51 protein-coding genes (1 of these 51 only partly in view) are annotated in these 56,402 nt (G+C 66.8%); 37 read left to right on the top strand and 14 right to left on the bottom strand.

Annotation, left to right across the window (positions count from 1 at the left end; translation table 11 throughout):
• Together AC5P9P_RS08550 and AC5P9P_RS08545 are read right to left on the bottom strand one after the other, a co-directional pair.
• Nucleotides 1–449, bottom strand: partial view of a lipase family protein gene (locus AC5P9P_RS08550; RefSeq protein ID WP_288469819.1) — the start only. Its footprint begins 751 nt before the window's first position; 449 of the gene's 1,200 nt are visible here — the first part of the coding sequence; it begins with the start codon at nt 447–449; the stop codon falls past the left edge of the window.
• A gap of 190 nt (nt 450–639) precedes the next feature.
• Nucleotides 640–1,527: an outer membrane protein assembly factor BamD gene (locus AC5P9P_RS08545; RefSeq protein WP_024956778.1), complete on the bottom strand. Its 888-nt coding sequence runs from the start codon at nt 1,525–1,527 to the stop codon at nt 640–642.
• 113 nt (nt 1,528–1,640) lie between these two features.
• Between AC5P9P_RS08545 and rluD the strand changes: the two genes are divergently transcribed.
• Genes rluD through AC5P9P_RS08525 form a run of 4 tightly spaced genes read left to right on the top strand, consistent with a single transcriptional unit; the run spans nt 1,641 to nt 4,339 of the window.
• Nucleotides 1,641–2,630, top strand: a complete 990-nt coding sequence (gene rluD, locus AC5P9P_RS08540; protein ID WP_019660164.1) for a 23S rRNA pseudouridine(1911/1915/1917) synthase RluD — start codon at nt 1,641–1,643, stop codon at nt 2,628–2,630.
• On the top strand, nt 2,630–3,400 hold the full coding sequence (pgeF, locus tag AC5P9P_RS08535; RefSeq protein ID WP_049403024.1) for a peptidoglycan editing factor PgeF: 771 nt from the start codon (nt 2,630–2,632) through the stop codon (nt 3,398–3,400). The genes rluD and pgeF overlap by 1 nt, the downstream gene beginning before the upstream one ends.
• 2 nt (nt 3,401–3,402) lie before the next feature.
• Entirely contained in the window at nt 3,403–3,927 is a 525-nt protein-coding gene (locus tag AC5P9P_RS08530; protein WP_033833012.1) for a DUF4166 domain-containing protein, read from the top strand.
• A complete protein-coding gene (locus tag AC5P9P_RS08525; protein WP_111108679.1) occupies nt 3,902–4,339 on the top strand; it encodes a thiol-disulfide oxidoreductase DCC family protein in 438 nt (145 codons plus the stop codon). The genes AC5P9P_RS08530 and AC5P9P_RS08525 overlap by 26 nt, the downstream gene beginning before the upstream one ends.
• A 70-nt stretch (nt 4,340–4,409) precedes the next feature.
• Here AC5P9P_RS08525 and otsA read toward each other — a convergent pair whose 3' ends face one another.
• From otsA to AC5P9P_RS08505, 4 genes are all read right to left on the bottom strand, one after another.
• Nucleotides 4,410–5,774 (bottom strand): alpha,alpha-trehalose-phosphate synthase (UDP-forming), encoded by a 1,365-nt coding sequence (gene otsA, locus AC5P9P_RS08520; RefSeq protein WP_005410785.1) that lies wholly within the window; start codon nt 5,772–5,774, stop codon nt 4,410–4,412.
• Nucleotides 5,771–7,552 carry a glycoside hydrolase family 15 protein gene (locus AC5P9P_RS08515; protein ID WP_012481088.1) on the bottom strand — a complete coding sequence of 594 codons (1,782 nt, stop codon included), beginning with the start codon at nt 7,550–7,552 and terminating at the stop codon, nt 5,771–5,773. The genes otsA and AC5P9P_RS08515 overlap by 4 nt, the downstream gene beginning before the upstream one ends.
• Nucleotides 7,553–7,593: 41 nt before the next feature.
• Nucleotides 7,594–8,352 (bottom strand): trehalose-phosphatase, encoded by a 759-nt coding sequence (gene otsB, locus AC5P9P_RS08510; protein ID WP_005410783.1) that lies wholly within the window; start codon nt 8,350–8,352, stop codon nt 7,594–7,596.
• 236 nt (nt 8,353–8,588) lie between these two features.
• Nucleotides 8,589–11,024 (bottom strand): TonB-dependent receptor plug domain-containing protein, encoded by a 2,436-nt coding sequence (locus AC5P9P_RS08505; RefSeq protein ID WP_495232690.1) that lies wholly within the window; start codon nt 11,022–11,024, stop codon nt 8,589–8,591.
• Nucleotides 11,025–11,239: 215 nt separating this feature from the next.
• On the opposite strand from AC5P9P_RS08505, the gene AC5P9P_RS08500 reads away from it, so the two are divergent.
• The 4 genes from AC5P9P_RS08500 to AC5P9P_RS08485 all read left to right on the top strand — a co-directional run bounded on the left by AC5P9P_RS08500 (nt 11,240) and on the right by AC5P9P_RS08485 (nt 16,675).
• Complete coding sequence (locus AC5P9P_RS08500; RefSeq protein ID WP_010481551.1) at nt 11,240–11,722, top strand: DUF3574 domain-containing protein; 483 nt, start codon at nt 11,240–11,242, stop codon at nt 11,720–11,722.
• A 36-nt stretch (nt 11,723–11,758) separates the two neighbouring features.
• Complete coding sequence (locus tag AC5P9P_RS08495; protein ID WP_495232689.1) at nt 11,759–12,616, top strand: XAC2610-related protein; 858 nt, start codon at nt 11,759–11,761, stop codon at nt 12,614–12,616.
• A gap of 131 nt (nt 12,617–12,747) precedes the next feature.
• Nucleotides 12,748–14,466, top strand: a complete 1,719-nt coding sequence (locus AC5P9P_RS08490) for a thiamine pyrophosphate-dependent enzyme (RefSeq protein ID WP_111108681.1) — start codon at nt 12,748–12,750, stop codon at nt 14,464–14,466.
• A 604-nt stretch (nt 14,467–15,070) separates the two neighbouring features.
• Nucleotides 15,071–16,675, top strand: coding sequence for a SulP family inorganic anion transporter (locus AC5P9P_RS08485; RefSeq protein WP_033833007.1), 1,605 nt, complete (start codon nt 15,071–15,073; stop codon nt 16,673–16,675).
• A gap of 79 nt (nt 16,676–16,754) precedes the next feature.
• Here AC5P9P_RS08485 and AC5P9P_RS08480 read toward each other — a convergent pair whose 3' ends face one another.
• On the bottom strand, nt 16,755–17,465 hold the full coding sequence (locus AC5P9P_RS08480) for a glutathione S-transferase (protein ID WP_495232688.1): 711 nt from the start codon (nt 17,463–17,465) through the stop codon (nt 16,755–16,757).
• A 170-nt stretch (nt 17,466–17,635) separates the two neighbouring features.
• On the opposite strand from AC5P9P_RS08480, the gene AC5P9P_RS08475 reads away from it, so the two are divergent.
• Together AC5P9P_RS08475 and clpB are read left to right on the top strand one after the other, a co-directional pair.
• A complete protein-coding gene (locus AC5P9P_RS08475; RefSeq protein ID WP_184013984.1) occupies nt 17,636–18,457 on the top strand; it encodes a DUF3014 domain-containing protein in 822 nt (273 codons plus the stop codon).
• 181 nt (nt 18,458–18,638) lie between these two features.
• Nucleotides 18,639–21,224: an ATP-dependent chaperone ClpB gene (gene clpB / locus AC5P9P_RS08470; protein WP_012481080.1), complete on the top strand. Its 2,586-nt coding sequence runs from the start codon at nt 18,639–18,641 to the stop codon at nt 21,222–21,224.
• Nucleotides 21,225–21,296: 72 nt separating this feature from the next.
• On the opposite strand, the gene AC5P9P_RS08465 is transcribed toward clpB, so the two are convergent.
• The 3 genes from AC5P9P_RS08465 to AC5P9P_RS08455 form a co-directional block, all read right to left on the bottom strand.
• The gene (locus tag AC5P9P_RS08465; RefSeq protein WP_005414289.1) at nt 21,297–22,097 is read right to left on the bottom strand and encodes a MipA/OmpV family protein; all 801 of its coding nucleotides are present in this window, start codon (nt 22,095–22,097) and stop codon (nt 21,297–21,299) included.
• 140 nt (nt 22,098–22,237) lie between these two features.
• On the bottom strand, nt 22,238–23,527 hold the full coding sequence (locus tag AC5P9P_RS08460; RefSeq protein ID WP_049403882.1) for an ATP-binding protein: 1,290 nt from the start codon (nt 23,525–23,527) through the stop codon (nt 22,238–22,240).
• Nucleotides 23,524–24,261, bottom strand: coding sequence for a winged helix-turn-helix domain-containing protein (locus tag AC5P9P_RS08455; protein ID WP_111108685.1), 738 nt, complete (start codon nt 24,259–24,261; stop codon nt 23,524–23,526). Before AC5P9P_RS08455 ends, AC5P9P_RS08460 begins: the two co-directional genes overlap by 4 nt.
• 182 nt (nt 24,262–24,443) lie before the next feature.
• Between AC5P9P_RS08455 and AC5P9P_RS08450 the strand changes: the two genes are divergently transcribed.
• The gene (locus AC5P9P_RS08450) at nt 24,444–25,730 is read left to right on the top strand and encodes an O-acetylhomoserine aminocarboxypropyltransferase/cysteine synthase family protein (RefSeq protein ID WP_005410771.1); all 1,287 of its coding nucleotides are present in this window, start codon (nt 24,444–24,446) and stop codon (nt 25,728–25,730) included.
• A gap of 449 nt (nt 25,731–26,179) precedes the next feature.
• Here the strand turns inward: AC5P9P_RS08450 and ybaL are convergent, their stop codons facing one another.
• Nucleotides 26,180–27,877, bottom strand: a complete 1,698-nt coding sequence (gene ybaL / locus AC5P9P_RS08445) for a YbaL family putative K(+) efflux transporter (protein ID WP_032958934.1) — start codon at nt 27,875–27,877, stop codon at nt 26,180–26,182.
• Between the two features lie 483 nt (nt 27,878–28,360).
• Between ybaL and AC5P9P_RS08440 the strand changes: the two genes are divergently transcribed.
• The 4 genes from AC5P9P_RS08440 to AC5P9P_RS08425 all read left to right on the top strand — a co-directional run bounded on the left by AC5P9P_RS08440 (nt 28,361) and on the right by AC5P9P_RS08425 (nt 30,449).
• Nucleotides 28,361–28,633 carry a hypothetical protein gene (locus tag AC5P9P_RS08440; protein ID WP_239502988.1) on the top strand — a complete coding sequence of 91 codons (273 nt, stop codon included), beginning with the start codon at nt 28,361–28,363 and terminating at the stop codon, nt 28,631–28,633.
• Entirely contained in the window at nt 28,630–28,899 is a 270-nt protein-coding gene (locus AC5P9P_RS08435) for a hypothetical protein (RefSeq protein WP_239502989.1), read from the top strand. The genes AC5P9P_RS08440 and AC5P9P_RS08435 overlap by 4 nt, the downstream gene beginning before the upstream one ends.
• 44 nt (nt 28,900–28,943) lie before the next feature.
• A complete protein-coding gene (locus AC5P9P_RS08430) occupies nt 28,944–29,441 on the top strand; it encodes a hypothetical protein (protein WP_111108686.1) in 498 nt (165 codons plus the stop codon).
• 63 nt (nt 29,442–29,504) lie between these two features.
• Complete coding sequence (locus tag AC5P9P_RS08425; RefSeq protein ID WP_495232687.1) at nt 29,505–30,449, top strand: hypothetical protein; 945 nt, start codon at nt 29,505–29,507, stop codon at nt 30,447–30,449.
• Nucleotides 30,450–30,553: 104 nt separating this feature from the next.
• Here AC5P9P_RS08425 and AC5P9P_RS08420 read toward each other — a convergent pair whose 3' ends face one another.
• Complete coding sequence (locus AC5P9P_RS08420; RefSeq protein ID WP_111108688.1) at nt 30,554–32,941, bottom strand: TonB-dependent receptor plug domain-containing protein; 2,388 nt, start codon at nt 32,939–32,941, stop codon at nt 30,554–30,556.
• Between the two features lie 335 nt (nt 32,942–33,276).
• Between AC5P9P_RS08420 and AC5P9P_RS08415 the strand changes: the two genes are divergently transcribed.
• The gene (locus tag AC5P9P_RS08415; protein WP_005414284.1) at nt 33,277–35,142 is read left to right on the top strand and encodes an ABC-F family ATP-binding cassette domain-containing protein; all 1,866 of its coding nucleotides are present in this window, start codon (nt 33,277–33,279) and stop codon (nt 35,140–35,142) included.
• Between the two features lie 78 nt (nt 35,143–35,220).
• Here the strand turns inward: AC5P9P_RS08415 and ampR are convergent, their stop codons facing one another.
• Complete coding sequence (gene ampR / locus AC5P9P_RS08410) at nt 35,221–36,087, bottom strand: LysR family transcriptional regulator AmpR (protein WP_049459365.1); 867 nt, start codon at nt 36,085–36,087, stop codon at nt 35,221–35,223.
• Nucleotides 36,088–36,262: 175 nt separating this feature from the next.
• Here ampR and blaL2 point away from each other — a divergent pair, with 175 nt between their 5' ends.
• From blaL2 to AC5P9P_RS08395, 3 genes are all read left to right on the top strand, one after another.
• Nucleotides 36,263–37,174, top strand: a complete 912-nt coding sequence (blaL2, locus tag AC5P9P_RS08405) for a L2 family extended-spectrum class A beta-lactamase (RefSeq protein WP_111108689.1) — start codon at nt 36,263–36,265, stop codon at nt 37,172–37,174.
• 85 nt (nt 37,175–37,259) lie between these two features.
• Entirely contained in the window at nt 37,260–38,474 is a 1,215-nt protein-coding gene (locus AC5P9P_RS08400; protein WP_005410765.1) for a cation:proton antiporter, read from the top strand.
• Nucleotides 38,475–38,527: 53 nt separating this feature from the next.
• Entirely contained in the window at nt 38,528–39,169 is a 642-nt protein-coding gene (locus AC5P9P_RS08395) for a hypothetical protein (protein WP_033832988.1), read from the top strand.
• A 49-nt stretch (nt 39,170–39,218) separates the two neighbouring features.
• Here AC5P9P_RS08395 and AC5P9P_RS08390 read toward each other — a convergent pair whose 3' ends face one another.
• Nucleotides 39,219–39,956 (bottom strand): DUF3011 domain-containing protein, encoded by a 738-nt coding sequence (locus tag AC5P9P_RS08390; protein ID WP_033832987.1) that lies wholly within the window; start codon nt 39,954–39,956, stop codon nt 39,219–39,221.
• A 158-nt stretch (nt 39,957–40,114) separates the two neighbouring features.
• On the opposite strand from AC5P9P_RS08390, the gene aspS reads away from it, so the two are divergent.
• From aspS to queC, 18 genes are all read left to right on the top strand, one after another.
• A complete protein-coding gene (aspS, locus tag AC5P9P_RS08385) occupies nt 40,115–41,866 on the top strand; it encodes an aspartate--tRNA ligase (protein ID WP_005410762.1) in 1,752 nt (583 codons plus the stop codon).
• A gap of 16 nt (nt 41,867–41,882) precedes the next feature.
• Nucleotides 41,883–42,200, top strand: coding sequence for a hypothetical protein (locus tag AC5P9P_RS08380; RefSeq protein ID WP_005410761.1), 318 nt, complete (start codon nt 41,883–41,885; stop codon nt 42,198–42,200).
• A gap of 31 nt (nt 42,201–42,231) precedes the next feature.
• Entirely contained in the window at nt 42,232–42,753 is a 522-nt protein-coding gene (locus tag AC5P9P_RS08375) for a GNAT family N-acetyltransferase (RefSeq protein WP_005410760.1), read from the top strand.
• A 75-nt stretch (nt 42,754–42,828) separates the two neighbouring features.
• Nucleotides 42,829–43,461: an esterase/lipase family protein gene (locus AC5P9P_RS08370; protein WP_005410759.1), complete on the top strand. Its 633-nt coding sequence runs from the start codon at nt 42,829–42,831 to the stop codon at nt 43,459–43,461.
• A 184-nt stretch (nt 43,462–43,645) separates the two neighbouring features.
• Nucleotides 43,646–44,377, top strand: coding sequence for a YebC/PmpR family DNA-binding transcriptional regulator (locus AC5P9P_RS08365; protein WP_495232686.1), 732 nt, complete (start codon nt 43,646–43,648; stop codon nt 44,375–44,377).
• Nucleotides 44,378–44,482: 105 nt separating this feature from the next.
• On the top strand, nt 44,483–45,004 hold the full coding sequence (gene ruvC / locus AC5P9P_RS08360) for a crossover junction endodeoxyribonuclease RuvC (protein ID WP_005410757.1): 522 nt from the start codon (nt 44,483–44,485) through the stop codon (nt 45,002–45,004).
• A 13-nt stretch (nt 45,005–45,017) separates the two neighbouring features.
• Entirely contained in the window at nt 45,018–45,611 is a 594-nt protein-coding gene (gene ruvA / locus AC5P9P_RS08355) for a Holliday junction branch migration protein RuvA (RefSeq protein ID WP_005410756.1), read from the top strand.
• Between the two features lie 49 nt (nt 45,612–45,660).
• Nucleotides 45,661–47,580: a potassium transporter Kup gene (locus AC5P9P_RS08350; protein WP_005410755.1), complete on the top strand. Its 1,920-nt coding sequence runs from the start codon at nt 45,661–45,663 to the stop codon at nt 47,578–47,580.
• Between the two features lie 389 nt (nt 47,581–47,969).
• Entirely contained in the window at nt 47,970–49,010 is a 1,041-nt protein-coding gene (gene ruvB, locus AC5P9P_RS08345; protein ID WP_005410754.1) for a Holliday junction branch migration DNA helicase RuvB, read from the top strand.
• Nucleotides 49,000–49,431 carry a tol-pal system-associated acyl-CoA thioesterase gene (gene ybgC, locus AC5P9P_RS08340; RefSeq protein WP_033832981.1) on the top strand — a complete coding sequence of 144 codons (432 nt, stop codon included), beginning with the start codon at nt 49,000–49,002 and terminating at the stop codon, nt 49,429–49,431. Before ruvB ends, ybgC begins: the two co-directional genes overlap by 11 nt.
• Nucleotides 49,432–49,441: 10 nt before the next feature.
• Complete coding sequence (tolQ, locus tag AC5P9P_RS08335) at nt 49,442–50,221, top strand: protein TolQ (protein ID WP_005410752.1); 780 nt, start codon at nt 49,442–49,444, stop codon at nt 50,219–50,221.
• Nucleotides 50,222–50,245: 24 nt separating this feature from the next.
• Nucleotides 50,246–50,674 carry a protein TolR gene (gene tolR, locus AC5P9P_RS08330; RefSeq protein WP_005410751.1) on the top strand — a complete coding sequence of 143 codons (429 nt, stop codon included), beginning with the start codon at nt 50,246–50,248 and terminating at the stop codon, nt 50,672–50,674.
• Nucleotides 50,664–51,719 carry a cell envelope integrity protein TolA gene (gene tolA / locus AC5P9P_RS08325; protein ID WP_495232685.1) on the top strand — a complete coding sequence of 352 codons (1,056 nt, stop codon included), beginning with the start codon at nt 50,664–50,666 and terminating at the stop codon, nt 51,717–51,719. Before tolR ends, tolA begins: the two co-directional genes overlap by 11 nt.
• Nucleotides 51,720–52,001: 282 nt before the next feature.
• Nucleotides 52,002–53,321 (top strand): Tol-Pal system beta propeller repeat protein TolB, encoded by a 1,320-nt coding sequence (gene tolB / locus AC5P9P_RS08320; protein ID WP_005410749.1) that lies wholly within the window; start codon nt 52,002–52,004, stop codon nt 53,319–53,321.
• A gap of 64 nt (nt 53,322–53,385) precedes the next feature.
• Nucleotides 53,386–53,904, top strand: coding sequence for a peptidoglycan-associated lipoprotein Pal (gene pal / locus AC5P9P_RS08315; protein WP_005410748.1), 519 nt, complete (start codon nt 53,386–53,388; stop codon nt 53,902–53,904).
• A gap of 3 nt (nt 53,905–53,907) precedes the next feature.
• Nucleotides 53,908–54,726 (top strand): tol-pal system protein YbgF, encoded by an 819-nt coding sequence (gene ybgF, locus AC5P9P_RS08310; RefSeq protein ID WP_033832980.1) that lies wholly within the window; start codon nt 53,908–53,910, stop codon nt 54,724–54,726.
• Between the two features lie 139 nt (nt 54,727–54,865).
• Entirely contained in the window at nt 54,866–55,567 is a 702-nt protein-coding gene (gene queE / locus AC5P9P_RS08305; protein ID WP_024958176.1) for a 7-carboxy-7-deazaguanine synthase QueE, read from the top strand.
• A gap of 78 nt (nt 55,568–55,645) precedes the next feature.
• On the top strand, nt 55,646–56,311 hold the full coding sequence (gene queC / locus AC5P9P_RS08300; RefSeq protein ID WP_005410745.1) for a 7-cyano-7-deazaguanine synthase QueC: 666 nt from the start codon (nt 55,646–55,648) through the stop codon (nt 56,309–56,311).
• Nucleotides 56,312–56,402: the final 91 nt, after the last annotated feature.

Genomic DNA, 56,402 nt, shown 5'->3' with positions numbered 1-56,402 from the left:
ACATGCAGATAGGCATGGTCACCTGGACTGCCGAGGCCCTGGTAGTCCGCAGCAACCACCGCATAGCCCTGTGCCAGGAACTGATCGAGGAAGCGGCCGTCGCGTTCGGGTTGGTAGGGGCCGGAGACCGAGGGCGCACAGTAATCCGCGATGCCCTGGGTGCCATGTGCCCAGGACACCACCGGCCAGCCGCCTGCAGGCGCCGCGCCGGCGGGCAGGTACGGCAGGCCGGCGCCTTCGGCCAGCTGGCCGCGATGATCCGGGGTGCGGTAGCGCAGCTTGTAGGCCTGCGCGGCCTTGGACGGCACCCATGACGCGCGATAGGGGGCAGCAGACAGCAGATCGCCCGGTGCGGGTGAGGCAGCCGCCACGGGGCCCGAGGACAGCGCCAGCAGGCCAGTGGCGAGGAGGCAGGCGAGCGGGCGGAAACGGCGGGGCGGTGGGGTCATGGGGCGCTCCTTCACGGCCGGGATGGCCGTTGCGCCGCAGTGTGGATGGCCTCGCCTACGCCGATCGGGACCGGCGTCGCATCCGCCGGGGATTCGTAGAATTCCTAGTGTCGTGGTCCATGGGCGCACGAACCCTCCACGCATGGCGTGGATCTGCCGACAAAGAAAAGGCCCCTTTCGGGGCCTTCTTTTACTTCTTTTCCAGTCGCGCGTTGCGCTGGCCGGTGCTGGCGGACTTTTCGCCAGCGAACGGGTTCAGCTTGCGGATCATCCACGGGTACTTCGGCCACTTGCCTTCCAGCCACGGGTGGTCCGGCTGGTTCAGCTGCAGGACGCGGCGGGCGTCGTCGGCCAGGGTCTTGTTGCCCAGGTGGGTGTAGGAATCGGCCAGGACGGCGACGGCATCGTACTGGAACGCGCTCTGCGGATAGGTTTCCAGCAGGTAGTTGGCGCGGCCGGCGGCCGAGACCCAGGCGCCGCGGCGCATGTAGTACAGGGCGTTGTCCAGCTCATGCTGGGCGAACACGTCACGCAGCTCCAGCATGCGCTGGCGCGCATCGGCGGCGTAGCGGCTGTTCGGGTAACGGTCGACCACGATGTTGAAGTCCGAATATGCCTGGTGCGGCGTGGACAGATCGCGGCGGCTGGCATCCAGCGACCATACGCGGCGCAGGAAAACCGTACTGCGGTTGGAGTTGGCCAGGCCGCGCAGGTAGTACAGGTACGCGATGTTGCGATGGGTCGGGTAGGTACGGATGAAGCGGTCGATGCTGGACACTGCATCGTCGTGCTTGCCGGCCTTGTACTGCGCGTAGGCGGTTTCGATCATCGCCTGTTCGGTATACGGGCCGTACGGATACTGGGCCACGAGGCGGCGGAAGCTGGTTTCAGCCCCGCTCCAGTTGCCACCCTGCATCAGCTTGTGGCTCTTCTCGTACAACTGTTCGACCGGCGTCCCTTCATCGGGGCGATCGCCCTTCTTGGCGCCACGGTGGCAGCCGGTGGCGGCGATGACCAGCACCAGCAGCAGGGCGGTGAGGCGGACGGGCGCGGAGAGCATGGAGGAGCGTCGGATCATGAGGTCAAGGCGGGACGCGGCTGGAATACGAAGGGTCGATGATAGCCTAGTGTCCTGTCCAGCGACTGAAACCGGCCGCCGGGACCCCAAAATTTCAAAGAATGCCCCCTGCCATGTCTGAACAACCCTCTGAATCGGCCCGCCAGGCCATCGTCCCCGATACCGCTGCCGGCCGCCGTTTCGACGCCGTGGTGGCCGAACTGTTCCCCGAATACTCGCGTTCGCGCCTGACCGAGTGGATCAAGGCCGGGGAGGTCCTGCTGGACGGCGCCCAGGTGCGCCCGCGCGATCCGCTGCGCGGTGGCGAGGTGGTGACCCTCAACGTGGTGCTGGAAACCCAGACCGACGCCCAGCCGGAGGACATCCCGCTGGACGTGCTGTTCGAGGACGAGCACCTGCTGGTGATCAACAAGCCGGTCGGCCTGGTGGTGCACCCGGGCGCGGGCAACCACAGCGGCACCTTGGTCAACGCCCTGCTGTTCCGCGACCCGTCGGTGGCGGTGCTGCCGCGCGCGGGCATCGTGCACCGCCTGGACAAGGACACCAGTGGCGTGATGGTGGTGGCCAAGACCCTGGAAGCGCAGACTGCGCTGGTCGAGCAGCTGGCCGCACGCGACGTGCACCGCCAGTACCTGGCCATCGTGATGGGTGCGCTGGTGGCCGGCGGTACCGCCGATGCCCCGATCGACCGCCACCCGCGCGACCGCCTGAAGATGGCGGTGCGCGAGGACGGCAAGGAAGCGATCACCCACTACCGCCTGCGCGAGCGCTTCCGTGCGCACACCGCGCTGGAGTGCCGCTTGGAAACCGGCCGTACCCACCAGATCCGCGTGCACATGGCGCATGTGCGCCATCCGATCATCGGTGACCCGCTGTACGGCGGTGCGCTGAAGCTGCCCAAGGGGGCCAGCGATGAGCTGGTGGCCGCGCTGCGTGGCTTCAAGCGCCAGGCCCTGCACGCCGAGACCCTGGAGTTCACCCATCCGATCACCGGTGAGCCGGTGCGCAACACCGCGCCGGTGCCGGAGGACATGCTGCACCTGATGAAGGTGCTGCGCGAAGACAGCGAGGCCTTCGCCGCGCGCGAGCGGGACCGCTGGTGATGGCCGCCGCGCTGCCCGTGCTGCAGGCGGACTGGCCGGCGCCGCCGGGCGTCCATGCGTTGACCACGCGTCGGCACGGTGCGGGCATTTCGCCGGCGCCGTTCGCGCAGTTCAACCTGGGCAACCGGCACGCGGCCGACGGTGATACCCCAGCCAACGTAGAGCACAACCGCCAGCTGCTGCAGCAGGGGCTGGCGCTGCCCTCGACACCGCACTGGCTGCGCCAGGTGCACAGCAGCACCGTGCTGCGCTTCACCGCGCCGCCGGTGCCCGGCGCAAGCGAGCCGGTGGCCGATGCCGCAGTGACCTCGGTGCCGGGCGTGGTGCTGGCGATCCTGACTGCCGACTGCCTGCCGGTGGTGTTTGCCGCCGCCGATGGCAGTGAGGTGGGCGCGGCCCACGCAGGCTGGCGTGGCTTGGCCGACGGCATGCTGGAGGCCACCGTGGCCGCCATGCAGACGCCGCCGGCGCAGCTGCGGGCCTGGCTGGGCCCGGCCGCCGGACCGGCCGACTACGAGATCGGCGAGGAGGTCTACCACGCCTTCGTCGGCCATGATCCGGCCGCCGAGGCGGCGTTCGTTGCCACCCGCGCGGGCCACTGGAGGGTGGACCTGTTCGCGCTGGCGCGGCAGCGGTTGCAGGCGGCGGGCATGGACCCGGCGCAGGTCCATGGCGGCACGGTGTCGACCATGGCCGATCCGGACCTGTATTCGCACCGGCGCGACCGTCGCACCGGGCGCATGGCGACGCTGGCCTGGATCGCCCCCTGACCTTGCCGCTGTTCGCGCGCGTGCTGGGGCCGGCCTTCGCCACCCTCGCAGGGCCGGTGCAGGCGCTGCATGCCGCGCCGTTGCCTTGCCGCTACGTGGGGCGGGCGCACATCGTGAGGGGGCGGCACTGGCTGGTGCCGCTGCTGGCCGCGTTGGCGCGGCTGCCGAAGGACGGTGGAGCGTTGCCGACCGAAGTGGCGTTCAGTGCACACGGGCAGGGCGAGCAGTGGGCGCGGCGTTTTGGCCGCTGGCCGATGGTGTCGCGTCTATGGGCGCACGAGGGCTGCCTGCGCGAGCAGTTGGGCGCGGTGCGCTTCGAGTTTGATCTGCAGGCCCGCGAGGGTGGCATCGACTGGTCGGTGCGTCGGGTCTGGGCGTTCGGGCTGCTGCCGTTGCCGAGGCGCTGGTTTGGTGGCGTGCGTTGCCGCGAAGCCTGGCAGGGCGAGCGTTACACTTTCCTGGTCGATGTGACGCTGCCCTGGGCGGGAGCCCTGATCCGCTATGAAGGTTGGCTCGAACCGCAGTGAGGCCGCCGCCGAGGCGGGCAGCGCGGTGATCGTATTCGATGGCGTATGCGCGCTGTGCAATCGCTGGGTGCGCTTCCTGCTGCGTTTCGGCCGCGCGGGGCGCTACCGCTTTGCGGCGATGCAGGGGCAGCAGGGCAGCGCGATGTTGCGCGCGCACGGGCTGGACCCGCAGGACCCGATGTCGTTCCTGCTGCTGGACGCGCAGGGCGCCTGGACCGATACCGATGCGATCCTGCGCGTGCTGACGGGGCTGGGCGGCGCCTGGCGCCTGATCGGCGTGGTGCGGGCAGTGCCGCGTGGCTGGCGTGATGCCGCGTATCGCGCGCTGGCGCGCAACCGCTACCGCTGGTTCGGGCGGCACGACGCCTGTCATCTGCCCGCACCGGAGCAGGCAGCGCGATTCCTGGATTGAAGGAAAAAGGGACGGAGGGGATCAAGTCGTTTGTGCACAAACGCCTTGATCCCCTCCGTCCCTTTTTTCCTCAACCTTCCAGCGCGTCCAGATAGCTGCGGCGCCAGTGATTGATGTCGTAGGTGCGCAGGTGATCCATCATCGCGTGCCAGCGTTCCTTGCGCCTGCTCAGTGACATCGTTGCTGCCGTGGCGATGGCGTCGGCCACGCCGTCCAGATCGTGCGGGTTCACCAGCAATGCCTGCTTGAGTTCGTCGGCAGCGCCGGCCAGCAGCGACAACACCAGCACGCCGGGATCTTCCGGGTCCTGCGACGCCACGTATTCCTTGGCCACCAGGTTCATGCCATCGCGCAACGGCGTGACCAGGCCGACCGCCGCCGCCCGGTAGAAGCCGGTGAGGGTGGCATGGGTGAAGTTCTGGTTGACGTAGCGCAGCGGCGTCCAGTCAGGTTCGGCGTGGCCACCGTTGATGTGGCCGGCGATCTGTTCCAGCTGGCTGCGCAGCTGCCGGTACTCGGTGACGTCGCCGCGCGAGACCGGGGCGATCTGCAGGTAGGTCAGCGAGCCGCGCTGGTCGGGGTGGCGCTCAAGATAGCGCTCGAAGCCAAGGAAGCGTTCGGGCAGGCCCTTGGAATAGTCCAGGCGATCCACGCCGATCGCCAGCTGGCGATCGCGCAGGCTGGCGCGCAGGTTCTTCACGGCGGCCTTGGTGGCCGCGGTGCCGGCCTGGCGTGCGATCAGCTCGGTGTCGATGCCGATCGGGAAGGCGGCGGCACGGAAGCGGCGCCCGCCCGGTGCTTCCAGCTCGCCGTTGTCGAGCACGCGGCCGCCGCCGAACAGGCGCAGGTAGGTCTGGAAGCGATCAGCGTCGCGCTGGGTCTGGAAGCCGACCAGGTCGTAGGCGTACAGCGCGGAGAACAGCCGCAGGTGGTCGGGCATCGCCTGCAGCAGGTCGGCAGACGGCATCGGGATATGCAGGAAGAAGCCTATGCGGCAGCCGATGCCGCGCTCGCGCAGCAGCGCACCGAGCGGGATCAGGTGGTAGTCGTGGATCCAGACGATGTCGTCCTCGCGCAGCAGTGGCGCGAGCTTGTCGGCGAACAGCGCGTTGACCTTGTGGTAAGTCTCGCGGGTGCCGCGGTCGTAGTCGACCAGATCCAGGCGGAAGTGCAGCAGCGGCCACAAGGTGCGGTTGGCGAAGCCGTTGTAGTAGCCATCGACCTCGCGCTTGCTCAGGTCCATGGTGACGTAGTCGATGTCACCGTCTTTCTGCCGGTGCAGCGTGCCGCTGCCTTCCTTCACCGTCTTGCCACTCCAGCCGAACCACAGGCCACCGCGTTCCTTCAGGGCAGCCAGCAGGCCGACAGCCAGGCCGCCGGCGCGGTTCTCGCCGGGCACGGCCACACGGTTTGAAACCACGACCAGACGACTCACGATGCCTCCTGCCAGGACCGCGACAGGCGCATTGCGGCGGTGATCAGGCCGACGTGCGAATAGGTCTGCGGGAAATTGCCCCAGGCCTCGCCGCTGTCGAAGGCCAGATCCTCCGACAGCAGGCCCAGGTGATTGCGCTGCTTCAGCAGCAGCTCGAACATCTCACGTGCTTCATCCATGCGCCCGATCGCGGCCAGCGCGTCGATGTACCAGAAGGTGCAGATGGTGAAGCTGGTTTCCGGTTCACCGAAGTCATCCGGCGCGACATAGCGGTACAGCGAATTGCCATGCTTGAGGTCGCGGCCGATGGCATCGACGGTGGCGATGAAGCGGGTGTCCAGCGCGTCGATGAAACCGATATCGGCCAGCAGCAGCAGCGAGGCATCCAGCCGATGGCCACCGAAGGTATCGGTGAAGTGGCCCAGCTCCTCGTTCCAGGATTCGGCCATGATGCGCGCGTGGATGGTGTCGGCGCGCTCGCGCCAGTAATGCGCGCGGTCGTCACGCTTCAGGCGCACGGCGATTTTGCACAGGCGGTCGCAGGCAGCCCAGCACATCGCGCTGGTGTAGGTGTGCACTTCGGTGCGGCCGCGGAATTCCCACAGGCCGGCATCGGGTACGTCGTGCAGGGCGAAGGCCTGTTCGCCCAAGGGTTCCAGGCGGGCAAAGGTGTGCGCATCACCCGGGTCCTGCAGGCGCCGGTCGAAGAACAGCTGCGTGGAGGCCAGCACCACGCTGCCGTAGACATCGTGCTGGCGCTGCACCCAGGCCAGGTTGCCACGGCGCACCGGGCCCATGCCGCGGTAGCCGGACAGGCTGGGAACCTCATCTTCGTCCAGCTTCGCTTCGAAGCCGATGCCATACAGCGGCTGCAGCGTGCCGTCGGTGGTGGCCAGGTTGAAGATGTAGCCGAGGAACTGTTCCATCGTGCGCGTTGCGCCGAGACGGTTCAGCGCCCGCACCACGAAGGCCGCGTCGCGCAGCCAGCAGTAGCGGTAGTCCCAGTTGCGCACGCTGCCGGGTGCTTCCGGAATGGAAGTGGTCATCGCCGCGATGATCGCGCCGCTGTCCTCGTACTGGCACAGCTTCAACGTGATCGCACTGCGGATGACCGCGTCCTGCCATTCCAGTGGAATGGACAGGTAGCGCACCCACTCGCGCCAGTAGTCGCGGGTGCGCTGGAAGGCTTCCTGCACGTAGCCGCTGATCGAACGATTGAGCGATTCATCCACGCCCAGGATCAGGTGGATCGGATGGTTGAGCACGAACGGCAGGCCGTCGCGCACGAAGCGCACCGGCACATCGGTGGTCAGCCGCAGCACGTGTTCGGGCAGGATCCAGCGCACATGGTTGCTGCCCCAGGTGGATTCGGGCACGCGTGCGCCCCAGTCCGCCAGGGGGCGCGCACGCACGGTGATGCGCGGGCTGCCAGCCAGCGGACGCACCTGGCGGATCAGGCTGACCGGGCGGTAGAAGCGATCGTTCTGGCGCCAGCGCGGGGCGAAATCGAGGATTTCCAATGCGCCGCCCTGCGTGTCACGCAGCACGGTGCGCAGGATCGCAGTGTTGGTGAGGTATTCCTGCTCGCTGCTCGCGAAGTCCTCCAGCTCGATGGCGAAGTCGCCGCCGGTCTGCTGGTTGGGGCCGAGCAGGGCGCAGAAGGTCGGGTCGCCGTCGAAGGTGGGCAGGCAGCTCCAGACAACGCGGGCATGTTTGTCGACCAGGGCGCCGAAGCTGCCGTTGCCGACCACGCCCAGATCAAGATCGGGTTGGGTCATCACGCGGTACATCTCGGTTGCGGCCGTGGGGGTTGGCCGGGTCAATAGGCATTCTCACGCAGCCAGGCGTGCACGCTGCGTATGTCGGGCAGCGCGAACACGGCCGCACTGGGTTCACGTTCACCCACCAGCACGCTCCAGCCATGCTGGCCGTTGGCGGCATCGAAGCCGAATTCGTCGGTGAGGTCATCACCGAGGAACACCGGCAGGCGGCCGCGGAAGGGCAGGTACTGCATCATCCGGCGCACGGCACGGCCCTTGTCGGTGCCGACAGGCACGAACTCGACCACATGGTCGCCAGGCTGCAGGCGGTAGCTGGTGCGGCCACGCACGTGGCGGTCAGCGAAGGCGCGGACATCGCTGGCGGCATGCGGCGCACCGCGCCAGTGCAAGGCCAGGCCGACGCCCTTGTCTTCCACCAGCACGCCAGGATGCCCATGGGCGAAGCGCATCGCCTGCTGATGCAGCGCGTGCAGCCATTCGGCGGTGTCGTCGTCGTGTTCGTCGCGCAGCACACGACCGTCTTCGCCACGCAGCTCATGGCCGTGCAGGCCGGCGGCGGGTAGTTGCAGAGGGGCGAACAGTTGATCCAGCTGTTCAAGCGGGCGACCACTGACCAGTGCCACGGCACCTTCCAGGCGGTCGCTGATGCGGCCGATGGCTTCACGCACATCCGGCAGCAACTGCACGGCATCCGGGCGTGCAGCGAATTCGATCAGGGTGCCATCGACATCGAGGAACAACGCACAGGCGTCGTCCAGCAATGGCGGTGGCGGACGCAGGGGGAGCGGTTCAGCCATGACGCCCAGCTTGCCAGCGTGGGCGTGTACGCGGGGTCGAGGGCAGGCTACGGCCCTGCTTCGGTGGGTGCCGACCGTTGGTCGGCACGGCAGGTCAGCCTGCATCCAGCTCAAACAGTGTGGACCAACGGTCCGCCCCCCCCCAAAGCAGATCCGCACCCGGATCACGAAGTTGCCGGCCAGCGGCCGGCACTACCGTGTCGTGCGGACCAACGGTCCGCACCTACCCAATGCGATCAGAACGTATAGCGGACGCGGCCGTAGTAGTACGCGCCGTTGCTGCCGATCGGCGACAGCACGTCATACGGCAGGTTGCCGAAGTAGTGGATATCGCTGTTGGATCGATCCGGGTAGTTGTCGGTCAGGTTCTGGCCGCCGATGGCCACGCTCCAGCGCGGAGTGATGCGGTATTCGACCTCCGCATCCAGCTGCCACTCGGCCTGGTAGGTCTGGCGCGGGATGTAGCCGTCACCGAAGTTGAACACGCGGGTGGCGCTGCCGTAGCGGTTCACGCGGCTGCTCAGCGACCAGTGGTCGTTGCTCCACGCGGCAGAGAAGCTGCCGCGGGTACGCGGCGTGGCATCGGTAAGCGTGTTGGTTTCTTCGATGCCGAACAGCACGTAGTCCGGATTCAGTGCACGCAGCTGTGCCGGCGTGGCCAGCACGTTCTTCAGCGTGGTCTTGGTGTACGCATAGGTGCCGGTCAGCAGCAGCTGGCCGTCGCCCAGCGACTGGCGCCAGTTGCTCACCAGCTCGGCGCCGCGGGTGCGGGTATCGGCGGCGTTGACGAAGAAGCTGGCGCTCTGCAGGCCGCTGACACCGTAGTTGGCGGCCACGTAGTCGGTCAGCGCATCGCCGGTGATGCTCTCCGACAGCGCGATGCGATCGTCGATGTCGATCTGGAAGAAGTCCAGTGACAGGTCGAAGTGCTCGCCAATTCGGCTGGTGAAGCCCAGCGAGGTATTGATCGACTTTTCCGGCTTCAGGTTCTGCGCACCGAGGCCACGCGCGATCGGGTTGTTGACCGACAACAGGCGGCCCTGCACCAGCTGGCCGCCAGCGTTGTAGCCGGTGGAGGTGGATTCGTAGCCGATCTGTGCCAACGACGGCGCACGGAAGTTGTTGGAGATGGCACCGCGCAGCGCGAACGCCGGGGTGAATTCATAGCGCAGGCCGAGTTTGCCGGTCAGTTCACCGCCGAAGTCGTCGTTGTGCTCGTAGCGCGCGGCCAGGTCGGTGGAGAACTTCTCGCCGAACTGACTGGACAGGCTGGCGTAGGCGCTGGCGACATCGCGCGACAGGGTGGCCGCGTCCTGCGGGGTCAAGCCGCCACCGGCCTGCGAACCGGTCGGGCGGTCGGTGTACGGGCCGGCCGCATAGCTGGCCGGGTCGCCGGGACGGGTCTGGTAGCGCTCGTGGCGTGCTTCCACGCCCAGGCCGAGCGTGTGGCTGATGCTGTCGCTCTGGGTGAACACGCGGCTCAGATCGAGGTTGCCCACGGTCTGCGCGTATTCGTAATCGGCGGTCTTGAAGCGGGTCGGGCTGGTCGGGCCCAGCGAGGCGTTGAGCGAATCACGCAGGCGGTAGGTGAAGTCGTTCTGGCCGTAGTCCAGGCTGCCGTCGTAGCTCCATTCGCCCCACTGCCCGCGCACGCCGGCCACGGCCTGCACGTCGCGGTTCTCGCCCTCGGAGATCGGCCGGTACCCATTCGGATAGACCTCCTTCCAGTTGGCATCGCCATCGGGGTAGCGGAAGTAGTTCGCACCTTCGGTATCGCGCTGGTTGAAGGTGCCGAACGCGTAGAACGTCGAGGTCTGGCCCACCGGGATCTCGGTGTTCAGCCACAGGTTGATGTCCTTGCTCTTGCCATCGCCCAGCACATAGTTGCGCTTGCCCTGCAGCGCCAGGTTGCCGGGGGTCTGGTCCCACGGCGGAATCTGGTCGAAGCCGGCGCGGTTGGTGCCGTTGCGGTGCTTGTATTCCAGACCGACGCGCAGGAAGCCGCCGTCCTCGCCCAGCGAGGTGCCGACCTTGGCGCTGATGTTGCCGGTCTGGCCGTCGGTGAGGGTACGGCCGATCGGCTTGAGGTCGGTGTGGTTGGCGCCGTAGCTGGCCTCGATCTCGCCACCGTCGCCGCCGTTGTCGAGGATCACGTTGATCACACCGGCCACCGCATCCGAGCCATACAGCGCACCAGCGCCATCACGCAGTACTTCGATGCGCTTGATCGCGCTGACCGGGATCGAATTGAAATCAACCGGGGTGGTGCCCTTGCCGATCTTGCTGTCGGTGTTGACCAGCGCGGTGTGGTGGCGGCGCTTGCCATTGACCAGCACCAGCACCTGGTCCGGCGACAGGCCGCGCAACTGTGCGGCGCGCACATGGTCGGCGCCACCGGAGTTGGACTGGCGCGGGAAGTTGAACGACGGCAACAGCGCCTGCAGCGCGCTGCCCAGCTCGCCGTTGACCACGCCGGCCTTGCGGATGTCCTCGGCGTTGAGCACATCCACCGGCGAGGTGGATTCAAGCACGGTGCGGTCGGCGGCACGGGTGCCGGTGACGATCACCGTGTCCAGGTTGGTGGCGTCCTGGGCCAGGGCCGGGACGGCGGCGGAGGAAAGCGCGAGGGCGATGGCGAGGCCGAGCGGCGACGCGGGCAGGCGGACGGACATGGGGGCTCCAGCAACAACGACGACGGGGAAGGGGGGAGATGGTTTCACTTACATCCATCCGGATGAAGCGATATATTATCTTCGCGTGATGACCGGTGCCGATGCAAGCCCCTGCCGGTCCGGCATGAGTTGATGCCCTGCTGGCATCAGCACGCCGGGCCGGTGGCGCTGTACGCTGCCGGCTCGCCTTGTCCCCCTTCCCCGGAGCTGTACCGATGAAACACCTTGGCCTCGTCTTCGCCGTGCTGCTGGCCACCAGTGGCTGCGCCAGCCTGTCCTCGCAGGCGCCCAGTGCCTATGCCACGGCCACCACCGCCGAACTGAAGGGCGATGCCGCACGCCCGTCCGCCGGCCACGGCTGGGTGCGCAGCGAGCTGTATTTCGGCGTGGGCGAGGAGCAGGGCGCCGGCAACCGCCCGCAGGCCGATACCATCAGCGAGGCGCAGTGGCGCACCTTCCTGGACAAGGAAGTCACTCCGCGCTTCCCGGATGGCCTGACCGTGTTCGATGCCTATGGCCAATGGCTGTTTCGCGGTGATGCCGCGCCCAACCGCCTGCGCACCAAGGTGCTGGTGGTGCTGCACGAGGACACCCCGCAGCGCCGCGCCGACATCGAAGCGATCCGCCTGGCGTGGAAGCAGCAGACCAAGCATCAATCGGTGCTGTGGTCGCGGCAGCCGGTCGAGGTATCGTTCTGAGTTGAAGGTGCCGCCGCGGTGCCGCAGGGAGCAATGATGAATTACAGGGAATGCGTGCTGGGCCTGGTGCTGGCGGGAGTGCTGGCACCGTCGGCGCAGGCAAGTGGCGACGACGGCGAAACGCTGCGGTTCCAGGTGGCCGCGCATGTGCAGGCGCATGCCGATCCGCAGCAGGACGGCAGCATCGCCGTGCAGCTGTCACCGTCGGGCAAGCGCCAGACGCTTGAGGGCGCGGCGGATGCCGATGGCAGTTCGCGATGGTCGCTCGAAGATGTCGATGTCGATGGCTACCCGGAACTGGTCGCACGCGCCTCGGTGGGCATGGTCAACGAAGCGGTGACGGTGTACTGGTTCGATCCGGCCACTGTGGGTTTCCGCGCGCTGCAGGCCGACACCCACGGCAAGGACAGTTGCGGTGACCTGATGGGGTTGAGCGTGGATGCTGCCACTCGAACCCTGACCAGCAGCTGCCGCAGTGGCCCGATGTGGTACACCGACCAGTACCGGTTTGCAGGCGCGAAGCTCCATCTGTACCGCTCTGAGAGCGTGCTGATGCTGGGCGATACCTTGAACGCCGCGCTGCAGTGGGAACAGACCGATGAGCAGGGCCCGTTGGCGGTCTGGCGCACGTATGATCCGGCCGGCCGTGTGCTGGAAAGTGCCATCGCCGATGGCCTGGGCGCACCGCCGGCCGGGCCGTTGCGTGGTCAGCAGGCCACCGTGGCAACCGCGCGCCTGTTCCTGTTCGATCGACCCGGCGCGTCCAGCACCAAGCGTTACCTGGTGCAGGGCGACCGCGTGGAACTGCTGGATGAACAGGACGGCTGGGTGAAGCTGCGCTACCTCAACCCGAAGCAGGGCGCGGTGGAAGGCTGGATCAACGTCAACGATTGAAGAAAAAGGGGACGGAGGGAATTAAGTCGTTTGTGGCACATACGACTTGATTCCCTCCGTCCCCTTTTTTTGCGGAGGCATCACTTCATCGGGTCTAGCCTCGGACGTTCCCCCGTTCGAGGATGTATCCGATGAGCAAGCGCGTGGCCGAAATCGTGGTGGACGCCCTGCAGCAGGCCGGTGTCCGCCGTTGCTACGGCATCGTGGGCGATACGCTCAACCATGTGACCGATGCGATGCATGGCAGCGAGATCGCATGGGTGCATGTGCGGCATGAGGAAGTAGCAGCCTTTGCCGCAGGCGCCGATTCGCTGGTGAGCGGCGAGTTGACCGCCTGTGCGGGCTCCTGTGGTCCCGGTGGCCTGCACTTCATCAACGGCGTGTTTGAGAGCAACCGCAACCGTGCGCCGATGGTGCTGATCGCCAGCCAGGTGGTGACCAGTGAGCTGGGCATGGAATTTCCGCAGGAAGTGGATTTCAAGGCGGTCTATGGCAGCTGCACGGTGTTCTGCGAGCAGGTGCACAGCCCGGAGCAGGCGCGACGCGTGGTGGCCCTGGCCTGCCAGGCGGCGATCAGCCGGCGTGGCGTGGCGGTAGTGATCCTGCCGGCCGACATCAGCCAGGCTGAGGTGAAGCACGATGTGCCGTTCTCGGTGCACTACACCCAGCCGGTGCTGCGCCCGTCCGACGCCGAACTGCAGCGCATTGCCGAGCTGCTGGGGCAGGGCAAGCGTATCGGCATCTATGCCGGTGCCGGTTGCCAGGGCGCGCACGCGCAGCTGCTGGAACTGGCCCGGCGCCTGCAGGCGCCGGTTGCGCATACTTCGCGCGCCAAGGATTTCGTCGAGCCGGACAACCCGTACAACATGGGCATGACCGGAATCTTCGGCATCGAATCCGGCTTCCACACGCTGATGGAGTGCGACACGCTGCTGCTGCTCGGCGCCGACTTCGCCTGGGGCCAGTTCTACCCGGACAAGGCCACGATCATCCAGGTCGACCGCGATGGCAGCCACCTCGGCCGCCGCCACCCGGTAAACCTGGGCGTGGTCGGTGACATCGCACCGACGCTGGATGCCTTGCTGCCGATGCTGCCGCCGCGCGAGGACAGCAGTTTCCTGGACGAATGTATCGAACGTCGCGACAAGGCGCTGAAGAAGCGCGAGCAGGAAGAACAGCCGGGCGAGGGCGAGCTGATCCACCCGCAGCATCTGACCGCGCTGCTGTCGAAGCATGCCAGCGACGATGCGCTGTTCACCGCTGACGGCGGCTCGCCGATGGTCTGGGTGCTGCGGCATATCCGCGTCAACGGTCGCCGCCGCACGCTGACCAGCCTGCTGCACGGCACGATGGCCAATGCAATGCCGCAGGCCCTGGGCCTGCAGAAGGCGTTCCCCGGCCGGCAGGTGATTTCGCTGTCCGGCGATGGTGGCCTGGCGATGCTGTTGGGTGACCTGCTGACCGCGGTGCAGGAAAACCTGCCGATCAAGGTGGTGGTGTTCAACAATGGCTCGCTGAACTTCGTCGAGCTGGAGCAGAAGGTGGAAGGCCTGCTGGACAACTACACCGACCTGAAGAACCCGGACTTCGGGCGCCTGGCCGAGGTGATCGGCTTCCACGGCCGCACGGTGACCCGTAGTGAGGATCTGGAGGAAGCGGTGCAGGATTTCCTGGCCCAGCGCGGCCCGGCGCTGCTGGATGTGCATACCAGCCGCGCCGAGCTGGTGATGCCGCCGCAGATCGAGGCCAAGCAGGTGGCCGGTACCGCGCTGTATGCAGCCAAGGCGGTGTTGAACGGCCGCTTCGACGACGTGAAGCATCTGCTGGTGGACAACTTCCTGAAGAAGTAACGGGGTGGGTTTGATGCAGGGCTGCGCCCTGCACCCGCTACGAGCCGGAGCCAGAGCAGAAGCGGGCTTCCTGAGGGATGGCGGGGTGGGTCCGGTTGCGGGGGACGCCGTAAACCCGTCCCTGGGGGCTTGGCCGCGGCATCCATGCCGCGGACACCCCCGCAACCGGACCCACCCCACCTTCGACAGTTTCCTGCGATCTGTCGGTAGATCCACGCCCTGCGTGGATAGCGTGGAAATGATCGAATTGTTCGTGTAGAGCCGAGCCATGCTCGGCTCAGAGCGAAGCGACCCGCTTTTGCTTTTGATCCTTTGATTCCTTTCCGTGGCTGGCACGCGCAAGGAATTATCAGGGGCCGGTCGGGATGGGCTGCGCAGGACCGTTGGCGCCATGGATGGCGCCATCGAGCCCCCAGGGATGGGTTTACGGCGTGTCCTGCGCAGCCCATCCCGACCGCCCCACTCCGATAAAGCTGCTTTTGACGCCCCCCCCCCAGCCACGAGGGGCTCCGCCGTTGGCTGGAACCCATCATTCCACGACGGAATTGGCGCGCTGGCCCCGCTGGGCCTACCATCGGCGGTCCCCACCCCCACCGCCCCTTCCATGTCCGCTCCCGCTTCCGCCGCACCGCGTCGCTGGTTCGTCGCCGGTGACTTCAACGGCTTCTTCGGCCTGGTCGTCGACAACCTCTCCATCCTCGGCTTCATCGCCATGGCCCTGGTCGGGATCTTCCAGTTTCCCGCCGACGTGGTGTTCGGCCGCATGTTCCCCGGCACCGCCTTCGGTGTGCTGGTCGGCAACCTGCTGTACACCCTGATGGCGCGCCGGCTGGCCGCGCGTACCGGCCGCGACGACGTCACCGCCATGCCGCTGGGCCTGGATGCACCGACCAGCATCGGCATGGCGCTGCTGGTGCTCGGCCCGGCCTTCCTCGCGTTCAAGCAGCAGGGCATGGACCCGCACGCTGCGGGCATCGCCACCTGGCAGCTGGGCATGGCCGCGCTGGTCATCATGGGCGTGCTCAAGTTCGTGCTGTCGTTCTTCGGCGAAGCGGTCACCCGCGCGCTGCCGCGAGCCGCGCTGCTGGGTTCCATCGCCGGCATCGCGCTGGTGCTGATGGGCCTGCTGCCGCTGCTGGAAACGCTGCGCTCGCCGCTGGTCGGCTTCACCACGCTGGGCCTGCTGCTGTACGTGCTGATCGCCAAGGGCAAGCTGCCGGTGCGTGGCCCGGGCGTGCTGCTGGCCTTCGTGTTCGGCACCGTGCTGTATTACGGCCTCGGCCTGGCCGGGCTGGGCGCGCCGGGCTTCCATGTACCGGAGTGGGTGCCGCCGCAGGTGGTGCTGCCGCTGCCGACACTGGGCTTCCTCGACGGCCTGCCCACCGCGATGACCTACCTGCCGCTGCTGCTGCCGTTCGGTCTGCTGATGGTGGTCGGCGGCATCAACGTGTCTGAAAGCGCGCGCGCAGCCGGCGACGACTATCGCACCCGCGACATCCTGCTGGTGGAAGCGGTAGCCACGCTGGTGGCAGGCGTCTGTGGCGGCGTCGCGCAGACCACGCCGTACATCGGCCAGCCGGCCTACAAGCACATGGGTGCGCGCAGCGGCTATACGCTGCTGACCGGCCTGTTCGTCGGCATCGGCGGCATGCTCGGCATCATCTCCGGGCTGGTGCAGTGGCTGCCGCTGGCGGTGCTGGCACCGATCATCGTGTACGTGGCCATCGATATCACCACCCAGGCCTTCCAGGCCACGCCGCGTCACCACACCGGTGCGATGGTGTTCGGTTTCCTGCCGTCGGTGGCCTACCTGCTGGCGATCAAGGCACCCGGCTGGATCGCGCCGGACCAGCTGCCGCAGCTGCTGACCAAACTGGATGGCCACGGTCTGCCCGAGCTGGCGGTGATCTTTACCCTCGGCAACGGCTTCATCATCACCTCGATGCTGTGGATTTCGGCGGTGGCGGCGATGGTCGATGGCCGCCTGCGCCGTGCCTGCGGCTTCCTGCTGGTGGCTGCGGTGCTGACCCTGTTCGGCCTGATCCACTCGGTGGATCCGCGTGGTGGCATCTATCTCCCGTGGGAGCTGGACGGCCTGGCGCGCATCATCAGCTGGCAGTTCGCTGGTGCCTACGTGGCACTGGCGTTGTTGCTGGGGTTGCTTTCGCTGCAGAAGCAGCCGGTGCAGCCGCTGGGTGAAAACAACTGACCCAACGCTAGTGCCGGCCGCTGGCCGGCATCCTCATGGGCTTCGGTCGGATCGTGCAGCTGCCGGCCAGCGGCCGGCACTACCGTTCGGCGTCCAGTTCCGGGTAGTGGCGGAAGATACCGTTGGTGTTGAACGGCAACCGCCGCTCCGAGGCCAGATAGGCGGCGATGTTCGGCCGCTTTGCCACCCGCTCCTGCAGCGCGCGCAGCAGGGGCAGGGTCGGCGCCAGTGCCTGCATCCGGCGCGGGAACATGTAGTCCAGCCCGCTCAGCAGCTGGAACAGCGACAGATCCACATAGGAATGCTCGCGCAGTGCGTGGCGGCCACCATTGGCGGCCAGCACCTGCTCGAAGTAGCCGAGGAACTTCGGCAGCCGTTCGCCACGCAGGGAGGCGGCCCGTGCCTTGGCTTCGGTCTTCTGCTCTTCGTAGTACTTCGATGCGGCAATTGGATGGTGGGTGTCGTGCACCTCGGCTACCAGATCAGCGATGGTCAGCTGCAACTGCAGCGCCTGCACCCGCCGCGAGGCCGCCTGCGGCACCAGGTCCAGCGGCGGGCCGAGAAAATCCAGGATCGCGGCGACCTGTGCAATGACCTGGCGGCCCGCCTTCAGGAACGGCGGCGCGAAGGGCTGCGCACCTTCACTGCTGCCATCGAGAAACGGCTGCATCACCGTATCGCCGTGCACCCGCGCCATGTCGATGTAATCGACACCGGCATCCTCCAGCGCAAGCCGCACGAACTCGCCACGGCCCTGGATGCCGGTCCAGTAATACAGCGCGTACTGCATGGCAGTGCCTCCACAGAACAAGGCTCACAGCCTCGCGCGCTGCATGCAAAGCAAGTGTGAGCAAGGCCTTGCTGCAGGCCTCAACCCGAACGGCAGCGGAACAGGCGGGGAACCGGCTGCAATCGGTGGGGTCACACCTTCACCATGCGTATGGAACGAGGTGCTGCATCATGCAGAGTGGAAAGGCGGTATGGCCCTGGGTGTTGGGCTTGGTGGTGATCGGTGGTGCCGGTGGTTGGCTGTTCCGCGATCAGCTGAAGCGCCTGGCAGACGGTGTTTCGGTGCCGGTGCAATCAACCCCCGCCAGTACCGGCGCGCCGCCACAACCGCAGGCGGCCGCGCAGCCCGCGCCGGCACCACCGCCGATCAGGCATCCGCTGGATACCGAGGCCGCGGCCGACCCGGCGCTGCCAACGCTGGCCGATAGCGATGCGGCGGCCTGGGGCGCATTGAGCCAGCTGTTCCAGGGCGAGGGGCCACTGACCCTGCTGCTGCGCGACCACCTGATCCAGCGCCTGGTTACCCAGCTCGACAACCTGGACAAGCCCAGCGTGCCGCCGACCGCGCTGGCCGCGCGGCCGCTGCCGGGCAGCCTGCAGGTCGAGCCGGGCGAGGGCGGCGAGCACATCGCTGCCAGCAACGGCGCGCGCTATGCGCCCTACGTGCAGGCCTTCACCGCGCTGGACCCGGCGGCAACGGCTACTGCCTACAAACGCTTCTATCCGCTGATCCAGCAGGCCTATCTCGACCTGGGCCGGCCCGACGGGTACTTCAATGATCGCCTGGTCGCGGTGATCGATCACCTGCTGGACACCCCGGAACTGGCCCAGTCCCCAGTGGTGCAGCGCGATGAACGCGGCCGCTACCGCTTTGTCGATCCCACCCTGCAGTCGCGCTCGATCGGGCAGAAGGCGCTGCTGCGGATGGATGCCGCCCAGGCGCGGGCGGTCAAGCAGCAGCTGCGGGCGATCCGCAGCGCGATCACCCGCTGAGCCCGTTCACCGCGTAGAACTGATCGGGATCAACGCGCCGACCACACCGGTTCCGGCATGCTGGCCGAAGCCTGACTGGCCTCGGGGTGCAGTCGCAGCCACCCTTGAAACCGGGTGGGGCAACCGCATCTTTCCAGCATCGCCGGCGCGGGCCGGCCCTGATGACCGATGAGGATTCGCAATGCGGATGGACAAGCTCACCTCGCGTTTCCAGCAGGCGCTGGCAGACGCACAGTCGCTGGCCGTGGGCCGCGACAACAGCATCATCGAACCGGTTCACCTGTTCAGCGCGCTGCTGGACCAGCAGGGCGGCAGCACGCGTCCGCTGCTGGCCCAGGCCGGGGTGAACGTGCCGGTGCTGCGCGAGCGCCTGACCGAGGCGCTGGATGCGCTGCCGAAGGTGTCCGGCCAGGCCGGCAACGTCTCGATGGGCAACGACCTGGGGCGCCTGCTGAACCAGACCGACAAGCTGGCCCAGCAGCACGGGGATGCCTTCATTGCCAGCGAGTGGTTCGTGCTGGCGGCGCTGGACGACGGCGGCACGCTGGGCATGGCGCTGCGCGCCGCCGGTGCCGACAAGACGCGCCTGCAGGCGGCCATCGACAAGCTGCGCGGCGGCGAGAACGTGCAGTCGGAGAATGCCGAGGAACAGCGCCAGGCGCTGGAGAAATACACCATCGACCTGACCGCGCGTGCCGAGAGCGGCAAGCTCGACCCGGTGATCGGCCGAGACGAGGAGATCCGCCGCACCATCCAGGTGCTGCAGCGCCGGACCAAGAACAACCCGGTGCTGATCGGCGAACCCGGCGTGGGCAAGACCGCGATCGTGGAAGGGCTGGCCCAGCGCATCATCAACGACGAAGTGCCCGAAGGCTTGCGCGGCAAGCGCGTGCTGTCGCTGGACATGGGCGCGCTGATTGCCGGGGCCAAGTTCCGCGGCGAATTCGAGGAGCGCCTGAAGGGCGTGCTCAACGACCTGGCCAAGAACGAGGGCCAGATCATCCTGTTCATCGACGAACTGCACACCATGGTCGGCGCCGGCAAGGCCGATGGCGCGATGGATGCCGGCAACATGCTGAAGCCAGCGCTGGCACGCGGCGAGCTGCACTGCATCGGCGCCACCACGCTGGACGAATACCGCAAGTACATCGAGAAGGATGCTGCGCTGGAGCGTCGCTTCCAGAAGGTGTTCGTGGGCGAGCCGTCGGTGGAGGACACCATCGCGATCCTGCGCGGCCTGAAGGAAAAGTACGCCGTGCACCACGGCGTGGAGATCACCGATCCGGCCATCGTCGCGGCTGCGACGTTGTCCAACCGCTACATCACCGACCGCCAGCTGCCGGACAAGGCCATCGACCTGATGGACGAAGCCGCCTCGCGACTGCGCATGGAGATCGACTCCAAGCCGGAAGAGCTGGACCGCCTTGAGCGCCGGGTGATCCAGCTGAAGATCCAGCGCGAGATGCTGAAGAAGGAGAAGGACGAAGCCTCGCGGCAGCGCCTGGCCGATCTGGAAAACGACATCGACGGGCTGGAGCGCGAGTTCTCCGACCTCAATGAAATCTGGAAGTCGGAGAAGGCCGCGCTGCAGGGCGCGACCAAGATCAAGGAACAGGTCGAGCAGGCCAAGCTGGAGCTGGAGGCCGCGCAGCGCCGCCAGGATTTCGCCAAGATGAGCGAGATCCAGTACGGGCTGTTGCCGCAGCTGGAAAAGCAGCTGGCCGCGGCCCAGGAGGCCGAGCACAAAGACTTCAAGCTGGTGCAGGACCGCGTGACCGACGAGGAGATTGCCGAGGTTGTATCGCGCTGGACCGGCATCCCGGTCAACAAGATGCTCGAAGGTGAGCGCGACAAGCTGTTGCGCATGGAAGAGGTGCTGCACAACCGCGTGGTCGGCCAGGAAGAAGCGATCAAGGTCGTCTCCGATGCGGTGCGCCGTTCGCGTGCGGGCCTGTCCGATCCGAATCGCCCGGCCGGCTCGTTCCTGTTCCTCGGCCCGACCGGTGTCGGCAAGACCGAGCTGTGCAAGTCGCTGGCCGAATTCCTGTTCGACAGTGCCGACGCGATGATCCGCATCGACATGAGCGAGTTCATGGAGAAGCACAGCGTGGCCCGCCTGATCGGCGCGCCTCCGGGTTACGTGGGCTACGAGGAAGGTGGCTACCTGACCGAGGCGGTGCGTCGCCGTCCGTACTCGCTGATCCTGCTGGACGAAGTGGAGAAGGCGCATCCGGATGTGTTCAACATCCTGCTGCAGGTGCTGGACGATGGCCGCCTGACCGATGGACAGGGCCGTACCGTGGACTTCCGCAACACCGTCATCGTGATGACCTCGAACCTGGGCTCGCACCAGATCCAGGACATGAGCGCCGACGACAGTCCGGAGGCCTACACGCAGATGAAGGCGGCGGTGATGGGCGTGGTACAGGCGCACTTCCGTCCGGAGTTCATCAACCGCCTGGACGACATCGTGGTGTTCCACCCGCTGGACAAGCAACAGATCAAGCAGATCGCGCGCATCCAGATGCGTGGGCTTGAAAAGCGGCTGGCCGAGCGCGGGTTGAAGCTGGCGGTCTCCGATGCGGCGTTCGACCTGCTCGGCAACGTCGGCTTCGATCCGGTCTATGGCGCACGCCCGTTGAAGCGTGCAATCCAGTCGCAGCTGGAGAATCCGCTGGCACAGCAGATCCTGTCGGGTGCTTTCGTCAACGGCGATACCATCGAAGTCGGAAACGACGGCGGCCGCCTGGTATTCGCCAAAGCGTGATTCACACGGGGCGCCGCCTGGCCGCAGCGCCCCGTTTCCTGCGGAGTATGCCGGGCCATGCCCGGCGCTCACTCAGAAGCGGTGCGTATAGCCGCTCATCAAGCCGAACTGGTTCGCTTTCTGCACGATCGGGCTGTCGGCGGCATCACCGAGCAGGCGCGTGCCTTCGGCCGAGATGTACCAGTTGCCGTTGCGGCCCACGCGGTGGCTCCACTTCAGACCGACACCGGCACTGACCAGGCCGGCCTTTGGCTTGTGCTCGGCAAAGCCGGTACGCGCCGCCTGTTCCGGGCTGACGCCGTACCAGGTCTGCATGTAGCCGCGGTTGCCGTAGTCGGTGGACACGCTGCCGCTGACCACGCCGCCGGCCAGGTCGAACAGCGGCATGCTCAGGTTCAGATGGATCTGCTGGGTGGCCAGGCCGTTCTCGGCCTTGTCCTCGTCCTTGCGGGTGAACTGCCAGGAGCCGCTCAGCACGGCTTCGCCCAGCGTATAACCAGCCGAGATGCCGACCAGGGGACGGGTATCGATATCACCCATGCCGCGCAGGAAGTCGGAACCGCCGAGCAGCGAGTCCTTTTCCTTGCGGATGCCGCTGGCGCCGACATACGCGCGCACGCGGGTGTGCTCGCCGATGGAGGTGCCCCAGCCAATGCCACTGGTGCCCAGAAACCATCCACCCGGCGAGGTGACATCAAAGGACAACGACGGCGTCGCACGATACTCCTCGCTGCCGCTGTAGCGCGGCGCCACGCCACCGCCGGCAGCGACCTCGAAGGTCCAGTGGTCATCCTTGGCGTGGGCGATCGGTGCGGCGAACAGCGGCAACAGGGCCAGGCAGAGCAGGGCGGGGGAACGGCGAAGCTGGGACATGGAAACTCTCGACAATGGGAGGAAGGCAGCACGCGCATCCGGCGAGTGCTGCAGGGTCGCTAGCGTGGCGATACGCCGGCGACCGATCCGTCCGCAGTTGTGCGGGAGTTGTAATCAACTGTAATCGCGCCCAGGGGCGTTCAGCTGGCAGCCAGCGGCCAGTGCATTTCCATGCGCGCGCCGCCCAACGTGGCGCGGCTGATGCGAAGCTCGCCGCCGTGGCGGACGGCAATGCGGCTGACGATGGCCAGGCCCAGGCCGAAGCCCCCCGTATCGCGGCTGCGGCTGTCGTCCAAGCGGGTGAACGGGCGCATCACCTTCTCGCGATCGGCTTCGGCAATGCCGGGACCGTCGTCATCCACACGCAGGCAGGCGCGGCCGCTGACACCGACCAGCGAGACTTCCACCTGCGAACGCGCATGGCGCAGCGCATTGCCCACCAGATTGCTGAGTGCCAGCTGCAGCAGGCGTGGTTCGGCATCCACCCGCGGCAACGCACTGGGCTGCACGCGCAGTACCACCCCCGCACGTTCGGCATCACGGCGCGCATCGGCCAGGCAGGCCTGCAGCCAGTCATTGGCTTCGATGCGCTGCATCGGCTCGCCCTCGCTGGGATGCTCCAGCCGTTCGTAAGCCAGCAGTTCGCTGACCAGCCGGTTGAGCTCGGCCAGGTCACCGTGCAGGCCCTGCGCCAGCCGTTCGCGGCGTTCGCGGTCATCGCTGTCCTGCATCAGGTCCAGGCCGAAGGCCACGCGCGCGATCGGCGTGCGCAGCTCGTGCGAGATCGCATGGGTCAGGTCGCGCTGGCGCTGCACCAGTTCGGCCACGCGTGCCGCCATGCGGTTGGAGTGGTCGACGATGACCCGGATCTGCGAGCGTGGCGAGACCTGGGCACGTGCCTGCAGATCGCCCGAACCGATGCGGTCGGCATGCCGGCGCAGCGCTTCCAGGTCGCGCCAGAGCAGGCGCACCCACGCGTACAGGCTGGCGCCCACCAGCAGCAGGATGCTGAGGTAGGCGGCGATGGTCATGTACGTCGTCATCTGCACCGCGCCAGGCAGGCGCAGGTGCAGCCAGCGGCCATCGCTGCCCTCGATGGGCAGCAGGACCTGCTGGTATTGATCGCGCACGATGAAACCATCGGCCTTCACGGCCACCTGTTCCTGCGCGTCGAGTGCGGGAGGTTTGTCGAGCAGGGTCAGGGCGATGCCGTAGTGTGGCTGCCACTGCTGCAGGCGCTCACGCTGCTGGTCGGCATCCAGGCCGGCCAGGCCACTGCGCAGGGCGTACACCTGACCACGCACCTGCTGGACGAAGACGCGATCCTGCACGGGCGTGTAGATGCCGTCCAGGATGTGGTTGAGGAAGAACACCGACACCAGGAAGCAGGCACCCGTGATAAACCACAACCACAGGAACAGCCGCTTCATGCCGTCCAGGCCGACGGATTGAACTGGTAGCCACGGCCCCACACGGTCTTGATCCGCCGCGGTTCGCGCGCATCATCGCCGAGCTTGCGGCGCAGCTTGCCGATGCTGACATCGACACTGCGGTCCAGGCCGTCAAAGCCGATGCCGCGCACCGCCTGCAGGATATGGTCGCGCGACAGGATCTGCCCCGGCTGGCTGGCCAGCAGCCACAGGATCTCGAATTCCGTGGTGCCCAGCTCGACCGGCTGACCATGCAGGTGCACATCGCGCTGCATGCGGTCGATCAGCAGTTCGCCATGCATCAGACGGCTGGGTGTACCGGTGTTGCTGCTGCCATGGCGGCGCCGCAGCAGGGCACGCAGCCGGGCCAGCAGCAGGCGCGGCTCGATCGGTTTGTGCACATAGTCATCGGCGCCCGATTCCAGGCCCAGCACCTGCTCGATGTCGTCTTCGCAGGCGGTCAGCATCAGGATCGGCACGTCGGAGAAACTGCGGATCTGCCGGCACACGTCGATGCCGCCGAGGCCGGGCAGCATCAGGTCCAGTACCACCAGCTCGGGCGCATGCTGGCGGCAGGCCGCGCCGGCAAGGTCACCGCGCGCGACATGCTGCACGGCGAAACCATGTTCGTGGAGATAGTCGCTGACCAGCTCGGCCAAGCGACGGTCGTCCTCCACCAACAAGACCTGGGTCGGGGTGCCGTTGGCGGTGGGTGTCCAGGGGGATGGCTGCATGCGCGTGGGGCCTCCGTGCCCGGGCAGGAGCGCCCGGCGGCGAAGCCTATCAACGCCCCGTGACCGCTGCCTGAATCGCGGCCAACCTGATAACCCCCGGTATGGACGTCATCGCCAGCAGCTTTCAGCGGCCGGCGACGGCTGGCCTATGGTGGCGGTTTCCCCGGATGGAGCCTGGCGCAATGAGCGACCCGCAGTGGCAACTGGAAACCCTGGCCGTGCACGGCGGCTACCGTCCCGACCCGACTACCCGCGCGGTGGCGGTGCCGATCTACCAGACGGTGGCGTATGCCTTCGATGACACCCAGCACGGCGCCGACCTGTTCGACCTGAAGGTACCGGGCAATATCTATACGCGCATCATGAACCCCACCACCGACGTGCTGGAGCAGCGCCTGGCCGCGCTGGAAGGCGGCATCGGTGCGCTGGCGCTGGCCTCGGGGCAGGCCGCGATCACCTATGCCATCCAGACCATTGCAGAGGCCGGCGACAACATCGTCGCCTCCAGCGCGCTGTATGGCGGCAGCCTCAACCTGCTGGCGCACACCCTGCCGCAGTACGGCATCCAGGCGCGCTTTGCTGATCCGGCTGATCCTTCCGCGTTCGCCGCGCTGATCGACGAGCGCACCAAGGCGGTGTTCGTCGAATCCATCGGCAACCCGCGCGGCAACGTCACCGACATCGCTGCGATTGCGGAGGTCGCGCATGCCGCTGGCGTGCCCCTGATCGTCGACAACACCGTGGCCACGCCGTTCCTGCTGCGCCCATTCGAGCACGGCGCCGACATCGTGGTGCATTCGCTGACCAAGTACCTGGGCGGCCACGGCACCAGCCTCGGCGGCGCGATCATCGATTCCGGCCGCTTCGACTGGACCGCACAGCCCCAACGCTTCGCGCGGCTCAACCAGCCCGACCCCAGCTACCACGGCGTGGTCTATACCGAAGCCCTGGGGCCAGCGGCCTACATCGGCCGCGCGCGGGTGGTGCCGCTGCGCAATACCGGTGCTGCGTTGTCGCCGTTCAATGCGTTCCTGATCCTGCAGGGCATCGAGACCCTGGCCCTGCGCATGGAACGCATCAACGCCAACGCACTGGCCGTCGCGCAGTTCCTGAAGTCACACGCAAAGGTGGCGTGGGTGCGCTATGCCGGGCTGGCCGACGATCCCGAGCACGCCGCCGCGCAGCGCTATCTGGGTGGGCACGGCTCGGGCGTGCTGACCTTCGGCCTGCCGGGCGGGCGCGAGGCAGGCGCACGTTTCCTTGACGCGCTGAAATTGTTCACCCGCCTGGTCAACCTCGGCGATGCGAAGTCGCTGGCCACCCATCCCGCCTCGACCACCCACCGCCAGCTGGATGCCGCCGAACTGGCCAAGGCTGGCGTCAGCGAGGACACCGTGCGGCTGTCGATCGGCATCGAGCACATCGGCGACCTGCGTGCTGACCTGGAACAGGCCCTGGCCGGCGCCTGATAGCCACGCGCTTGGTCGTCATCGCTACTGGCGATCACCACCGGCACCGCGATGCGCTACGGTGGAACTGCCTCTCCAAGGCATGGCAACGTGGCGATCCAGATCCCCGGTCGATGCGGGTCGACCGGGGATCTTTTTTGTTTCCGGGGTCAGATCCGTTTTCCTGTGGAAAACGGATCTGACCCATGCGCCGACGTGTCGACCCAGGGCGACACCTACCAGAGCAGAACGCCGTTCCGGCAGATCGCAGGAATCTGTCGAAGGCGGGGTGGGTCCGGTTGCAGGGGCGTGAGCGCCATGGATGGCGCGACCGAGCCTCCATGGACGGATTCACGGCGTCCCCTGCAACCGGACCTACCCCGCCATCCCACGGATAGTCAGCTTTTGCCTTTGCCTTTGCTGTTGCCTTGGCAGGTGCAGGGCTGCAAGCCCTGCCGCACCCACACCCCTCACACCACCGGAATGCTGTGCTGCCCCAGATTCCGGTACGGCGGCGTGGACATGATCATCTCCGCCAGCGAATACGCCAGCTCACGTTCGGCCATCACTGTGCCATCCGCACCGTGTTCCAGCAGATGCTTCACCTCGGCGTCGCTGTGCGCACGCGCCAGCAGGGTCAGGTCCGGGTTGATCGCCCGCAGCTTGGCCAGTGCCTCACCGGCTTCCAGCGGCTGCGGAATCGCCAGCACCGCGATCTTCGCGCGTTCCGGATGGGCCTCGGCCAGCACCCGGTCGGCAGCGGCACTGCCGCGGATCGCCGCCAGGCCCTTGGCGTGCGCCTGCTCGACGTGTTCCTTGTTGTCATCGATCACCAGCACCGGCACGCCACGGTCGCGCAGCACCTGCGCCAGTTCGCTGCCCACCCGGCCATAGCCGATCACGATGGCGTGGTCATGCAGGTCGCGCGACGGGCCGATCGCTTCGGGCGGCTCGGGTACCTGCGGAGACTGCTCCTGCTTGGCCTGCCAACGGTCGAGCAGGCCGAACACCAGCGGGTTGAGCATGATCGACACCAGTGCCCCGGCCAGCACCAGCGACTGGCCCTCCTTCGGCAGGATCTGCAGCGCCACGCCGAGGCCGGCGATGATGAAGGCGAACTCGCCGATCTGCGCCAGGCTGGCAGAGATGGTCAGCGCGGTGCTGGTCGGGTGGCCGAACGCACGCACGATGAAGAACGCGGCGGCCGACTTGCCGAACATGATGATCAGCACCGTGGCCAGCACCTGCCACGGGTGCTGTACGATGATGTTGGGGTCGAACAGCATGCCGACCGACACAAAGAACAACACCGCGAACGCATCGCGCAGCGGCAGCGAATCATGCGCGGCCTTGTGGCTCAGCTCCGATTCGTTGAGCAGCATGCCGGCAAAGAACGCGCCCAGCGCGAACGAGACGCCGAACAGCATCGCCGAGCCGAACGCCACGCCCAGCGCGATCGCCAGCACGGACAGGGTGAACAGCTCACGCGAACCGGTACCGGCGATGCGTTCCAGGATCCACGGGATGACCCGGCGCCCGACCACCAGCATCACCGCCACGAACAGGCCCAGCTGCACGAAGGTCCAGCCGATGTCGGCCAGCACGCTGCCCAGCGAGTGCGATTCCTTGGCCGCGTCGGGGCCGAACACGCCGGCCATCACCGGCATCATCACCAGTGCCAGCACGCAGGCCAGGTCTTCCACGATCAGCCAGCCGACCGCGATCTTGCCGCGCATCGTCTCCAGCAGGCGGCGTTCTTCCATCGCCCGCAGCAGCACCACGGTGCTGGCGGTAGCCAGCGAGAAACCGAAGATGACGCCATGGATGGCCGGCCAGCCCATCAGCGAGGCCACGCCCCAGCCGAGCAGGGTGGCCACTGCGATCTGCCCAATGGCACCGGGAATGGCGATGGCCTTGACCGCCATCAGGTCCTTCAGCGAGAAGTGCAGGCCGACGCCGAACATCAGCAGCATCACGCCCAGCTCGGCCAGCTGGTTGGCCAGCGCCTGGTCGGCGACGAAGCCGGGGGTGAACGGACCTACGCAGATGCCAGCAACCAGGTAACCGACCAGGGGAGACAAGCGGAGCTTGTTGGCCAGCGCGCCGAAGATGAAGGCGAGCCCCAGGCCAACGGCAACGATGTTGATCAGGTCGGTGTCATGGTGCATCGGCACTCGCAGGAAATCGGGGGAATGCCCCGATTTTCACCGATGCGGCCAGATACGGCAAACCGGGCCAGCGTATCGGATCGTTGCGTGGGCGGAGCCATCAGTGGTCGGCGTCCGGCCTGGCGTGTGCGGGGCGGTCGAGGGTGGCGCTGTCGGGATCGGACCTGTTTGGGGTGGCCAGTGGCTCTGGACCGTGAACCGCAGCCAGGCCGACGCCACCCGAGAAAGGCACGGGAAGGGGATGGGTTCGATACGCGGCGGTGCCATCGCAGGACCCTTTGCCCCTGTGCGCCAAGGTTTTCAGTCGATGCGACAGCATCCAAGGGCCGGTGGCCGGCCGGGAGGCGCAGGCGACGGGGCTGAAGTTTGCAATCTGGCGGAGGGTTCCTCGAGTCCGGAACACGTCACCATGTGTCCGCTACTCCGTTCTGCTGACCAATCAGAGGGGCCTGCTCTCTCCAGACCGCATGGGCGAACGACCACATGAAGCTTCCCGGCATTGACGTAGTGATTCAGGCGATAGGTCAAGACACAAGCTCGGCGCCCCTGTCCCGCTTGCTCCTTGATCTGGAAATTGGTGAGCGCGACTTTCGTCACTATCCGTTGAAGTTGGCGGGAATGCGGTTCTGGACTGACGAGGAAAATACGCTGCAGTTGGAATTCAAGGACGTCGGGCTGCTGGTGGACATTCCTTACCACGACCTGGACGAAGGGCCCTGGGTACTGACGAGCGTAGCGCTCTGGGAGCGAGAGTGAGTAAGAAGAACAAAGTCAGGAAGGAGAAGCCTGCCTACTCAGGCCCGTTGCCCTGTGGACTGAGCTTTTCCATGCTGCGCCAGCATGTAAGGGAGCGACTCGCCGCGTTGAGTGCAGGGAATGCTGTTGAAATGGGATTTGATGGTGAGGTGGATGTCTGGTGCGTCAGTGGCTTGGAGCTTGCGGTTGATTTCTCTGGTCCAGATGACTCGATCCGCTGCATCTCGTTGAGCATCCCCATCAAGCGTAGCGATCACCATCCGTAAGCGCTACGTAGGCGCATCTCGCCCATACAGATAGGCGGAATTTCATGAATCATCCCACCGTTGAAGAGTTCATCGCCGCGATCGGTAGAGATTCGGAATCGAAGGAGCTCGAAACCATCTTTTCCAGGATCGGAATCCAGCTTCAGAATCTGGATGATTACCGCCTGGGTGTCAGTGGTCACCGGATCTGGGCAGATGACGCTGCTGGACTGCAGCTTGAATTCAAGGATGCCGGTCTGGTCTCAGAGACCGCCTATCACGACATCGATGATGGCCCCTGGATGCTCACCGACGTGATCTTCTGGGGCTGGCGAAATGACACCGGCACCCAGTATGAAGGGCCGATGCCTTTCGGCCTGAACTTCCTGATGTCCAGGGACCAGATCAGGTCGGACGCATCTGTCGATCTGGGGGCGCCAACGGTGTTTGGTCTGTCTGGCAATGTCGACGCATGGATGCTCGGAAAGCTGGAGCTGGCTGTCGACTACGACGGTGAAAGGGGAGTCCGCTGCGTCAGCCTGGGGCTGCCACAAGAGGAATGAATGGACCTACAGGCGATAACAGCCCTGTTTGGCAGAAGCGCCACTGACCCAGCCGTCTCAACGATGCTGCAGTCGCTTGGCGTCAGGCGAAGGCCGGAGCTGGCCCGGCCTGCCAAAAGCCCTTACGAGGCGATTGTGCGTGTGAGCGCGCGGGGCATGCTGTTCTCCTTCAGCGAGCGCAACTACTGGAACGGGCGATCCATTGCTTCGCACGGCAAGAGCGGTGAGCTGATCTTCACCAACGTTGCGGTGACGGCCGGCATTCCGGATGTCATGCGCAGGTACGAAGGCGACCTGCTGTTTGGCCTGCAATGGGAGGACGATAGGACGACAGCGCGCGAAAGGCTCGCCACGGCGGGCTTTGGGGACAGCTTGCACGCCGGCAGGCGTGACGCGTGGTGGTTGCCTGACTACCGCATCCGTCTGACGTATCAGGCTGGATGCATCAAACAGGCAGGAGCGTGTGGGATCTTTGATATCAGCTTGGGAATTCCCATGCATCCATTGGCTTGCGCACCGGCAACGCGCGAGTACCCTTCGGCGGAGCAGGTGCTCGCTGTCCTCGGCAGATCGACCAATGACCCCGATTTCGAGGTCGCGTTCCGGGACCTTGGTCTTGCGAGTCTGATGGCGGAGGCGAGCAGCGAGGTCGTTGATAGAGCCGACGAGCATGGCTTCATCCTTTACTTTGACAGTAGGCAGGGCGTGCCCGGTAGCCATCCGGTATGCACCGGCATCAGTTTCGTCCGCGATCGACTGGGAAACTCAAGAGCCTGGGCTGGGCCGCTGCCATTCGGCCTTCAATTCGATGATCCGCCGTCCATTCTCGAAGAGCGCATGGATCAACGAGCCAGTCGTTGGCTTGATGAAGGAACGTTTGGCAGCGCGAGGTGGTCGCTGCCTGGTCTTCAAGTGAGCGTGAATTTTGACAGTCTGGACAACTGTCTTGAGTCTGTCCGTGTGATCGTAGAAGGTCATCGCACGTCCAATTGCCAGCCGCGCGGCTGATCTTGCCCGCAGCACATAACAAAACACCCGCCGGATCACTCCGGCGGGTGTGAGAGATGTGGCTAGGAGTTGCCGGCCAGCGGCCGGCACTACCAGAGCGTCGCTTACCAGGTGTACTTGATCCGCCCGTACACATACGCGCCGTTGAAGCCGAACGGCGAGTAGTTGCTGTACGGCAGCATGCCGAAGGTGGAGTTCTGCAGATCTTCGGTACGGTCCGGGTACTTGTCCAGCAGGTTGTCGGCGCCCACGGTCAGCGTCCAGTTGCTGCTCGGCTTGTAGCTGGCCGAAGCATCCACCACCCAGGCATCGCCGTAGGTCTGGTCGCGCAGCGCGGTGGCCGAGTTGCGCACGGTGAATTTGCCGTAGCGGGTGGCGGCCAGGCCTAGTTCCCAGTGGTCCGAACGCCAGGTGCCGCTCAGGATCGCCTTGTCGCGCGGGTAGCTGTCCTCGATGCGGCCAATTTCGTCGCGACCGATCAGCGACTGGGTCAGGCCCAGCGTTCCGAACACCGCCGGGGTGCCGCCGACGCGGCGCACTTCGGTGTCGTTGTAGCTGTACGCAGCGGTCAGCTCCAGGCTGCTGGCGCTGAACGGCACCGTATAGCTGGACACGAAGTCGACGCCACGTGTGCGCGTATCCAGGCCGTTGGTGAAGTAGGAGAACGCGGTCACCTGCGGCAGGCCCAGGGTGCCCAGCAGCGCGCTGGTGGCCGCGTTGGTGGTGATGCTGGACGACAATGCGATGCGGTCATCGATGTCGATCTGGTAGGCGTCGACGGTGATGTACAGGCGGTCGGCCGGCTGCAGCACCAGGCCCAGGCTGTAGGAGGTGGAGGTTTCGGCCTTCAGCGGCGAGGCGCCCAGCGCCTGCGCGGCCGGGCTGGTGGTCGGGAAGGTGCCACGCTCGACGAATACGCCATTGAGGAACTGGCTGGTGACCGCCTGGTAGCCCTGCTGCGCCAGCGACGGTGCACGGAAGCCACTGGAGGCGGTGGCCCGCAGCGCGACCTTGTCGGTGAATGCATAGCGCGCCGACAGCTTGCCGGAGAAGCGGTCGCCGAAGTCCGAGTAGTCCTCGTAGCGGCCGGTGATGCCGGCCGAGAACTTCTCGGTCAGGTCCGCTTCCAGGCCAGCATAGACCGCGTAGTTGTGGCGGTCCGCATGCACTTCATTGGTCGGGGTGAAGCCCGCGAAGCCCTGCGCGCCGCTGCCGGTGTACGAGTTCAGCTCGCCCGGGTTCTGGTCCCACTTTTCCTTGCGGTACTCACCACCGAAGGACAGCGTGACCGGGTAGGCCAGGCCCCAGTCCAGTGACTTGGTCAGGTCGGCATTGAAGATGTCCTGCTGGTACTTCAGCGTGCCGTCGTAGAACGAGCGCGGGCTGGTTGCGCCGAGGCTGTAGTTGATGCTGTTGCGGGTGTGGAAGTCGAGGGTGTTCTCGCCGTGGTTCAGGCTCAGGTCCCAGGTCCAGCCGTTGTCGGTGTTGCCCTTGACCCCGGCCACCAGCGAGCGGTCCTTCGAATACTGGTTGATCTCCGGCACGAAGCCGTCGGGGTAGGTCTGCGCCAGCAGCGCGCTCTGCCCGCTGTGGTTGCGCGAACGGTAGAACGCGAACGAGGTGATGTCGCGGTTGCTGAGCAGCGCGCTGGCGTAGCCGGTCACGTGGTCGCTGAAGTCGAAGCTGGCGTTGGCCGACGCGGCGGTGGCATCCACGCGCGGGTCGCCGACGATGAAGGTCTTCTGGCCGATGCTGGGGAAGTTGCCGGTGTTCGGGGTGGTGCCGCGGTACGGGCCGGCGCGGTTGCTCTCGTCCTGCTGGCTGATCTGGCCAGCCACGTGCACGCGACCACGGCCGTTGCCGAACTCGACGCCGGTATCGCCGGAGAGCTGGTACTTGTTGCCGTCACCGGCCGAGTACTGGCCGTAGTCCACGGCCAGGCTGCCGCCACGGCCGCTGCCCTTGAGCACGATGTTGATGACGCCTGCAATGGCGTCCGAGCCGTACTGTGCCGACGCACCGTCGCGCAGCACTTCCACGCGCTCGATGGCGGCAATCGGGATCGCATTGATGTCCACTGCCGACGAGCCACGGCCGATGCTGCCGTTGACGTTGATCATCGCCGAGGTGTGGCGGCGCTTGCCGTTGACCAGCACCAGCACCTGGTCCGGCGACAGGCCGCGCAGCTGCGCCGGGCGCACGCCACTGGTGCCGTCGGTCAAGGCCGGGCGCGGGAAGTTCAGCGAGGGCAGGGCGCGCGACAGTGCGGTGGCCAGTTCACTGGTGCCGGTGGACTGCAGCACTTCAGGGGTGATGATGTCGATCGGCGACTGCGATTCGGCGACGGTGCGGTCGGCCACGCGGGTGCCGGTGACGATCACCGTGTCCAGGGTGTTGGCGGCGGTGCCGGCCTGCTGGGCAGCGGCAACGAACGGAGAGCCACCGAGTGCGACAGCGACGGCGGCGGCGATCAGGCTGGTCTTGCGGGTCATCGGGATGGGGCTCCGGTTGGCGGGGGTGGCACCGGAATCGACATCACGGGGGTGAGGCGGACGGCGGTTGTTGCGGTGCGCAAGGCAGGAATTAACGGGATATTCAGTGCGTGTCAAATGGTTGCAACAGGAAAAAACGTTGCAGCAGCAACCATTTAGCGGCAGAGGGCAGCGGCGGGAGGTGGGGCCCGGGGGCTGCGCGGGGCCGACGAGGGAGAGAGTTGGCCTGCCGCCGCGCATCCCGGGGCGCGTCAAGTATTCGTTAACGCTAGAATTACGTCGCAGGAACAGTGCTCACCAGCACATTCCATCCGGTTATATGGACCCCTCCCCCGATGATCTCCCTTCGTAATTTCGCCTTGCGCCGCGGCGAGCGGCTGCTGTTGTCCAATGTCGACCTGACCCTGCACGCCGGTTACCGGGTGGGCGTGGTCGGCCGCAACGGTGCTGGCAAGTCCAGCCTGTTCGCGGCGGTGAAGGGCGAGCTGGAGGCCGACAAGGGTGACGTCGACCTGCCCGGCAAGGTCCGTATCGCCAGCGTGGCCCAGGAAACCCCGTCGCTGCCGGACCCGGCGCTGAGCTTTGTGCTGGGCGGGGATACCGATGTGGCTGCGGTGCTGGCTGAAGAGGCTGAAGCAACCGCGCGCGAAGACTGGGAGGCGGTGGCCAACGCGCACACGAAGATGGCCGAGATGGGGGCCTACGACGCCGAAGCGCGCGCCGGCAAGCTGCTGCACGGCCTCGGTTTCCCGGCCGAGACCCACCACCGCGCGGTGTCCTCGTTCTCCGGCGGCTGGCGCGTACGCCTGAACCTGGCCCGCGCGCTGATGATGCCCAGTGACCTGCTGCTGCTGGACGAACCGACCAACCACCTGGACCTGGACGCGGTGTACTGGCTGGAGCAGTGGCTGCTGAAGTACCCCGGCACCTTGCTGTTGATCTCGCATGACCGCGAGTTCCTCGACAACGTGGCCACCCACACCCTGCACCTGCACGGCGGCGGCGCCAAGCTCTACCCGGGCGGTTATACCGATTTCGAGCGCCAGCGCGCCGAACAGCTGCGCCAGCAACAGATCGCGCACGAGAAGGAACAGGCCGAGCGCGCCCACCTGCAGAGCTTCATCGACCGCTTCAAGGCACAGGCCAGCAAGGCCGCGCAGGCGCAGAGCCGCATGAAGCGCCTGGCCAAGCTGGCCGGCACCGAAGCAGTGCGCGCCGAGCGCGAGTTTCGCATCGAGTTCGCGCCGCCGGCCAAGCTGCCGTTCTCGCTGATCCGCCTGAACCATGTCGAGGCCGGCTACGGCAAGGACGCAGTGATCCTGCACAACGTGGGCTTCGGTCTGGAAGCGGGCCAGCGCATTGGCCTGCTCGGCCCGAACGGTGCCGGCAAGACCACCCTGGTGAAGACCCTGGTGGGCGAGCTGGCACCGATCGTCGGCGAGCGCATGGCGCACCCGGACCTGAAGATCGGCTACTTCGCCCAGCACACGGTGGAGTCGCTGCACGAAGGCCAGTCGCCGATGGAGCATTTCCGCGAGATCGCCCCGGACGCACCGAACCAGTCGTTCCGCGATTTCCTCGGCAAGTGGAACTTCCCGGGTGACCGCGCGTTCGAGCCGGTCGATGGCTTCTCCGGTGGCGAGCGCGCGCGCCTGGCGCTGGCGCTGATCGCCTGGCAGCAGCCGAACGTGCTGCTGCTGGACGAACCGACCAACCACCTTGACCTGGAAATGCGCGAAGCGCTGGCCGAAGCACTGGCCACCTTCGAAGGCGCGATCGTGATGGTCTCGCACGACCGCCATCTGATCGGCCTGGTCTGCGATACCTACTGGCGCGTGGCCGATGGCGTGGTCGAGCCGTTCGATGGCGACCTGGACGCCTACGCCGCGTGGCTGCGTACCCGCCCGCAGGCGCAGGGAACCAAGGCGCGCATGGAACAGGTGGAAGAGCCGGTGGTGGTCAAGACCGCCCCGGTGGCGCAGGTGGTGCAGAAGAAGCCGGTGAACCCGCACAAGCTGGCCGCCGCTGAAGCCAAGGTGGCCGAGCTGGAAGGTGCCCTGGCCGAGCTGGACCGCCAGCTGGCCGACCCGGCCAACTACGCCGATGCCACGCGCATGGCCGTGCTTGGCCGCGATCGCGAAACCGCCGCCGCGCAGCTGGAAAAGGCCGAAGCCGCCTGGATGGAACTGCTCGAGTCCTGACCGGTAGTGCCGGCCGCTGGCCGGCAGCGCGATGCGCCCACAACGATCAAGGGATTGCCGGCCAGCGGCCGGCACTGCCTACCCGCCCTGTGCCTGCAGCCATTCGCGGAAGCGCTTGGCCGGCTCACGTTCGGCACGCGATCGCAGCCGCGTCAGCCAGTAGCGCCCCAGCTCCAGCGTGGTGCTGAACGGCTGCAGCAGGCGACCCTCGGCCAGTTCCTGCTCGAACATGCGCAGCGGCAGCAAGGCCACACCGGCGCCACCGGCGGCCGCCATCGCGACCGTCAACGAGGAATCGAATACCGGCCCGCGCGCTTCCACGCCGCTGACCCCGGCCGCCTGCAGCCAGCGCGGCCATTCGTCGCTGCGGTAGGAACGAAGCAGCGGCAGCGTGCCCAGGTCGCGTGGCTGTTTCAGGCGCCGCGCCAGTGCCGGTGCGCACAGCGGTGCAAACGGCGCGTCGAGGATCGCCGTGCACGCCTGGCCCTGCCAGTCGCCATCACCAAAGCGGATCGCCAGGTCCAGCCCTTCGCCGGCCAGGTCGATGCGGTTGTTGTGGGTCTGCAGGCGCAGCTCGATGTCCGGGTGCGCTGCCTCGAACGCGGCCAGCCGTGGCAGCAGCCAGCCGGTGGCGAAGGTGCCGACCACGCCCAGGGTCAGCACTTCACGCGCAGGTCCGCCGGTGTAACGCGCGATGCTGGCGGAGATGCGCTCGAACGATTCGTTGAGCACCGGATACAGCGCCGCGCCTTCGTCGGTGAGCGCCACGCCGCGCGGGAGGCGATGGAACAGGCGGATGCCGAGCCGGTCCTCCAGTCCACGGATCTGGTGGCTCAGTGCGGCCTGGCTGACACACAGCTCCAGCGCGGCACGGGTGAAGTTCTGGTGGCGGGCGGCGGCCTCGAAGGCGCGCAGCGCGTTCAGTGGCAGGGTAGGGTGCAGCATCGCGCAGTCGTGAGCTGGAGTGATGGATGATCCTAACGCTTCAACGAAACATTTCGGAAAATTAAGGGGTTGAATGCGTCAGACATTAATCGAACTAATGTCTCTCGCAGATTTTTTGCGCTGGTCGCCCCCGATCAAGGCTTCAATAATCGAGCGGTCCCCCAGGAGAACCCGCATGCTCGCCCGTCGCCGATTCCTGCAGTTCAGTGGTGCCGCCGTGGCTTCCTCGCTTGCCTTGCCGCTGCTGGCACGTGCAGCGGGCAAGGCCACCGCCAACGCACCCACCGATGCCGCCATCACCGCCGCCAGTGATTTCGCCGCGCTGGAAAAGGCCTGCGCCGGACGCCTCGGCGTGACCCTGCTGGACACTGCCAGCGGTCGCCGCATCAGTCATCGCCAGGACGAGCGCTTCCCGATGTGCAGCACCTTCAAGAGCATGCTGGCAGCCACCGCGCTCAGCCAGGCCGAACGCATGCCGGCATTGCTGGACAGGCGCGTGCCGGTGGGCGAGGCCGATCTGCTCTCGCATGCACCGGTCACCCGCCGCCACGCCGGCAAGGACATGACCGTGCGCGACCTGTGCCGTGCCACGATCATCACCAGCGACAACACCGCCGCCAACCTGCTGTTCGGCGTGGTCGGTGGCCCGCCCGCAGTGACCGCGTTCCTGCGCGCCAGCGGCGACACGGTGAGCCGCAGTGACCGCCTGGAGCCGGAGCTGAACAGCTTTGCCAAGGGCGACCCGCGCGACACCACCACGCCGGCGGCGATGGCCGCGACCCTGCAGCGCGTGGTGTTGGGCGAGGTACTGCAACCGGCTTCGCGGCAGCAGCTGGCCGACTGGCTGATCGACAACGAAACCGGCGACGCCTGCCTGCGCGCGGGCCTGGGCAAGCGCTGGCGCGTGGGTGACAAGACCGGCAGCAATGGTGAAGACGCGCGCAACGACATTGCCGTGCTGTGGCCCGTAGCCGGAGGCGCCCCGTGGGTGTTGACGGCTTATCTGCAGGCGGGCGCGATCAGCTACGAGCAACGCGCTAGCGTGCTGGCACAGGTGGGGCGGATTGCCGACCGGTTGATCGGATGAGGTAACCGGGGTCATTCAAACGTGGCTTGCCGGATCGGTTCGGCGCGCGCATCCTGCGCGCGTTCGAACCACACGGAAGTCCCCCATGAGCCATGAACTGATCTACCTGCTGCTGATCTTCGCGCTGCTGGTGATCCCGCGCGCGCTGCAGCGTTTCAGCCTGCCCGCGCCGCTGACCTGCCTGCTGTTCGGCATCATCGGCATGCTCTGGCTGGGCGACCAGGCCCACGATGCGGTGATCGGCCTGCTGGCCACGCTGGGCATTTCCTCGCTGTTCCTGTTCGCCGGCCTGGAAGTGGACCTGCAGGCGCTGCGCCGTGGCATGTGGCCGCTGCTGGCGCACCTGGTGATCCGTACCGGCACGCTGTTCGGCGTGGGCTGGCTGGCCTGGCGTTATGCGGGGCTGCCGTGGCAGGCCGCCGGGCTGCTGGCGCTGGCGCTGCTGACGCCGTCCACGGGCTTCATCATGGACTCGCTGTCGCGGCTGGGCCTCAGCGAAGACGAGCGGTTCTGGGTGACCAGCAAGGCCATCGCCGGCGAACTGCTGGCGCTGGCGGCGTTGTTCATCGTGCTGCAGGCCGGTGATCCAGGGCACATGGCGTTGTCCAGCCTGGCACTGCTGGCGATGATGATCGGCCTGCCGCTGCTGTTCATCGCGCTGGGCCGCTGGGTCGCACCGCACGCGCCGGGCTCGGAATTCTCGCTGCTGGTGATGGTCGGCATGGTGGCGGCCTACATCACCTACCTGCTGGGCGTGTACTACCTGGTTGGCGCATTCATCGCCGGCCTGGTCGCGCGCCTGCTGCACCAGCGCATGCCGCTGCTGGCCTCGCACGAGAACCTGCACGCGCTGCGCCTGTTCGCCTCGTTCTTCGTGCCGTTCTACTTCTTCAACGCCGGCACCAAGGTGCCCGCCGAAGCGCTGAGCTTCGAGGCGCTGGGGCTGGGCATCGTGATCACCCTGGTGGTGCTGCCGCTGCGCATCGGCGTGGTCTGGCTGCAGCGCCGGGTGATGTTCGGCGAGAGCTTCCGCAGCAGCCTGCGGGTCTCGCTGGCGCTGGCACCGACGCTGATCTTCACCCTGGTGCTGGCGGCGATCATGCGTGAGCGCTTCCAGATTCCGGCGGTGCTGTTCGGTGCGCTGCTGCTGTACGCGGCGCTGACCACGCTGTTGCCGTCGCTGGTGTTCCGTACACCGTTTGACGTTGATCCGGTGGAGCAGGAGCCGGCCGGCGAGGGCGAGGCCGCACCGGTGGCGGCGACCGAAGCATTGCCGGCAGCACCGTCTGCCGAGCGCTGAGCCGGACTGGCGCGCGGTTTGCGCCCATCGTCCATGGCCGTTAGGGTTGGGGCATGAGACCGATTGCCGTTGCCACTACCGCCGCCCTCCTGCTCAGCCTCGCTGCGTGCACGCAGCGCTCCGATACGGTCGCCCATGACCTGGCGACCGCACCGGCCGATGCGTTCATGGCCGCCATCGCCGCACATTGCGGCCAGGCCTACGTCGGCAAGGTGGTGGAGGACACGCCTGCACCGACCGCCAAGGATCCGTTCGCCGGGCAGCGCCTGGTCATGCATGTGCGCGGCTGCGCCGACCCGGCGCACGAGCTGCGCATTCCGTTCCATGTCGGTGATGACCACTCGCGGACCTGGGTGCTGACCCGCACGCCGAACGGGCTGCGCCTGAAACACGACCATCGCCACGAAGACGGCAGCCCCGACGCAATCACCCTGTACGGTGGCGACAGCACGCCGCCGGGCACCGCCGAGCGCCAGCAGTTCCCTGCCGATGCCGATTCGGTGGCGATGTTCCGCCGTGCCGACATGCTGGCTTCCACGCACAACACCTGGGCGATGGAGATCGATCCGGACCAGACGTTCGTCTACGAACTGACGCGCCCGGACGGCCGCCGCTTCCGCGTGCAGTTCGACCTGAGCAAGCCGGTCGACCTGCCACCGCCACCGTGGGGCGACGACATAGCACCCGCGCCGTGATCCCAGGGTCGGATCCCTCCTGCGGAGGGCTCTGACCCCGACCCTGCACTCATCGCGTGCCGAAGCGCGCCCGGCAGCCGTTGCTCACCCACACCTGACCACGCGAGTAACCCCAGCTGCGGCCTTCCTGGCAGGCGCTGCCCGACAGCTGCTGCTGCAGCACCGGCCGGCCCTGGCGCTCATCCCAGTCGCAGGTCTGCGAGCGGTTGTTGTTGCTGCTGCAGGTGACGGAATAGTTGCTGTTGCCACCGCCCCAGCCGCCACCGCCCCAGCCGCGGGCCTCGGCGAATTCGGCGCGGCAGCCATTGCTGACCCATACCGCGCCGTTGCGCACACCCCAGGTACGGCCCTCGTCGCAAGGGCTGCCGGACAACTGGCGGACCAGGCGGGCATTGCGCCAGCCGACCGGGCAGCTGCGCTCGCGGTTGTTCTGGCTTTCGCAGCGGATGGTCTCGCCGGGCCGACCGTTGTTGCCTCCCCAGCCACCGCCATTGCCGCCGCTCCAGCCACCACGGGCCTCGACGAACTCGGCGCGGCAACCATTGGTGACCCAGATGCTGCCATTGCGGCTGCCCCAGGAGCGCCCTTCCTCGCAGGGGCTGCCAGACAACTGGCGGACCAGCTGCGCGCCGCGCCAGCCGGTGTTGCAGACCCGTTCGCGGTTGCTCTGGCTTTCGCAGCGGATCACCCCGTTCTGCGCAGAGGCGGACGGGGCGGGCAGGGCAAGGGTGCCCAGCGCACCCAGGCTGAGGGTCACGGCCAGGCTGGCCAGGGACAGCGGTTTCATGGCGGCATCCCATACGGTGGCAGGTGCCCGACTATAGGGAGGGGGACGATCAAGCCGGTGTGACTGGCCGGATTTGCCCCAGCCGGGGCCTCGGCCGCAGAATACGAGGCTTTCCGGCCCCCACCCGGTGCCGGCGTTCTCCAGCGGAGCTTCCCCCCATGCGTACCCACTTCTGCGGCCTGGTCGACGAGACCCTGATTGGCCAGACTGTCACCCTCGCCGGCTGGACCGACGTGGCCCGTAACCAGGGCGGCGTCTGCTTCATCGATCTCCGCGATCATGAAGGCATCGTGCAGGTGACGGTGGAGGTCGACAATGCCGAAGTGTTTGCGGTGGCCGCGTCGCTGGGCTACGAGGATGTGCTGCAGGTGGAAGGCGTCGTGCGTGCCCGCCACGCGGTGAACGACAAGATGCGCACCGGCAAGGTGGAAGTGATCGCCACCGCCATCACCGTGCTGAACAAGGCTGCGCCGCTGCCGTTCCACGCCCATGAGAACCCGGGCGAGGAAACCCGCCTGAAGTACCGCTACCTGGACCTGCGCCGCCCGGAAATGCAGCGCATGCAGCGCACCCGCATCAAGCTGGTGCAGGCGCTGCGCCGCCACCTGGACGAAAAGGGCTTCCAGGACATCGAAACCCCTATCCTGACCAAGGCCACCCCGGAAGGCGCACGCGACTTCCTGGTGCCGGCGCGCATGCACCCAGGCGAGTTCTACGCACTGCCGCAGAGCCCGCAGCTGTTCAAGCAGATCCTGATGGTGGCCGGCTTCGACCGCTACTACCAGATCGCGCGCTGCTTCCGCGACGAGGCCCTGCGTGCCGATCGCCAGCTGGAGTTCACCCAGCTGGACATGGAATTCGCCTTCGTCCGCGAGCGCGACGTGCAGGATTTCGTCGAGGACATGATCCGCGCCATCTTCAAGGAAGTGGTGGACGTGCAGCTGGATGCCAGCTTCCCGCGCATGACCTGGGCCGAGGCCATGCGCCGCTACGGCTCGGACAAGCCGGACCTGCGCATCGCGCTGGAGCTGGTGGACGTGGCCGAACTGGTCAAGGACAGCGAGTTCCCGGTGTTCACCGGCCCGGCCAATGATGCCGAAGGCCGCGTTGCTGCGCTGCGCATCCCGGGCGGTGCGTCGCTGTCGCGCAAGCAGATCGACGAATACGCCGCGCATGCCGCCAAGTACGGCGCCAAGGGCCTGGCCTACATCAAGATCGCCGACAACGGCGAAATCAGCTCACCGATCCAGAAGTTCTTCAGCGAGGAATCCTTCGCCGCGCTGGTGGCCCACGTCGGCGCCGGCAACGGCGACATCGTGTTCTTCGGCGCCGGTGGCTACAACAAGGTCTCCGACTTCATGGGCGCGCTGCGGCTGAAGGCCGGCAAGGACTTCGGCCTGGTCGCCGACGGCTGGGCGCCGCTGTGGGTCACCGACTTCCCGATGTTCGAGTGGGACGAGGAAGAACAGCGCTACGTCGCCCTGCATCACCCCTTCACCGCACCGGCCGTGGACGACATCGCCGACCTGCGCGCCAATGCCCGTACCGCCGTTTCGCGCGGCTACGACATGGTGCTCAACGGCAATGAGATCGGCGGCGGTTCGATCCGTATCCACCGTCCGGACATGCAGAGCGCGGTGTTCGAGCTGCTGGGCATCGGTGCCGAAGAAGCCCGTGCCAAGTTCGGCTTCCTGCTCGACGCGCTGAACTACGGCGCGCCGCCGCACGGTGGCATCGCCTTCGGCATCGACCGCATCGCCGCGCTGATGGCCGGCACCGAGTCGATCCGCGACGTCATCCCGTTCCCGAAGACCACGGGTGCACAGGATCTGATGACCGACGCGCCGTCGCCGATCGTCGACGCGCAGCTGGCCGAAGTACACATCCAGGTTCGCCCCAAGACCAACTGATCAGGAGATCCAGGCAATGACCGAGTTTGCGTTTTCGCTGGAGTGGGAAAAGCTGGGCAATGAAGGCTCCGAGGCCAACCTGGTCACCGAGCGTGCACGCGTGTTCGGCGGTTGGCTGGTCCGCGTCGGTACCAACCCGGCCGCGATGGCCCTGACCTTCGTCGCCGACGGTGAAGGCCGTTGGGATGGAGAAGACTTCGGCGTCGAGGATTACGAGGACGACGAAGAGGAAGAGTACGACGAGGACGAGGAAGGCGAAGAAGACGAGGACGAAGAGGAATACGAGGAAGAGGACGAGGAAGACGAAGAAGCGGAATCGTCGGAAAAGGCTTGACCGCCCCTTCGCGCTGACGTCAACTTCCTGCATGTATTCCATCCGCCGCGCCACCGTGGACGACGCGCCGACCCTGTCGGCGCTGGCCGCCCGCACGTTCACCGAAACCTTCGGCCATCTGTATCCGCCGCAGGACCTGCAGGCCTTCCTTGAGGAGGCCTACACGGTCGAGCGCCAGCGCGTGATCCTGGCCCACCCGGATTACGCGGTGTGGCTGCTGGAGCTGGACGGGGAGGCGGTCGGCCATGCCGCCGCCGGCCCCTGTGGCCTGCCGCACCCGGACGTGAAGCCCGGTGACGGCGAACTCAAGCGCCTGTACCTGATCAAGACGCAGCAAAGCTGCGGCTGGGGCAGCCGCCTGCTGGAAACCGCGCTGGCCTGGCTGGAACACGAGGGCCCGCGCACCCTGTGGTTGGGCGTGTGGTCGGAGAACTTCGGCGCACAGCGCTTCTACGCCCGCTACGGGTTCGAGAAGGCCGGCGAATACCTGTTCCCGGTGGGCGACACGAACGATCTCGAATTCATCCTGCGCCGCGCACCGCGCGCGGCCTGATGTTCACTGCCGCTTGCTGCGCGCGCGTGTTCAATCACCGTACGTTCCTGCCCCGCTGACCGCCAGGCTGTTTGCATGACTCCCCCCGTATTGCTGCTGCATGGCATCTGGAATGCCCGCGCCTGGGTCGGGCCGCTGGCCTGGCGCCTGCGCGCGCGCGGCTTCCAGGTGCACGCGTTTGGTTATTCCTCGGTGTTCGGTGGGCCGGACGTGGCCGTACCGCAGCTGCTGGAGCGGCTGGCCGACGCCGGCCCACTGAGTTTGGTCGGCCACAGCCTGGGCGGGCTGCTCGCGCTGGAAGCGCTGCGGCGCAATCCGCAGCTGCCGGTGCAGCGCGTGGTCTGCCTGGGTTCACCGCTGCGCGGCAGTGGCACCGCGCGCTCGTTGTCCGATCATGGTTGGGGGCTGGCGCTGGGGCGCAGCAGCGAGCTGCTGCTGGACGGCCTGCCGGACTGGCAGGGCAAGGCCGAGGTCGGGCTGATCGCCGGTTCGGTGCCGCATGGTCTGGGCAGCCTGCTGGGCGCGATGGACGACGCCTCCGATGGCACTGTGGCCCTGGCCGAAACCCGCCTGCCGGGCCTGACCGATCATTGCGTGGTGCGCACCAGCCACAGCGGCCTCGTGGTGTCGCCGGATGCCGCGCGGCAGACCGCGCATTTCCTGCGCCACGGCCAGTTCGACCACAGCCGCGACGCCGCCGCCGCGTAATCTGGTAGGGGCGACCGCCCTGGCTCGGTGGGTGCGGACCGTCCTGCCTTGGTGGATGCGAACCGTTGGTTCGCACGCGCTTCGCCGGGCCATGCGCGACGGCATCTCCGCCCTAGACACGGTTGCCGCCCCCGATCAGGTAGAATCCGCGCCTTGATCCTGAAGCAGCCAGACGGTAGCACCCATGGGTAGAGGCCCCTCCATCGAAGCCCGCAAGAACGCGTCCGACGCGAAGCGCGGCAAGATTTTCACCAAGATCATCCGCGAGATCGGCGTTGCCGCGCGCGGCGGTGGAGGCGACCCCAACAACAACCCGCGCCTGCGCGTGGCGGTGGACAAGGGCCTGGCCGTGAACATGTCCAAGGACGTGATCGAGCGCGCCATCAAGAAGGCCACCGGTGAACTGGAAGGCGTCGACTACGAGGAAATCCGCTACGAAGGCTACGCCCCGGGTGGCGTGGCCGTGATCGTCGACTGCCTGACCGACAACCGCGTGCGCACCGTGGCCGATGTCCGCCATGCGTTCAGCAAGTGCGGCGGCAACATGGGCACCGAAGGCTCGGTGGCCTTCATGTTCAAGCGCCTGGGCGTGCTCAGCTTCGCCCCGGGTGCCGACGAGGAAGCCATCACCGAGGCGGCCATCGAGGCCGGCGCTGATGACATCGTGGTCTATCCGGACGATGGCTCGATCGATGTGGTCACCAGCCTTGACGCGTTCAGCGCAGTCAAGGACGCGATGACCGCCGCTGGCCATGTCGCCGACCACGCCGAGATCACCTTCCGCGCCGACAACGACATCAAGGTCGAGGGCGAGGTCGCCCTGCAGGTCAAGAAGCTGCTGGACATGCTGGAAGACCTGGACGACGTGCAGGACGTGTATTCCAACGCCGAACTCGGCGCCGACGCCTACGCCTGAGCCGTCTTCGACGGCCTGGGCGCGGGCCGTTGAACGGTCACCGCGGACAGTCATGAGCCCATACGCCTGCCAGCGCATTCCGTTCCGCCCCGCCAGGAGTGCAGCATGACCCGCATCCTCGGCATCGACCCCGGTTCGCAGCGGACCGGGGTCGGCATCATTGATGTCGATGCCACCGGACGCGTCAGCTACGTGCACCACCAGCCGCTGGTGCTGCTGGGCGCTGACGACTTCCCGCAGCGCATGAAGCTGCTGGTGCTGGGCCTGGCCGACCTGTGCCGCGAGTATGAGCCGCAGGAAGTGGCCATCGAACGCGTGTTCATGGCCCGCAACCCCGATTCGGCATTGAAGCTGGGCCAGGCCCGTGGCGCGGCGATCTCGGCGGTGGTGCTGCGCGACCTGCCGGTGCACGAATATGCTGCCAGCGAGATCAAGCTGGCGGTTGTCGGGCGCGGTGGCGCCGAAAAGCAACAGGTTCAACACATGGTCGGGCTCATGCTCAACCTGAAAATCAAGCTGCAGGCCGACGCGGCCGACGCGTTGGCGGTGGCGATCACCCATGCCCACGTAAGGGCGACGGCCAACCGCCTGGGGCTCAGTGCCCGCCAGGCATGGGGCCGCAAATGAGGAGCTGCACGCAATGATCGGTCGACTGCGCGGCATCGTCGCCTACAAGGCGCCGCCGTGGCTGGTGGTGGACGTGAACGGAGTGGGCTACGAACTGGAGGCGCCGATGAGCACCTTCTACGACCTGCCCGAGCTCGGCCGCGAGGTCACCCTGTATACCCACTACTCGCAGAAGGAAGACAGCGTCTCGCTGTACGGCTTCCTGCGCGAGGGCGAGCGGCGCCTGTTCCGCGACGTGCAGAAGGTCAGCGGCATCGGCGCGAAGATCGCGCTGGCCGTGCTGTCCGGCGTCACCGTCGAGGAGTTCGCGCGCATGGTCCAGGCCGGTGACATCACCGCGCTGACCCGCATTCCGGGCATCGGCAAGAAGACCGCCGAGCGCATGGTGCTGGAGCTGCGTGACCGCGCGGCCCAGTTCGGTGCCGGCGGCGCGCTGCCCACCGGCAGTGGCCCGGCCCCGGCCGACCCGCTGTCCGATGCCACCGTGGCGCTGCAGCAGCTGGGCTACAAGCCGGCTGAAGCCGCCCGCATGGCCCGGGACGCCTTCAATGAAGGCGACGAAGTGGCCACCGTGATCCGCAAGGCGCTGCAGTCGGCGCTGCGTTGATCCGCCTTCCTTTCCTTCAACAAACCGCCTGAGCTTCGCCAGGAGTCCCATGTCCAGCAGTCAAACCCCGCACGCAGCCGCCCCCGGCGGCCATGGCCACGCCCCCTCCGCTGGAGGACTGGCGCTGGTCATCGGTGCGATCGGCGTGGTCTTCGGCGATATCGGTACCAGCCCGCTGTACACCCTGAAGGAGGCGTTCTCGCCGCACTACGGGCTCAACAGCGACCACGATACCGTGCTGGGCGTGCTGTCGCTGGCGTTCTGGGCGCTGAACCTGGTGGTGACGCTGAAGTACGTCACCATCATCATGCGCGCCGACAATGATGGCGAGGGCGGCATCATGGCGCTGATGGCGTTGACCCAGCGCACGCTGCGCAATGGCTCGCGCTCGGCTTATGTAGTGGGCATCCTCGGCATCTTCGGCGCCTCGCTGTTCTTCGGCGACGGCGTGATCACCCCGGCCATGTCCGTGCTCAGTGCGGTCGAAGGCCTGGAGGTGGCCGCGCCCGGACTGCATGTCTTCATCGTGCCGGTCACCCTGGTGGTGCTGCTGGCAGTGTTCGCCGCGCAACGCTTCGGTACCGAGAAGATCGGCAAGGCGTTCGGCCCGATCATGGCGATCTGGTTCGTATCGCTGGCGGCGATCGGCATCTACAACATTGTCGATGCGCCCGAGGTGCTGAAGGCCTTCAACCCATGGTGGGGCATCCGCTTCTTCATGGAGCACGGCTGGCACGGCATCTTCATTCTCGGTGCAGTGGTGCTGGCGGTGACCGGCGGCGAAGCGCTGTATGCGGACATGGGCCACTTCGGCCTGCGCCCGATCCGCCACGCCTGGTACTTCTTCGTGCTGCCGTGCCTGGTGCTGAACTACCTGGGGCAGGGCGCACTGGTGCTCAACCACCCCGAGGCCCTGAAGAACCCGTTCTTCGAGGCGGTGCCCTCGTGGGCGCTGTACCCGATGATCATCCTGGCCACCATGGCGGCGGTGATCGCCTCGCAGTCGGTCATCACCGGCGCGTTCTCGGTCTCGCGCCAGGCCATGCAGCTGGGCTACATCCCGCGCATGCGCATCAAGCACACCTCGCACGACACCATCGGCCAGATCTACATCCCGGGCATCAACTGGGGCATCGCGGTGATGGTGTTCGGCCTGGTGCTGGCGTTCCGCAGCTCGTCCAACCTGGCCGTGGCCTACGGCATCTCGGTGTCGGCCACGATGCTGATCGACACCCTGCTGCTGGCCGTGGTGGCACGTTCGCTGTGGCCGAAGTCGCGTGGCTGGCTGCTGCCGCTGTGCGTGGTGTTCTTCATCATCGACCTCGGCTTTGTCATCGCCAACGGCGCCAAGCTGCTGCAGGGCGCCTGGTTCCCGGTGGTGCTGGGCATCTTCCTGTTCACCATGATGCGCACCTGGCGGCGTGGCCGCGAACTGCTGCGTGATGAGATCCGCAAGGACGGCATCCGCCTGGACACCTTCCTGCCGGGCCTGATGCTGGCACCGCCGGTACGCGTGCCGGGCACCGCGGTATTCCTCACCGCCGACCCGACCGTGGCCCCGCACGCGCTGATGCACAACCTCAAGCACAACAAGGTGCTGCACGAGCGCAACGTGTTCCTGCACGTGGAAACCCTGCCCATTCCCTATGCGATGGAAGGGCAGCGGCTGAAGATCGAGTCGGTGGGCGACGAGTTCTACCGGGTCTATGTGCGCTTCGGTTTCATGGAAACCCCGGACGTACCGCTGGCGCTGATGCGCTCGTGTGACCACGGTGGCATCTACTTCGACCCGATGGACACCACCTTCTTCGCCAGCCGCGAAACCATTGTGGCCACCGCCAACCGCGGCATGCCGATCTGGCGCGACAAGCTGTTCGCGCTGATGCACCGGAATGCCGCGCCCGCGACCGGCTTCTTCCGGATTCCGGGCAACCGCCTGGTGGAACTCGGCGCGCAGGTGGAGATCTGACCGCGCGGGGTCGGATCCCTTTTCCGCAGGAAAAGGGCTCTGACCCCATGTCTTGAGCCATCCACACATCCATCCACGCATGGCGTGGATCTACCGTGTCGACCAAGGTCGACACCCACCAAGAGTAGGCAGAGCAGGCCACGCCATCCAGGCAGATCGCAGAAACCTGTCGAAGGCGGGGTGGGTCCGGTTGCGGGGGCGTGAGCCGCATGGATGCGGCGACCGAGCTTACATGGACGTACTTGCAGCGTCCCCCGCAAGCGGACCCACCCCGCCATTCCCCAGGAAGCCCGCTTCGGCTGTTGCTCTGGATGTTGCCGTTGCTGTTGCCTCTGCGGGTGCCGGGCGCAGCCCGGCCGAAACCCGTACTTTTGCCGCATAATCAGCACATGACCGACGACCGCATCATCGGCGCCGGCGCCACCCGCGAGGATGACGCCGCCGACGCCAGCATCCGCCCCAAGCGCCTTGCCGACTACCTCGGCCAGGTGCCGGTGCGCGAGCAGATGGAAATCTACATCCAGGCGGCCAAGGGGCGTGGCGACGCGCTCGACCACGTACTGATCTTCGGGCCGCCGGGCCTGGGCAAGACCACCCTCAGCCATGTCATTGCCAACGAACTGGGCGTGGCCCTGCGGGTGACCTCCGGCCCGGTGATCGAAAAGGCCGGCGACCTGGCTGCGCTGCTGACCAACCTGCAGCCGCACGACGTGCTGTTCATCGACGAGATCCATCGCCTGTCGCCGGTGGTCGAGGAAGTGCTGTACCCGGCGATGGAAGATTTCCAGATCGACATCATGATCGGCGAGGGCCCCGCCGCCCGCTCGATCAAGATCGACCTGCCGCCGTTCACCCTGATCGGCGCCACCACCCGCGCCGGCCTGCTGACCGCGCCGCTGCGCGACCGCTTCGGCATCGTCCAGCGCCTGGAGTTCTACAGCGTCGAGGAACTGACCCGTATCGTGCGCCGCTCCGCCAGCATCCTCGGCATCGACTGCACCGCCGATGGGGCAGGGGAGATCGCGCGCCGCGCGCGTGGTACCCCGCGTATCGCCAACCGCCTGCTCCGACGCGTGCGCGACTATGCGCAGGTCAAGGCCGGTGGCCACATCGACGAGCCCGTGGCCCAGGCCGCGATGAAGATGCTCAAGGTCGACCCGGAAGGCTTCGATGAGCTTGACCGGCGCCTGCTCAAGACCATGGTCGACTACTTCGATGGTGGCCCGGTCGGTATCGAATCGCTGGCCGCGGCGCTGTCCGAAGAGCGTGGCACGCTGGAAGACGTGGTCGAGCCGTACCTGATCCAGCAGGGCTTCCTGGTGCGTACCGCGCGTGGCCGCATGGCCACCCACAAGGCCTACCGGCACATGGGCCTGAAGCCGAAGAACCCGCCGCAGGACCTGTTCGCGGAGGTTCCCGATGTCGGTTGAGCCACTATTCAGTTGGCCGACACGCATTTACTGGGAAGATACCGACGCTGGCGGCGTGGTCTACCACGCCCGCTACGTGGCCTTCATGGAACGGGCCCGGACCGAATGGATGCGCGCGCTCGGCTACGGCCAGGAGCGCATGCGCGCCGAGCACGGGATGGTCTTCGCGGTGCGCTCGATGCAGATGGATTTCGTCAGGCCGGCACGGCTGGATGACACCCTGCAGGTGACTGCCCGCCTGGTCCAGCTGAAGAAGGCCAGCATGGTCTTCGACCAGCAGATCCTGCGCGACGGCGAGCTGCTGCTGTCGGCCCAGGTCCGCATCGCCGCACTGGACGCGGCCAGTTTCCGCCCGCGTGGCATGGACGAGGCTGTCCTTGCCGTGCTGCAACCCCACCTCCACCCCGAATCCGAACACTGAGGAACAACGGATGATCGCAACGCTCCTGGCCCTGCAGGCCACGGTCACCGAGGCACTGCCGGCCGACGTCAGCAACGCCGCGACACAGACCCTTGCCCAGGCCACCACCGGCGGCGGCATCAACTACCTCGAACTGATGGCCAAGGCCAGCCTGCCGGTGAAGATCATCGTGCTGCTGCTGCTGGTCGGCTCGTTCGTCAGCTGGGTGATCATTTTCCGCAAGGCCCGCGTGTTCAAGCAGGCCACCCGCGAAGCCGACGAGTTCGAGAACCGCTTCTGGTCCGGCGCGGACCTGGGCAAGCTGTACAGTGCGGCCACCGACCGCAGCCGCAGCGTGACCGGCCTGGAAGCCATCTTCGAAGCAGGGTTCCGCGAATACACCCGCCTGCGTGACAAGCGCCGCCTGGATGGTCGCGCACAGCTGGAAGGCGCGCAGCGCGCGATGCGCACCACCTATACCCGCGAAGTGGACCAGCTCGAGCGCAACCTGGAGCTGCTGGCCAACATCGGTTCGACCGCGCCGTACGTGGGCCTGGTCGGCACCGTGTTCGGCATCATGGTGACCATGCACGACATGATCAGCAGTGGGGCGCAGGCCGGCATCGCCGCCGTCGCGCCGGGCATTTCCGAAGCCCTGTTCGCTACCGCCATCGGCCTGTTCGTGGCGATCCCGGCGGTGTGGGCCTACAACCGCTTCACCACGCGCGTTGAGCGCATGTCGGTGCGGTTCGAGACCTTTGCCGAAGAGTTCAGCTCCATCCTGCAGCGCCAGAGCGCTGGCGACGAGTAAGCGCCTGACCCGGGAGTCCAAGCCATGTCCGCTGCCATCGGTCGCCGCAAGCGCCGCAAGCTGAAATCGGAAATCAACGTCGTTCCCTACATCGACGTCATGCTGGTGCTGCTGATCATCTTCATGGTCACCGCGCCGCTGCTCACCCTGAGCTTCGACGTCGACCTGCCGCAGTCCAACGCCAAGGCGCTGGAGAGCAAGCAGGACCCGGTGATCGTCTCGGTGCGCCAGGACGGCCAGCTCAGCCTGAAGCTGCCCGATGCCAAGGAACCGACCGCCGTGTCGGCCGAGGAACTGGAAGGCCGCCTGGCCGGCATCGCCGCCCAGGACAAGGGCGTGCGCGTGATCGTCGCCGCCGACCGTGCCGTGGCCTATGAAAAGGTCATCGCCGCGATGGATGTGATCAAGCGCGCCAAGGTAGACAAGGTAGGCCTGGCCACCGATGCACGCTGACGCCCTGCCACCCCCGCATCAGCGCGAACCCGGCTGGGGCCTGCCCCTGGCATTGGCGTTGCTGGTGCACCTGCTGGTCGCGCTGGTCTTCATCGTGGCCTGGTTCTGGTCGCCCGAGCGCAACACCGACGCCGCCGCCGGTGATCCGTCGGTCGAGGCCAGCCTGGCGCTGTCTGCGTCGGAGGCCTCCGCTGCGCGCCAGGCCCTGCGCCAGTCGGAAAAGCTGGAAGACCTGCCGCCGCCGGTGGCCGAGCCCATCCCGGTGCCGGAAGACACCATTCCGCCGCCGCAGCCGATCCCGGAACCGCGCCCACAGGACGCCCCCACGCCGCAGCAGCAACAGGCGCAGGAGCGTGTCGCGCAGCCGGATACCAAGGATCAGGAAGCGGTGAGTGCGCTGGCCATCTCCCAGGAGAAGGCCAAGCAGGAACAGGAAGCCAAGCGCCGCCAGGAACAGATCGACCTGACCGAACGCAAGCGCCAGGAGGAAGCCGAGCAGAAGCTGCGCCTGGCCAAGCAGCAGGAAGCGGACGAGAAGAAGAAGCAGGCCGAGCAGGAGCGCGTGGCCGCTGACAAGGCCGAGGCCGAGAAGCAGAAGAAGATCGCCGAGATCCGTGCCCGCCGCGAGCAGGCCGAGAAGGAAGCCAAGCTGGCCGAGCAGAAGCTGCGCCAGGTGGCCGCCGCGCGCAATGCCGCCGGCAGTGCCGCTGCCGGTTCCAGTGGTGCCTCGCAGTCGGCCGCCGGTGGCGGTGGCAACAGCGACGACCTTTCGGCCAAGTACGCAGCCGCCATCCAGGCCAAGGTGCTGTCGCAGTGGGTGCGCCCGGATACGGTGCCGTTGGGCCAGCGCTGCCAGATCACCATCACCCAGATTCCGGGTGGCACGGTGATGCAGGCCAAGGTCAGCCCGAACTGCCCGTACGACGAGGCCGGCAAGCGCTCGATCGAGGCCGCCGTGCTCAACGCGCAGCCGCTGCCGTACCGCGGCTTCGAGTCGGTGTTCGCACGCACGCTCAACTTCACCTTCACCGCCCAGGATCGCTGAGGCGGGCAGGGCCGGGTGGCTCTCCGCTGCCCGCGTCCACGGATGTCGCGCTTGCCTCTGGCAGGCCAGGTCTCGACCGGGCAGGCTTTGGGCTGCTGTCGGACACCGCCCCGCAGGGCGGCGTGACGGGGAGACGGGCGCGATGTTAGCCACGACGTTAACGGTGCGTGAGAGGACGGGCTGGAACTGACCCGGAATTCACGTACCCTTGGTTCATGATTGCGAAGCGGTTCACTGCCGCTTTGTTATCCCTCGTTCCGGTTTCCCCCTATTGAGCGCTCCATGAAAAAGATGCCTCGCTGGCTTGCCGTGTTTGCGGCCCTGTTGCTGCCCTTTGCTGCCGTCGCGCAGCAGAAGGGGCTGGATATCGACATCATCGGCGGCAATGCTTCCGCGCTGCCGATCACCATCGTGCCGATGCCTTACCAGGGGTCGTCGGCTGCACCGCAGACCGACGTCGCCGGCGTGGTCCGTGCCGACCTGGAGCGCTCGGGCCAGTTCCGTACGCTGCCCGAAGCGCAGATCGTCGAGAAGCCGGTGCGCGGCGGAGACATCCAGTTCGCCACCTGGCGCGCGCTGAAGCAGAACTACATCGTGGTCGGCCGCGTGCTCGACGCCGGTGCCGGCGCCTACCGCGTCGAGTACGAACTGTTCGACGTACCCAAGGGCGAGCGCCTGCTGGGCCTGGCGATGACCGCCCGTGGCAACGCCATGCGCGATGTTGCCCACCAGATGGCCGACGCCATCTACGAAAAGATCACCGGCGTGCGCGGCGCCTTCTGGACCCGCATCGCCTACGTGACCGCCAGCGGCAAGGGCGACGCCATGCGCTACGCGCTGATGGTGGCTGACTCCGATGGCTTCAATCCGCAGACCATCGTGCGTTCGGCCGAGCCGCTGCTGTCGCCGTCGTGGAGCCCGGATGGCAGCAAGCTGGCCTACGTCAGCTTCGAGCGTGGCAATTCGGCCATCTACATCCAGAACATCGGTACCGGCGCGCGTGAGCTCGTCACCAGCTTCCGCGGCATCAACAGCGCCCCGGCGTTCTCGCCGGACGGCCGCAAGCTGGCCCTGACCCTGTCGCGTTCGGGCAACCCGGAAATCTACGTGATGGACCTGGGCAGCAAGCAGCTGACCCAGCTGACCAACCACTTCGCCATCGATACCGAGCCGACCTGGGCGCCGGACGGCAGCGCGGTGTACTTCACCTCCGACCGCGGCGGCCGTCCGCAGGTCTACAAGGTCGGCGCGGGCGGCGGCAGCGCCGAGCGCGTGACCTTCCAGGGCAACTACAATGCCAAGCCCTCGGTGTCCTACGACGGCAAGAAGATCGCCGTCGCCCAGGGCTCGGGCAACAGCTACAAGATCGCGGTGATGGACAGCTCGCTGGGTTCGCCGCGCTGGAGCACGCTGTCCCCGGGCTCGCTGGATGAATCGCCGAGCTTTGCGCCCAACGCGAGCATGGTGTTGTACGCCGCCCGCGAAGGTGGCCGTGGTGTGTTGTATGCCGTCTCGGCCGATGCGCGGGTTCGCCAGCGCCTGGTCCTGGCCGATGGTGATGTGCGCGAGCCGGCATGGTCCCCATACCGTACCCAGCGCTAAAAGAGTGTTAATATTTTCGTTGTCTTGAACCCCTCATCGGCCTAGGAGCCACAAAGGTATCGCCATGAACAAGTCCACCCGCGTTCTGCTTGTTTCCCTGCTGTCTGTGGCCGTCCTGGCCGGTTGCTCGAAGAAGGTGAAGGAAGAGCCGGCAGCCCCGGTCGACACCGGCACCTCGACCACCACCCCGACCGGTCCGTCGACCTCGGGCCTGTACGGCCCGGGCGACCTGGATACCGACGCTTGCCTGCGCCAGCGCGTTGTCTACTTCGACCTGGACAAGGAAGACGTGAAGCCGGAATTCCAGGCCATCATGGCGTGCCACGCCAAGTACCTGCGTGACCGTCCGTCCTCGCGCATCACCCTGCAGGGTCACACCGACGAGCGCGGTTCGCGCGCGTACAACCAGGCCCTGGGTGAGCGTCGTGGCAACGGCGTCAACTCGGCCCTGCAGGCCAACGGTGGCTCGGCTTCGCAGCTGACCGTCGTTTCCTACGGTGAAGAGCGTCCGGTCTGCACCGAGTCGAACGAGTCCTGCTGGTCGCAGAACCGTCGCGTCGAAATCGTCTACACCGCGCAGTAATCCATGCGCATTGGCATCAAACTGATGCTGGTCGTTGCGGCAGCCCTCGTGGCTGCCGCACCGGCGCATGCACAGCGACAGAGCCTGGCTGACCGTGTCGGCGCGCTCGAGCAGCAGATGTACAACAACAGTGCCAACCAGGACCTGTTGAACCAGATCAACCAGCTGCGGCAGCAGGTCACCAGCCTGCAGGCCTCGATCGAGCAGTTGCAGCACGACAACGCCCAGCTCAAGCAGTCCGCCCAGGACCAGTACCTGGATCTGGACAGCCGCCTGAACCGGTTGGAAGGGGGCAATGCGGCCCCGGCCCTGCCGCCCGTTCCGGCGAGCGCGCCGAAGGCCGCACCGGCCCCGGCAAAACCCGCAGCGGCGGCCACTTCCGAGCGGCCGCCTTCCGTCCATGGTGATGCCGGCAGCCTTGCCGCCACCGGCGACGAGCGCACCTCCTACAACGTCGCCTTCGATTCGCTGAAGGCCGGCAAGTACGATGATTCGGCGCAGCTTTTCCTGAGCTTCCTGCAGCTGTACCCGAACGGCGTCTACGCGCCGAACGCGCTGTACTGGCTGGGCGAGAGCTACTACGCCACCCGCAATTTCCCGATGGCCGAGACCCAGTTCCGTGAACTGCTCGCGCGCTATCCGACCCACGACAAGGCCGCTGGCGGCCTGCTCAAGGTTGGCCTCTCGCAGTATGGCGAGGGCAAGGTCGACCAGGCCCAGCAGACGCTGGAGACCGTCGTGGCGCAGTACCCCGGCTCGGACGCCGCGCGCACCGCGCAGGACCGTCTGCAGTCCATCCGCCTCGGCAAGCAGATCCGTTGATCCGCTGACCGGGCGTACAATGCGTACCCTGGCGCCGGGCTGATTTCCGGCAGCCTCCTGTAGAGCCGAGCCCATGCTCGGCTGCTTTCGTTTCCGGCGCCGATAAATCGGTCGCCCGTCCCATGAAGAATTGTTTGCCATGACCGCCGTTACCCCGTCCAACGCCGTCGCCACCCCCAGCGACATCGTGCAGTCGCCGCTGCCGCGCCTGAAGATCACCGAGATCTTCACCTCGCTGCAGGGCGAAGCCGATACCGCCGGCTGGCCGACCGTGTTCGTGCGCCTGACCGGCTGCCCGCTGCGCTGCCAGTACTGCGATACGGCCTATGCCTTCCATGGCGGCACCTGGTGGGACATCGACGACATCGTGGCCGAGGTGCTGGCCCAGGGCGTGCGCCACGTCTGCGTGACCGGCGGCGAGCCGCTGGCGCAGAAACGCTGCCTGGTGCTGCTGCAGAAGCTGTGCGACGCCGGCATGGACGTCTCGCTGGAAACCTCCGGCGCGCTGGACGTCAGCGCGGTGGACCCGCGTGTATCGCGCGTGGTCGACATCAAGACCCCGGGGTCGGCCGAAGCGGCGCGCAACCGCTGGGAAAACCTGCCGCTGCTGACCGCACGCGACCAGATCAAGTTCGTCATCTGCAGCCGCGAGGACTACGACTGGGCCAAGGCCCTGGTCGCCGAGCACGAGCTGGTGAAGCGCTGCACCGTATTCTTCTCGCCCAGCAAGGGCGAGATCACCGCGCGGCGGCTGGCCGACTGGATCGTCGAAGACCGCCTGCCGGTGCGCTTCCAGATGCAGTTGCATAAAATCCTGTGGAACGACGAGCCGGGCCGATGAGCCCGCGCGGCGTTCCCTGATGTAGCTCCGGCGCGGGACAGCGTGCTGGCTTTCCCCTCCCAACCGGATGTTTTACCCATGAAGAAGGCAGTCGTGCTTCTCTCCGGCGGCATGGATTCAGCCGCCGTCATCGCCATGGCCCAGGAACAGGGCTTTGCCGTGCATGCCCTGAGCGTGCGCTATGGCCAGCGCCATACCTCCGAACTGGATGCCGCCGCCCGCGTGGCCAAGGCCCAGGGCGTGGTCGCGCACAAGACCGTGGACGTGGACCTGCGCAGCATCGGTGGCTCGGCGCTCACCGATGACATCGACGTGCCCGAGGCCGGCGGTGCCGGCATTCCGGTCACCTACGTACCGGCGCGCAACACCATCATGCTGTCGCTGGCCCTCGGCTGGGCCGAAGTGCTCGGCGCCAACGACATCTTCTGCGGCGTCAACGCCGTGGATTACTCCGGCTACCCGGACTGCCGCCCCGAGTTCGTGGCCGCGTTCCAGGCGCTGGCCAACCTGGCCACCAAGTCGGGCGTGGAAGGTGCGGGCATCAAGGTACACGCGCCGCTGCAGTTCCTCAGCAAGGGCCAGATCGTCAGCGAAGGCGTGCGCCTGGGCGTGGACTTCGGCCTGACCGTGTCCTGCTACAACGCCGACGCCAACGGCGCCGCCTGCGGCCACTGTGATGCCTGCCGCCTGCGCGCGCAGGGCTTCGCCGAAGCCGGCGTGCCCGACCCGACGCTGTACGCCTGATCGCCCCTGGTAGTGCCGGCCGCTGGCCGGCTTCCCTGATGGGTGTGAATTCCCAGATGGTGGGGGCGAACTGCTCCACGGTGGGTGCGAA

The sequence above is a fragment of the Stenotrophomonas sp. YJH_SMC_14-1 genome (genome assembly GCF_059372275.1).
Note: the sequence above shows the minus strand (reverse complement) of the source record. Positions and strands in the feature narration are given on the sequence as shown.

Coding starts and splice junctions, on each gene's coding strand:
- AC5P9P_RS08545 (WP_024956778.1), bottom strand. CDS start 1,527: ATGATCCGACGCTCCTCCATGCTCTCCGCGCCCGTCCGCCTCACCGCC.
- rluD (WP_019660164.1), top strand. CDS start 1,641: ATGTCTGAACAACCCTCTGAATCGGCCCGCCAGGCCATCGTCCCCGAT.
- pgeF (WP_049403024.1), top strand. CDS start 2,630: ATGGCCGCCGCGCTGCCCGTGCTGCAGGCGGACTGGCCGGCGCCGCCG.
- AC5P9P_RS08525 (WP_111108679.1), top strand. CDS start 3,902: ATGAAGGTTGGCTCGAACCGCAGTGAGGCCGCCGCCGAGGCGGGCAGC.
- AC5P9P_RS08515 (WP_012481088.1), bottom strand. CDS start 7,552: ATGACCCAACCCGATCTTGATCTGGGCGTGGTCGGCAACGGCAGCTTC.
- otsB (WP_005410783.1), bottom strand. CDS start 8,352: ATGGCTGAACCGCTCCCCCTGCGTCCGCCACCGCCATTGCTGGACGAC.
- AC5P9P_RS08505 (WP_495232690.1), bottom strand. CDS start 11,024: ATGTCCGTCCGCCTGCCCGCGTCGCCGCTCGGCCTCGCCATCGCCCTC.
- AC5P9P_RS08500 (WP_010481551.1), top strand. CDS start 11,240: ATGAAACACCTTGGCCTCGTCTTCGCCGTGCTGCTGGCCACCAGTGGC.
- AC5P9P_RS08495 (WP_495232689.1), top strand. CDS start 11,759: ATGAATTACAGGGAATGCGTGCTGGGCCTGGTGCTGGCGGGAGTGCTG.
- AC5P9P_RS08490 (WP_111108681.1), top strand. CDS start 12,748: ATGAGCAAGCGCGTGGCCGAAATCGTGGTGGACGCCCTGCAGCAGGCC.
- AC5P9P_RS08485 (WP_033833007.1), top strand. CDS start 15,071: ATGTCCGCTCCCGCTTCCGCCGCACCGCGTCGCTGGTTCGTCGCCGGT.
- AC5P9P_RS08480 (WP_495232688.1), bottom strand. CDS start 17,465: ATGCAGTACGCGCTGTATTACTGGACCGGCATCCAGGGCCGTGGCGAG.
- AC5P9P_RS08475 (WP_184013984.1), top strand. CDS start 17,636: ATGCAGAGTGGAAAGGCGGTATGGCCCTGGGTGTTGGGCTTGGTGGTG.
- clpB (WP_012481080.1), top strand. CDS start 18,639: ATGCGGATGGACAAGCTCACCTCGCGTTTCCAGCAGGCGCTGGCAGAC.
- AC5P9P_RS08465 (WP_005414289.1), bottom strand. CDS start 22,097: ATGTCCCAGCTTCGCCGTTCCCCCGCCCTGCTCTGCCTGGCCCTGTTG.
- AC5P9P_RS08460 (WP_049403882.1), bottom strand. CDS start 23,527: ATGAAGCGGCTGTTCCTGTGGTTGTGGTTTATCACGGGTGCCTGCTTC.
- AC5P9P_RS08455 (WP_111108685.1), bottom strand. CDS start 24,261: ATGCAGCCATCCCCCTGGACACCCACCGCCAACGGCACCCCGACCCAG.
- AC5P9P_RS08450 (WP_005410771.1), top strand. CDS start 24,444: ATGAGCGACCCGCAGTGGCAACTGGAAACCCTGGCCGTGCACGGCGGC.
- ybaL (WP_032958934.1), bottom strand. CDS start 27,877: ATGCACCATGACACCGACCTGATCAACATCGTTGCCGTTGGCCTGGGG.
- AC5P9P_RS08440 (WP_239502988.1), top strand. CDS start 28,361: ATGAAGCTTCCCGGCATTGACGTAGTGATTCAGGCGATAGGTCAAGAC.
- AC5P9P_RS08430 (WP_111108686.1), top strand. CDS start 28,944: ATGAATCATCCCACCGTTGAAGAGTTCATCGCCGCGATCGGTAGAGAT.
- AC5P9P_RS08425 (WP_495232687.1), top strand. CDS start 29,505: ATGCTGCAGTCGCTTGGCGTCAGGCGAAGGCCGGAGCTGGCCCGGCCT.
- AC5P9P_RS08420 (WP_111108688.1), bottom strand. CDS start 32,941: ATGACCCGCAAGACCAGCCTGATCGCCGCCGCCGTCGCTGTCGCACTC.
- AC5P9P_RS08415 (WP_005414284.1), top strand. CDS start 33,277: ATGATCTCCCTTCGTAATTTCGCCTTGCGCCGCGGCGAGCGGCTGCTG.
- ampR (WP_049459365.1), bottom strand. CDS start 36,087: ATGCTGCACCCTACCCTGCCACTGAACGCGCTGCGCGCCTTCGAGGCC.
- blaL2 (WP_111108689.1), top strand. CDS start 36,263: ATGCTCGCCCGTCGCCGATTCCTGCAGTTCAGTGGTGCCGCCGTGGCT.
- AC5P9P_RS08400 (WP_005410765.1), top strand. CDS start 37,260: ATGAGCCATGAACTGATCTACCTGCTGCTGATCTTCGCGCTGCTGGTG.
- AC5P9P_RS08395 (WP_033832988.1), top strand. CDS start 38,528: ATGAGACCGATTGCCGTTGCCACTACCGCCGCCCTCCTGCTCAGCCTC.
- AC5P9P_RS08390 (WP_033832987.1), bottom strand. CDS start 39,956: ATGAAACCGCTGTCCCTGGCCAGCCTGGCCGTGACCCTCAGCCTGGGT.
- aspS (WP_005410762.1), top strand. CDS start 40,115: ATGCGTACCCACTTCTGCGGCCTGGTCGACGAGACCCTGATTGGCCAG.
- AC5P9P_RS08380 (WP_005410761.1), top strand. CDS start 41,883: ATGACCGAGTTTGCGTTTTCGCTGGAGTGGGAAAAGCTGGGCAATGAA.
- AC5P9P_RS08375 (WP_005410760.1), top strand. CDS start 42,232: ATGTATTCCATCCGCCGCGCCACCGTGGACGACGCGCCGACCCTGTCG.
- AC5P9P_RS08370 (WP_005410759.1), top strand. CDS start 42,829: ATGACTCCCCCCGTATTGCTGCTGCATGGCATCTGGAATGCCCGCGCC.
- AC5P9P_RS08365 (WP_495232686.1), top strand. CDS start 43,646: ATGGGTAGAGGCCCCTCCATCGAAGCCCGCAAGAACGCGTCCGACGCG.
- ruvC (WP_005410757.1), top strand. CDS start 44,483: ATGACCCGCATCCTCGGCATCGACCCCGGTTCGCAGCGGACCGGGGTC.
- ruvA (WP_005410756.1), top strand. CDS start 45,018: ATGATCGGTCGACTGCGCGGCATCGTCGCCTACAAGGCGCCGCCGTGG.
- AC5P9P_RS08350 (WP_005410755.1), top strand. CDS start 45,661: ATGTCCAGCAGTCAAACCCCGCACGCAGCCGCCCCCGGCGGCCATGGC.
- ruvB (WP_005410754.1), top strand. CDS start 47,970: ATGACCGACGACCGCATCATCGGCGCCGGCGCCACCCGCGAGGATGAC.
- ybgC (WP_033832981.1), top strand. CDS start 49,000: ATGTCGGTTGAGCCACTATTCAGTTGGCCGACACGCATTTACTGGGAA.
- tolQ (WP_005410752.1), top strand. CDS start 49,442: ATGATCGCAACGCTCCTGGCCCTGCAGGCCACGGTCACCGAGGCACTG.
- tolR (WP_005410751.1), top strand. CDS start 50,246: ATGTCCGCTGCCATCGGTCGCCGCAAGCGCCGCAAGCTGAAATCGGAA.
- tolA (WP_495232685.1), top strand. CDS start 50,664: ATGCACGCTGACGCCCTGCCACCCCCGCATCAGCGCGAACCCGGCTGG.
- tolB (WP_005410749.1), top strand. CDS start 52,002: ATGAAAAAGATGCCTCGCTGGCTTGCCGTGTTTGCGGCCCTGTTGCTG.
- pal (WP_005410748.1), top strand. CDS start 53,386: ATGAACAAGTCCACCCGCGTTCTGCTTGTTTCCCTGCTGTCTGTGGCC.
- ybgF (WP_033832980.1), top strand. CDS start 53,908: ATGCGCATTGGCATCAAACTGATGCTGGTCGTTGCGGCAGCCCTCGTG.
- queE (WP_024958176.1), top strand. CDS start 54,866: ATGACCGCCGTTACCCCGTCCAACGCCGTCGCCACCCCCAGCGACATC.
- queC (WP_005410745.1), top strand. CDS start 55,646: ATGAAGAAGGCAGTCGTGCTTCTCTCCGGCGGCATGGATTCAGCCGCC.